The 56535-nt window shown below is 66.1% G+C and carries 51 protein-coding genes and 1 riboswitch (2 of these 52 running past the window's edge); of the genes, 22 read left to right on the plus strand and 29 right to left on the minus strand.

The window, feature by feature from the left end; translation table 11 throughout:
- The 3 genes from VHN57_RS21775 to VHN57_RS21785 all read left to right on the plus strand — a co-directional run.
- A protein-coding gene (locus tag VHN57_RS21775; RefSeq protein ID WP_010335491.1) for a class I SAM-dependent methyltransferase crosses the window boundary here: on the plus strand, positions 1 to 248 show its final stretch. Its footprint begins 400 nt before the window's first position; the window shows 248 of its 648 coding nt (coding positions 401-648); its start codon lies beyond the left edge, outside the window; the stop codon is at positions 246 to 248.
- A gap of 111 nt (positions 249 to 359) precedes the next feature.
- Complete coding sequence (locus VHN57_RS21780; protein ID WP_423285404.1) at positions 360 to 1460, plus strand: helix-turn-helix transcriptional regulator; 1101 nt, start codon at positions 360 to 362, stop codon at positions 1458 to 1460.
- Between the two features lie 236 nt (positions 1461 to 1696).
- On the plus strand, positions 1697 to 2962 hold the full coding sequence (locus tag VHN57_RS21785; protein WP_423285406.1) for a glutamate-5-semialdehyde dehydrogenase: 1266 nt from the start codon (positions 1697 to 1699) through the stop codon (positions 2960 to 2962).
- A 26-nt stretch (positions 2963 to 2988) separates the two neighbouring features.
- Here VHN57_RS21785 and kdsA read toward each other — a convergent pair whose 3' ends face one another.
- Both kdsA and VHN57_RS21795 read right to left on the minus strand, forming a co-directional pair.
- Positions 2989 to 3816: a 3-deoxy-8-phosphooctulonate synthase gene (gene kdsA, locus VHN57_RS21790; RefSeq protein WP_136186036.1), complete on the minus strand. Its 828-nt coding sequence runs from the start codon at positions 3814 to 3816 to the stop codon at positions 2989 to 2991.
- A gap of 5 nt (positions 3817 to 3821) precedes the next feature.
- A complete protein-coding gene (locus VHN57_RS21795; protein WP_004209421.1) occupies positions 3822 to 4115 on the minus strand; it encodes a hypothetical protein in 294 nt (97 codons plus the stop codon).
- Between the two features lie 21 nt (positions 4116 to 4136).
- Here VHN57_RS21795 and VHN57_RS21800 point away from each other — a divergent pair, with 21 nt between their 5' ends.
- Positions 4137 to 5264: a hypothetical protein gene (locus VHN57_RS21800; RefSeq protein ID WP_423285409.1), complete on the plus strand. Its 1128-nt coding sequence runs from the start codon at positions 4137 to 4139 to the stop codon at positions 5262 to 5264.
- A complete protein-coding gene (locus tag VHN57_RS21805) occupies positions 5261 to 6628 on the plus strand; it encodes a cytochrome P450 (RefSeq protein WP_423285411.1) in 1368 nt (455 codons plus the stop codon). The genes VHN57_RS21800 and VHN57_RS21805 overlap by 4 nt, the downstream gene beginning before the upstream one ends.
- Positions 6629 to 6749: 121 nt before the next feature.
- On the opposite strand, the gene VHN57_RS21810 is transcribed toward VHN57_RS21805, so the two are convergent.
- The 5 genes from VHN57_RS21810 to VHN57_RS21830 form a co-directional block, all read right to left on the minus strand.
- Complete coding sequence (locus tag VHN57_RS21810) at positions 6750 to 6935, minus strand: hypothetical protein (protein ID WP_037519459.1); 186 nt, start codon at positions 6933 to 6935, stop codon at positions 6750 to 6752.
- On the minus strand, positions 6932 to 7837 hold the full coding sequence (locus tag VHN57_RS21815) for a transglutaminase family protein (RefSeq protein WP_037519461.1): 906 nt from the start codon (positions 7835 to 7837) through the stop codon (positions 6932 to 6934). Before VHN57_RS21815 ends, VHN57_RS21810 begins: the two co-directional genes overlap by 4 nt.
- Positions 7834 to 10317, minus strand: coding sequence for a circularly permuted type 2 ATP-grasp protein (locus VHN57_RS21820; RefSeq protein ID WP_423285414.1), 2484 nt, complete (start codon positions 10315 to 10317; stop codon positions 7834 to 7836). Before VHN57_RS21820 ends, VHN57_RS21815 begins: the two co-directional genes overlap by 4 nt.
- Before the next feature lie 3 nt (positions 10318 to 10320).
- Complete coding sequence (locus VHN57_RS21825) at positions 10321 to 13665, minus strand: transglutaminase family protein (protein ID WP_423286092.1); 3345 nt, start codon at positions 13663 to 13665, stop codon at positions 10321 to 10323.
- A 584-nt stretch (positions 13666 to 14249) separates the two neighbouring features.
- A complete protein-coding gene (locus VHN57_RS21830; RefSeq protein WP_423285416.1) occupies positions 14250 to 14684 on the minus strand; it encodes a hypothetical protein in 435 nt (144 codons plus the stop codon).
- A gap of 111 nt (positions 14685 to 14795) precedes the next feature.
- On the opposite strand from VHN57_RS21830, the gene VHN57_RS21835 reads away from it, so the two are divergent.
- The gene (locus VHN57_RS21835) at positions 14796 to 14933 is read left to right on the plus strand and encodes a hypothetical protein (RefSeq protein ID WP_423285418.1); all 138 of its coding nucleotides are present in this window, start codon (positions 14796 to 14798) and stop codon (positions 14931 to 14933) included.
- Positions 14934 to 14936: 3 nt separating this feature from the next.
- Here VHN57_RS21835 and VHN57_RS21840 read toward each other — a convergent pair whose 3' ends face one another.
- Positions 14937 to 17033 (minus strand): prolyl oligopeptidase family serine peptidase, encoded by a 2097-nt coding sequence (locus VHN57_RS21840; protein ID WP_423285420.1) that lies wholly within the window; start codon positions 17031 to 17033, stop codon positions 14937 to 14939.
- A 23-nt stretch (positions 17034 to 17056) separates the two neighbouring features.
- Positions 17057 to 17275 carry a hypothetical protein gene (locus tag VHN57_RS21845; protein ID WP_423286094.1) on the minus strand — a complete coding sequence of 73 codons (219 nt, stop codon included), beginning with the start codon at positions 17273 to 17275 and terminating at the stop codon, positions 17057 to 17059.
- Between the two features lie 174 nt (positions 17276 to 17449).
- Positions 17450 to 17559: riboswitch (TPP riboswitch) on the plus strand.
- Positions 17560 to 17613: 54 nt separating this feature from the next.
- Here VHN57_RS21845 and thiC point away from each other — a divergent pair.
- Entirely contained in the window at positions 17614 to 19509 is a 1896-nt protein-coding gene (thiC, locus tag VHN57_RS21850; RefSeq protein WP_423285422.1) for a phosphomethylpyrimidine synthase ThiC, read from the plus strand.
- A gap of 35 nt (positions 19510 to 19544) precedes the next feature.
- Here thiC and VHN57_RS21855 read toward each other — a convergent pair whose 3' ends face one another.
- The gene (locus VHN57_RS21855) at positions 19545 to 20183 is read right to left on the minus strand and encodes a DUF2726 domain-containing protein (protein WP_423285424.1); all 639 of its coding nucleotides are present in this window, start codon (positions 20181 to 20183) and stop codon (positions 19545 to 19547) included.
- Positions 20184 to 20354: 171 nt separating this feature from the next.
- On the opposite strand from VHN57_RS21855, the gene VHN57_RS21860 reads away from it, so the two are divergent.
- Together VHN57_RS21860 and VHN57_RS21865 are read left to right on the plus strand one after the other, a co-directional pair.
- Positions 20355 to 20651, plus strand: a complete 297-nt coding sequence (locus VHN57_RS21860) for a LysR family transcriptional regulator (protein ID WP_423285426.1) — start codon at positions 20355 to 20357, stop codon at positions 20649 to 20651.
- Between the two features lie 268 nt (positions 20652 to 20919).
- On the plus strand, positions 20920 to 21321 hold the full coding sequence (locus tag VHN57_RS21865) for a hypothetical protein (protein WP_423285427.1): 402 nt from the start codon (positions 20920 to 20922) through the stop codon (positions 21319 to 21321).
- A gap of 28 nt (positions 21322 to 21349) precedes the next feature.
- Here VHN57_RS21865 and VHN57_RS21870 read toward each other — a convergent pair whose 3' ends face one another.
- Both VHN57_RS21870 and VHN57_RS21875 read right to left on the minus strand, forming a co-directional pair.
- Positions 21350 to 22009: a DUF6891 domain-containing protein gene (locus tag VHN57_RS21870; RefSeq protein ID WP_037508145.1), complete on the minus strand. Its 660-nt coding sequence runs from the start codon at positions 22007 to 22009 to the stop codon at positions 21350 to 21352.
- Between the two features lie 142 nt (positions 22010 to 22151).
- The gene (locus tag VHN57_RS21875) at positions 22152 to 22595 is read right to left on the minus strand and encodes a hypothetical protein (RefSeq protein WP_037519477.1); all 444 of its coding nucleotides are present in this window, start codon (positions 22593 to 22595) and stop codon (positions 22152 to 22154) included.
- Between the two features lie 146 nt (positions 22596 to 22741).
- Between VHN57_RS21875 and VHN57_RS21880 the strand changes: the two genes are divergently transcribed.
- Positions 22742 to 23284, plus strand: coding sequence for a hypothetical protein (locus tag VHN57_RS21880; RefSeq protein ID WP_423285428.1), 543 nt, complete (start codon positions 22742 to 22744; stop codon positions 23282 to 23284).
- A gap of 40 nt (positions 23285 to 23324) precedes the next feature.
- Here VHN57_RS21880 and VHN57_RS21885 read toward each other — a convergent pair whose 3' ends face one another.
- The 4 genes from VHN57_RS21885 to VHN57_RS21900 form a co-directional block, all read right to left on the minus strand.
- Complete coding sequence (locus VHN57_RS21885; RefSeq protein ID WP_423285430.1) at positions 23325 to 25460, minus strand: hypothetical protein; 2136 nt, start codon at positions 25458 to 25460, stop codon at positions 23325 to 23327.
- Positions 25461 to 25479: 19 nt separating this feature from the next.
- On the minus strand, positions 25480 to 26460 hold the full coding sequence (locus VHN57_RS21890; RefSeq protein WP_423285432.1) for an acyl-CoA dehydrogenase family protein: 981 nt from the start codon (positions 26458 to 26460) through the stop codon (positions 25480 to 25482).
- Positions 26457 to 27665 carry an acyl-CoA dehydrogenase family protein gene (locus VHN57_RS21895; RefSeq protein ID WP_423285434.1) on the minus strand — a complete coding sequence of 403 codons (1209 nt, stop codon included), beginning with the start codon at positions 27663 to 27665 and terminating at the stop codon, positions 26457 to 26459. The genes VHN57_RS21890 and VHN57_RS21895 overlap by 4 nt, the downstream gene beginning before the upstream one ends.
- 238 nt (positions 27666 to 27903) lie before the next feature.
- A complete protein-coding gene (locus tag VHN57_RS21900; protein ID WP_051886917.1) occupies positions 27904 to 28218 on the minus strand; it encodes a Rieske (2Fe-2S) protein in 315 nt (104 codons plus the stop codon).
- Positions 28219 to 28358: 140 nt separating this feature from the next.
- Between VHN57_RS21900 and VHN57_RS21905 the strand changes: the two genes are divergently transcribed.
- Positions 28359 to 29504 (plus strand): acyl-CoA dehydrogenase family protein, encoded by a 1146-nt coding sequence (locus VHN57_RS21905; RefSeq protein ID WP_423285436.1) that lies wholly within the window; start codon positions 28359 to 28361, stop codon positions 29502 to 29504.
- Complete coding sequence (locus VHN57_RS21910; RefSeq protein WP_423285438.1) at positions 29504 to 30418, plus strand: acyl-CoA dehydrogenase family protein; 915 nt, start codon at positions 29504 to 29506, stop codon at positions 30416 to 30418. The genes VHN57_RS21905 and VHN57_RS21910 overlap by 1 nt, the downstream gene beginning before the upstream one ends.
- A gap of 70 nt (positions 30419 to 30488) precedes the next feature.
- Here the strand turns inward: VHN57_RS21910 and VHN57_RS21915 are convergent, their stop codons facing one another.
- The 3 genes from VHN57_RS21915 to VHN57_RS21925 form a co-directional block, all read right to left on the minus strand.
- A complete protein-coding gene (locus tag VHN57_RS21915; RefSeq protein ID WP_423285440.1) occupies positions 30489 to 31409 on the minus strand; it encodes a TIGR03619 family F420-dependent LLM class oxidoreductase in 921 nt (306 codons plus the stop codon).
- Between the two features lie 19 nt (positions 31410 to 31428).
- Positions 31429 to 32811, minus strand: a complete 1383-nt coding sequence (locus VHN57_RS21920; protein ID WP_010335464.1) for an aromatic ring-hydroxylating oxygenase subunit alpha — start codon at positions 32809 to 32811, stop codon at positions 31429 to 31431.
- A 118-nt stretch (positions 32812 to 32929) separates the two neighbouring features.
- The gene (locus VHN57_RS21925; protein ID WP_423286096.1) at positions 32930 to 34096 is read right to left on the minus strand and encodes a CaiB/BaiF CoA transferase family protein; all 1167 of its coding nucleotides are present in this window, start codon (positions 34094 to 34096) and stop codon (positions 32930 to 32932) included.
- A gap of 164 nt (positions 34097 to 34260) precedes the next feature.
- Here VHN57_RS21925 and VHN57_RS21930 point away from each other — a divergent pair, with 164 nt between their 5' ends.
- From VHN57_RS21930 to VHN57_RS21950, 5 genes are all read left to right on the plus strand, one after another.
- The gene (locus tag VHN57_RS21930; RefSeq protein WP_423285442.1) at positions 34261 to 35427 is read left to right on the plus strand and encodes an acyl-CoA dehydrogenase family protein; all 1167 of its coding nucleotides are present in this window, start codon (positions 34261 to 34263) and stop codon (positions 35425 to 35427) included.
- Between the two features lie 11 nt (positions 35428 to 35438).
- Positions 35439 to 36320: an HpcH/HpaI aldolase/citrate lyase family protein gene (locus tag VHN57_RS21935; protein ID WP_423285444.1), complete on the plus strand. Its 882-nt coding sequence runs from the start codon at positions 35439 to 35441 to the stop codon at positions 36318 to 36320.
- Positions 36317 to 37564: an acetyl-CoA hydrolase/transferase family protein gene (locus VHN57_RS21940; protein ID WP_125985462.1), complete on the plus strand. Its 1248-nt coding sequence runs from the start codon at positions 36317 to 36319 to the stop codon at positions 37562 to 37564. The genes VHN57_RS21935 and VHN57_RS21940 overlap by 4 nt, the downstream gene beginning before the upstream one ends.
- Positions 37564 to 38343 carry an enoyl-CoA hydratase/isomerase family protein gene (locus tag VHN57_RS21945; protein WP_423285446.1) on the plus strand — a complete coding sequence of 260 codons (780 nt, stop codon included), beginning with the start codon at positions 37564 to 37566 and terminating at the stop codon, positions 38341 to 38343. The genes VHN57_RS21940 and VHN57_RS21945 overlap by 1 nt, the downstream gene beginning before the upstream one ends.
- Positions 38344 to 38417: 74 nt before the next feature.
- The gene (locus tag VHN57_RS21950) at positions 38418 to 39779 is read left to right on the plus strand and encodes an aromatic ring-hydroxylating oxygenase subunit alpha (RefSeq protein ID WP_423285448.1); all 1362 of its coding nucleotides are present in this window, start codon (positions 38418 to 38420) and stop codon (positions 39777 to 39779) included.
- A gap of 166 nt (positions 39780 to 39945) precedes the next feature.
- Here the strand turns inward: VHN57_RS21950 and VHN57_RS21955 are convergent, their stop codons facing one another.
- The 3 genes from VHN57_RS21955 to VHN57_RS21965 form a co-directional block, all read right to left on the minus strand.
- Positions 39946 to 41220: an amidohydrolase family protein gene (locus VHN57_RS21955; protein WP_423285451.1), complete on the minus strand. Its 1275-nt coding sequence runs from the start codon at positions 41218 to 41220 to the stop codon at positions 39946 to 39948.
- Entirely contained in the window at positions 41213 to 42079 is an 867-nt protein-coding gene (locus VHN57_RS21960; RefSeq protein ID WP_004209457.1) for a helix-turn-helix domain-containing protein, read from the minus strand. The genes VHN57_RS21955 and VHN57_RS21960 overlap by 8 nt, the downstream gene beginning before the upstream one ends.
- Before the next feature lie 77 nt (positions 42080 to 42156).
- Positions 42157 to 43728, minus strand: coding sequence for a class I adenylate-forming enzyme family protein (locus tag VHN57_RS21965; protein ID WP_423285454.1), 1572 nt, complete (start codon positions 43726 to 43728; stop codon positions 42157 to 42159).
- 73 nt (positions 43729 to 43801) lie between these two features.
- Here VHN57_RS21965 and VHN57_RS21970 point away from each other — a divergent pair, with 73 nt between their 5' ends.
- Positions 43802 to 44749 carry an enoyl-CoA hydratase/isomerase family protein gene (locus VHN57_RS21970; RefSeq protein ID WP_423285456.1) on the plus strand — a complete coding sequence of 316 codons (948 nt, stop codon included), beginning with the start codon at positions 43802 to 43804 and terminating at the stop codon, positions 44747 to 44749.
- On the opposite strand, the gene VHN57_RS21975 is transcribed toward VHN57_RS21970, so the two are convergent.
- Genes VHN57_RS21975 through VHN57_RS21995 form a run of 5 tightly spaced genes read right to left on the minus strand, consistent with a single transcriptional unit; the run spans position 44711 to position 50316 of the window.
- A complete protein-coding gene (locus VHN57_RS21975) occupies positions 44711 to 46105 on the minus strand; it encodes an amidohydrolase family protein (RefSeq protein ID WP_423285458.1) in 1395 nt (464 codons plus the stop codon). The genes VHN57_RS21970 and VHN57_RS21975 overlap by 39 nt on opposite strands.
- Positions 46099 to 47253, minus strand: coding sequence for a CoA transferase (locus VHN57_RS21980; RefSeq protein WP_423285460.1), 1155 nt, complete (start codon positions 47251 to 47253; stop codon positions 46099 to 46101). Before VHN57_RS21980 ends, VHN57_RS21975 begins: the two co-directional genes overlap by 7 nt.
- Before the next feature lies 1 nt (position 47254).
- Complete coding sequence (locus VHN57_RS21985) at positions 47255 to 48751, minus strand: class I adenylate-forming enzyme family protein (RefSeq protein ID WP_423285462.1); 1497 nt, start codon at positions 48749 to 48751, stop codon at positions 47255 to 47257.
- 10 nt (positions 48752 to 48761) lie between these two features.
- Entirely contained in the window at positions 48762 to 49052 is a 291-nt protein-coding gene (locus VHN57_RS21990) for a hypothetical protein (RefSeq protein ID WP_423285464.1), read from the minus strand.
- A gap of 37 nt (positions 49053 to 49089) precedes the next feature.
- Positions 49090 to 50316: a CaiB/BaiF CoA transferase family protein gene (locus VHN57_RS21995; RefSeq protein ID WP_423286098.1), complete on the minus strand. Its 1227-nt coding sequence runs from the start codon at positions 50314 to 50316 to the stop codon at positions 49090 to 49092.
- 219 nt (positions 50317 to 50535) lie between these two features.
- Here VHN57_RS21995 and VHN57_RS22000 point away from each other — a divergent pair, with 219 nt between their 5' ends.
- Positions 50536 to 51327 carry an SDR family oxidoreductase gene (locus VHN57_RS22000; protein ID WP_423285466.1) on the plus strand — a complete coding sequence of 264 codons (792 nt, stop codon included), beginning with the start codon at positions 50536 to 50538 and terminating at the stop codon, positions 51325 to 51327.
- Positions 51328 to 51526: 199 nt separating this feature from the next.
- Positions 51527 to 51829, plus strand: coding sequence for a hypothetical protein (locus VHN57_RS22005; RefSeq protein ID WP_004209466.1), 303 nt, complete (start codon positions 51527 to 51529; stop codon positions 51827 to 51829).
- A gap of 114 nt (positions 51830 to 51943) precedes the next feature.
- Here VHN57_RS22005 and VHN57_RS22010 read toward each other — a convergent pair whose 3' ends face one another.
- Both VHN57_RS22010 and VHN57_RS22015 read right to left on the minus strand, forming a co-directional pair.
- Positions 51944 to 52408 carry a MarR family winged helix-turn-helix transcriptional regulator gene (locus tag VHN57_RS22010; RefSeq protein WP_004209468.1) on the minus strand — a complete coding sequence of 155 codons (465 nt, stop codon included), beginning with the start codon at positions 52406 to 52408 and terminating at the stop codon, positions 51944 to 51946.
- An 82-nt stretch (positions 52409 to 52490) separates the two neighbouring features.
- Positions 52491 to 53747: an acetyl-CoA C-acetyltransferase gene (locus VHN57_RS22015; RefSeq protein WP_423285468.1), complete on the minus strand. Its 1257-nt coding sequence runs from the start codon at positions 53745 to 53747 to the stop codon at positions 52491 to 52493.
- A gap of 160 nt (positions 53748 to 53907) precedes the next feature.
- Between VHN57_RS22015 and VHN57_RS22020 the strand changes: the two genes are divergently transcribed.
- Both VHN57_RS22020 and VHN57_RS22025 read left to right on the plus strand, forming a co-directional pair.
- Positions 53908 to 55572, plus strand: a complete 1665-nt coding sequence (locus tag VHN57_RS22020) for an MFS transporter (RefSeq protein ID WP_423285470.1) — start codon at positions 53908 to 53910, stop codon at positions 55570 to 55572.
- Between the two features lie 132 nt (positions 55573 to 55704).
- Positions 55705 to 56535, plus strand: the 5' end (the start) of a protein-coding gene (locus VHN57_RS22025) for a TonB-dependent receptor (RefSeq protein WP_423285472.1). It continues 1359 nt past the right edge of the window; 831 of the gene's 2190 nt are visible here — the first part of the coding sequence; the start codon lies at positions 55705 to 55707; the stop codon falls past the right edge of the window.

Genomic DNA, 56535 nt, shown 5'->3' on the forward strand with positions numbered 1-56535 from the left:
CCGACTATGTCCTTTCGGGCCTGCCCTTCTCCACCCTGCCGGCGGGCGTGGGCGAAACCATCTGCGAAGAAACGCGCGCCGTTCTGCGGCCGGGCGGCAGCTTCATCATCTACCAATATTCGCGCTATGTCCGTCGCCTGATCGATCCGCTCTTCGGCCAGGTCAGCGACGAACTGGAATGGCGCAACATCCCGCCCTGTCGCCTGTTTCGCGCGGCCAAGGACGAGGCGCTGGCCCAGGCGGCCTGATCTTTCCTGATCTGCATCAATATCTGGCAGAAATTACGTAATCCGGACCTTCGTCCATTTGACTCCCTGTTCGACTTGGGCAACCAATTGCTTGGGGAAAATGGGGGTTATATGGCGTCATACGCCGATGGCAGCGATCCGTGGGCCGACCTCTTCTTGTCGGCTGCGCTGGAGCCGCATCTTTGGGATGCGGCGCTGCGCGCCATGGCCCAGGCAACCGGGTCGTGCCATGGCCAATTGATCGGTTTCGGTCCGGGGGCAGCGGCCTTCAACTGGATCAGCGACGTGGCGCCGGATATTATCGAAAAGTCATCGATGATCGACGGCGCTGCCCCGGACCTCAATTTCCGGGTCGCAGCCGACCGACTGCCGGCGCGCCCGGCGATCGTGCATGAAGCCCATTATGATGTCGCGCGCCAGGCACTGCGCGCGGATGACTATCTGGACCTGTGCAGCGATTTCGACATCTTCCACGGGTGCCAGACGCGCCTGGTCGCCGACGACAATATGATGATCGGCTTCGCCCTGCTGCGCAGCGAGGCCGATGGCCGCACCAGCGTTGAACAGCGCGACCTGTTCGCCCAGCTTGCCGGCCATGCCCGCCATGCCGTCCGGCTGCAGCGGGCGATCGAGCAACAGGGCTTCGGCCTGCTGGCCGGCACGTTCGAGACCATGGATCGGGCCTGCTGGCTGCTCGACGCCACCGGGCGGGTAGGGGGCATGACCCAGCGTGCCGAGATGCTGCTGTCCTCCAGCCGATTGCGGCTGGAGGATCACAGGCTGCAGAGCGACCGGCCGGACGAGACGCGCGCGATCCTGCGGTCGGTTCGGGCCGTCGTGGACGCGCCCGTGCGCGAGGCGGATCCGGTGGCGCTGGCCGATGCCGATGGCGGCGTTGGGATCATGCTGGAATTTTTCCCGCTCCCGTCCCGGCCCTGGGCACTGCCCTTTGCGCCGCATGCGATCATCGTCGCGCGGGTTGGCGCACCGACCGAACGCCATGTCCGCCTGCTCATGCGCACCTTCCGCCTGACCCCGGCCGAAGCGGACATCGCCATCCATCTGGCCGCCGGGATGAGTCGTGTGGACATTGCCCAACGACGCGGCGTTTCGGCCGAGACGCTCAAGGCCCAGTTGCGCTCCATCTATGACAAGACGGGCTGCAACCGGGAATCGCAGCTGGTGCGCATCGTCGGGATGATGAGCAGCTGACATCCGGATTTTTATTGCGTGAATTGCGCAATTTACCCCGATCGGGGTATGCGCCGGCTTCGTCGAACGGCTAGATGACTCGACGGGGCAGGAGCATCTTGCCTGCCGACGGCCGATCCATATGCGACCCATGGGTCGGCCGCCGGCATCTCTTCCTGCCTCCCCACACTTCGTCAGGGTTCCGTCCCGCGACATTTTCGTGCTAAGCCGCTGCCGGATTTGAAGCGAGATTACCGATGAACGACCTGACGCAGACCCCCGAAATGCTGATCGCGCAGATGGGCGCGCGCGCGCGCCGCGCCGCCGCCCTGCTCGCGCCAGCCGGGGACGCGCAGAAGGTCGACGCGCTGCGCCGCGCCGCCCAGGCCCTGCGCGACCAGGCGCCCGCCATCCTCGCCGCCAATGCGCGCGACATGGACAATGGCATCGACAATGGCCTGTCCGCCGCGATGCTCGACCGGCTGCGGCTGGACGAGGATCGGATTGCCGCCATGGCCGCCGGCGTCGATCAGGTCGCGACCCTCGACAATCCGCTCGGCAGCGTGATCGACAGCAGCGTGCGCCCCAATGGGCTGGAACTCAGCCGCGTGCGCGTGCCGCTGGGCGTCATCGGCATCATCTATGAAAGCCGCCCCAACGTCACCGCCGACGCCGCTGCCCTCTGCCTGCGCGCCGGCAATGCCGTGATCCTGCGCGGCGGCAGCGAGGCGAAGGAAAGCAACCGCGCGATCCACGCCGCCATGGCAGAGGGGATCGCCGCCGCCGGCCTGCCCGCCGAAGCGGTGCAGCTCATTCCCACCACCGATCGCGCCGTGGTCGGCGCGCTGCTGCGCGCATCGGATTTCGTCGACCTCATCGTGCCGCGCGGCGGCAAGAGCCTGGTCGCGCGGGTGCAGGAAGAGGCGCGGGTGCCCGTGCTCGCCCATCTGGACGGCATCAACCACAGCTATGTCGATGGTGCGGCCGATCCCGTCATGGCGGAAAGCCTGGTCCTCAATGCCAAGCTGCGCCGCACCGGCGTCTGCGGTTCGACCGAAACGGTGCTGATCGACCGCGCCTATGCCCATGCCCCCGCGCTGGTAAAGGCGCTGCTCGACGCCAAATGCGAAGTGCGCGGCGATGACGCGGTGCAGGCGATGGATGATCGCGTGATCGCCGCGTCGGACGAGGATTGGGATACCGAATATCTCGACGCCATCGTCTCGATCCGGCTGGTCGATGGCGTGGAAGAGGCGATCGCCCATATCGCCGCCCATGCCAGCCATCATACCGACGCGATCATCACCGAGGATGCGGCGGTCGCCGAACGCTTCCTCAACGCCGTCGACAGCGCGATCGTGATGTGGAACGCCTCGACCCAGTTCGCCGATGGCGGCGAGTTCGGCCTGGGCGCGGAAATCGGCATCTCGACCGGCCGCCTCCACGCCCGCGGCCCGGTCGCGCTCGAAGGGCTCACCACCTATAAATGGATCGTGCGCGGTCGCGGCCAGGCCCGACCGTAAGGCGTTTTCCGGGTGGAGGGGGAAACCTACCCCTTCACCACCGTATCGATTGCCTTCAACTGCTTCAGCATCGGCCCGACCCAGTCGAGCTTCAGCATTACCGGCCCGTCCGACGGCGCATTGTCGGGGTCTTCATGCGCCTCGGCGAAGATCGCCGCCACGCCCGCGGCCACCGCACTGCGCGCCAGCAGCGGCGCATAGTCGCGCTGGCCACCGGAGGCCGATCCCAGTCCACCGGGCTGCTGCACCGAATGGGTGGCATCGAACACCACCGGATAGCCCGTCTCTGCCATCACCGGCAGCGCGCGCATGTCGCTCACCAGCGTATTATAGCCGAAACTCGCGCCGCGCTCGGTCAGCAGGATGCGCTCGTTGCCGGTCGACGCGACCTTCTGCGCGACCGCCGCCATGTCCCAAGGGGCCAGGAACTGCCCCTTCTTCACGTTGATCACCGCGCCGGTCTTTCCCGCCGCGATCAGCAGGTCGGTCTGGCGACAGAGAAAGGCCGGGATCTGCAGGATATCCACCGCCTGCGCCGCCGCCTCCACCTGTTCGGGGCCATGAATGTCGGTCAGCACCGGACAGCCCAGCACCGCCTTCACCTCGGCCAGGATCGCCAGCCCCGCGTCGATGCCGACCCCGCGCTTGCCCGATACCGATGTGCGGTTCGCCTTGTCGAAACTGCTCTTGAAGATGAAGGGCACGCCCGCATCCGCCGCCGCCTTGGCCAGCGCATCGGCCATGAACAGCGCATGGTCGCGGCTTTCGATCTGGCAGGGTCCGGAAATCAGGACGAAGGGCAGGTCGTTGCCGAAGGTGACCGGGCCGACCTTCACATGCTTGGGATCGCTCATGCCGCTCACTTGGGCGCCTTTGCGAAGCGGCGCAACAATTGTCCGCGCCACAGCCCCTTGCCGGGATGATAATTCCAGCAGAACCAGCCAAAGGTCAGGCAGGCGAGCAGCGAGGGCAACGCCATCGGATCGCCATTGGCCTTCATATGGCGATAGAATGTCATGTCGGCGCGCCAGCGGTCGCGCTCGCTGCCGCCGCCATTGATGCCGTACATATTGTCATGCTTCCTGCAACCGACATTCCGGTTGTATTTGCGATGGTCTATGAAATAGCAGTAGTCGCGTTCGGGCGTGGTCATGTCCCGATTAGGACCGGGGCAGTGCAGAAATTCAAGCGTAAAGTCTTCTACCTGGGTGGTTTCGATCCGCGCGGCGTCCGTTTCTATCACCAGCTCTATCGCGATCAGGCGGCCCGCTACACCGCGCTGACCGGCGAAGCGGTGGCGGTCAGCGCGCGCCGCGCTGGCCCCGCCAACAGCGCGATCTGGACCGTCACCAACGCCAGCGCCGGGGTCGAGACCGACTATGAATATCTCCGCTGGGAAGACCTGATCGGCAAGGTCTGGATCCGCCATCCCTTCACCCTCGCCTGGCGCGCTGCCCGCGCCTATGCCGGCCATGCCCGACTGATGCAGTTCGGCCGGATGCGCAAATTGCGCCGCGGCCCGGTGATCACCATCCTCTATCCGCCGATCCTGGCCGTGCTGATCCCGCTGCTGCTGGCGCTGGTCCCGGCGCTGCTGCTGGCGCTGCTGCTGCCCTTCTGGGCGGCGGCGCTGGTCGGCATCGGCATCAGCGCCTTCTTCTCCGGCCGCATCCTTAACAAGCTGGTCGTGCCCTGGCTGCTGCGCTTCATGACCTATCATGGCGCGCTCGCCGCCGACGGGCCGGGCGACGAGCTCAATGCCCGGCTCGACCAGTTCGCCGCCCGCATCGCGGCGGAGCTGGACGGCGACTGGGACGAGGTCCAGCTCGTCACCCACAGCGCCGGCACGATCCTGGGCATGAGCCTGCTGCGCCGCATCCTCGCGCTGCGCGGGGGCGCGCCGCTGCCCGACCATTTCGTCATGGTCGGCATGGGGCAGGTCGTGCCGGTGATCGGCCTGCGCCGCGATGCCGGCTGGTATCATGCCGACCTCAAGGCGCTCGCCGACCAGCCTTTCCGCTATGTCGACATCAGCTCGCCGCCCGACGGCGCAGCCTATTACAACGTCAATCCGCTGCGCCTTGTCGCCGATCAATTTGCCGCGCGGGTGGACATGCTATCGCCGCGTTTCCATCTCTTCTACTTGGCCGAAAATTATCACGGGGGCTGGTCCAACAAATATGAGGCGCATTTCGATTATCTCAGGGTCGGCGACCGCCTGTCGCCGCTGGATTTCGTGAGCCTGACCGCCGGTCGCCGCACCGTGGACGAAGCCGTCGCCGCCTTCCGGACGATCCCGTGAGCGCGCCCTTCACGCCCCCTTATCCTGAGCCGCCCAAGTCGAAACGCGGCCTCGTCAAGCGCTTCCTGCGCGGCTGGCACAGCTGGATCCATGTGCTGTTCGACAAAAGCTATACGATGAAGATGGGCGAGATCCGCATGCCGGGTCAGACCATGTATATCGCCAACGAACTGCCGCTGGTGGACAAGATCCTCAAGGGCGGCACCGCCTTCCCCAAGCATAGCGAACTGGTCCGCAATCTCGATCCGCTGATCGGCAACTCGGTCTTCTCCGCCAATGGCGAGGATTGGGAAAGCCAGCGGGCGATGGTCAATCCCGCCTTCGCCCATACCGCGCTTAACCGTTCCATGCCGCTGATGGTCGCCGCCGCCGACGATCTGCTCGCCCGGCTCGATGCCGCCGATCGGTCGAAGCCGGTCGATATCGATCCGATGATGACGCATGTCGCGGCCGACATCATCTTCCGCACCCTCTTCTCGCAGACGCTGGACGAGAAACGCTCCAACATCATCCACACCGCCTTCGGCCGGTTCCAGCGGCTCGCCCATTCGGCCTCGATGCTGCGCCTCTACGGCATCCCCGCCGGCTGGTTCGAAAAGCGCTCGAAAGGGCCGGCCCGCGCCATCCATGACGTGTTCCGCCCGATTGTCGAGGCCCGTTACGAGGGCTATCATGGCCGGGGCGAGGCGCCCCATCGCGACATTCTCCAGTCGCTGATCGAGGTGCAGGATGCGCAGACCGGCGCTCACTTCACCTGCGAACAGGTGATGGAACAGGTCTCGACCATCTTCCTTGCCGGCCATGAAACCTCGGCCAGCACCATGACCTGGGCGCTCTACATGCTCGCCGAATGCGCCCATATCCAGGATCGGGTCCGCGCCGAAGTGGCCGGCATCGCCGGAGCCGAAGCGCTGACCGCACCGATGCTCAAGGATATGGGCCATGTCCGCAACATCTTCCGCGAAACGCTGCGCCTCTATCCGCCGGTCGCCTTCTTCCCGCGCGAAGTCACCTGCCCGATGGAGATGCGGGACAAGAGCCTTGAGGAAGGATCGATGCTGGTCGTCGCGCCCTGGCTGACCCAGCGCAACAAGGATAATTGGGCCTGTCCGCACGCCTTCGATCCCGACCGGTTCGATGATCCGGCCAATGCCGACATGGTGAAGCAGGCCTGGTTCCCCTTCGGCCGCGGCCCGCGCGTCTGCGTCGGCGCCGGCTTCGCCCAGCAGGAGGTGATGACCGTGATCGCTTCGGTCATCCGCCGCTACAAGCTGACGATGCCCGCTGGCTTCAAACCCGAACCCATCAGCCGCCTCACCATCCGTCCCAGGACCGGCATGAAATTGCTGTTCGCGCGGGTGTGAAGGCGCGCAACGAACCCATCATCTCCTACCGTCATCCCAGCGAAGGCTGGGATCTCTCTTTTCTTTAAAGGTATCGCTACAAGAAGTGAGATGTCAGCCGTCGCAGGCATGACGCGTGAATTTACTTCCCGCCCTGCGCCATTGGCAGGTCGATGCTAACGGATTGCGTCGGGATCGGCGCCGCCATGATCGCGATCCCCGCGACGATCCCCAGCACGCCCCAGACCCAGCGTTTCGCGCGCAAATCCACGACGCCGCGCGCCAGGCAGTAAAGGCCGGCCAGGACCAGGATGATGGCGGCGATCATGCGACTTCCTCTTTTGCGGTCTCGTCCTCGGGCACGACATCGACGGCGACGCTGATGCTCTGGCCCGATCCACCGACGAACAGCCCGTCCATCGGCGCGACGTCGGCATAGTCGCGGCCCATGGCGATGAACAGATGATCCTCGCCGGTGATGACACCATTGGTGGGGTCGAAGCCGATCCAGCCGCGCGTCGGCCCGCACCACAGCATCACCCAGGCATGCATGGCGTCGGCGCCGACCAGCCGGGGCATGCCCGGCGGCGGATAGGTGCGGAGGTATCCGCTGGCATAGGCGGCGGGCAGGCCGACCAGGCGCAGTGCTACCACCATCACATGGGCGAAATCCTGGCACACGCCATGGCGCGCGGCAAAGGCGTCGGCCACCGGCGTCCCGGCATCGGTGGCGCTGGGATCATAAGCAAATTCCGCCTTGATCCGCTGCGCCAGTTCCCATGCCGCCGCGACGATCGGCCGGTCGGGCGCCAGCATCGCGCCCGCCCAGTTGCCGATCGCGTCCAGCATCGGCGCGCGGGGCGAGGCATAGAGGAATTGCGCCGGTGCCGACGCGCTGATGTCGCGATCGGCCAGCGCCGCGCGCGCCACCATGGCAATGCTGGGGTCGTCATCCTGCGGCAGGATCGGCGCGCTGCCCGCCACCCCGGCGCGAAAGCGGCTCTCGATCGTCAATTGCCGCAATGGCTGATCGATCACCAGCCGCTCGACATGCACCGGCCAGGCACCCGGCCGCGCCTCGATCGACAGCGGCGCGGGATCGACGCTCAAGGCATAGTCGGCGGTCCATTGCCCGGCCCAGGCCATCGGCCGCAACCGCACATTGAAGCGGGCGACCCGCACCGGCGCGCCATAGCGCAATATGCTTCTGTGACGGACATGGTAGATCATGACAGCAGCTCTGCGCCCTCGACCTTTTCCGTCTTGCGGACCTGCAGGAAATAGCGCTGGCCGATCGCGTCGGACAAGGCGAGCAGCCGACTTTCGATATCGGTCAGCGCCGCCATGGTCAGCATGTCGCCGGTCAGCGGCGCCAGCGTCGCCGCCAGTGCCCCGGCCAGCCGTTGCGGCTCCTCCGGCATGCCGTCGCCGCGCAGCGTGGGCAAGGCGGCGACATGCTCGGCAATGCACCGTGCCTGATAGGCGATCGAGCGGGGATTCTGCGGCTCCAGCGCCACCAGATCGCGCACCGGCGGCAGCGACGGGCCGGTCAGATAGCGGTTGCGATAGCTGATCTGGCTGTCATGCAGGTCGAGCAGGACGGTGAGGTCGTCGGCCGACGCCCAGTCGCTGCCCAGCAGCAATGTCAGCCGGCATCCGGTGATCGCCCGTTCTATCCGCCGGCCCATGTCATGGAAGCGCCACCCCTCGGTGCGCGCCATATTCTCCGCCGCCAGGCCTGACAGCGCCGAAATCCGCTCGATCATGCGCGATGCCGCGTCCAGTAGCGTCTCGGTCACCGCCCCGTCGAAGGCGGGCAGGGGCAGGCGCACCAGTCGCCAGAAATCGGTCGCCAGCCGATCGCGCAGCCCCTCGCCGATATTGGCGACGACGCCCATCAGCGCGCGCACGCTGCCCGGCTGGCGCGCATCGCCCAGTGCCTGCGCGCACAGCGCGCCGACCGGCTGCGCCGGGTTTCCGGTCGCGCCCCACAGCGCCAGCTGCCCCGCCAGCCGCGCCATGGTCGGCGAATCCGACGATGGCCCCATATCGACCTCGATCGATTCGCCGATGACCGCGCGGATCACCCGCAGCGTCATTTCGGTCCGCTCGATATAGCGGCCCAGCCAATAGAGATTGTCCGCCGCCTTGGTCGGCAACAGCCCGCCGATCCGCCGGATTGCCGGCGCGCCGCCATCGCCCAGCAGCGTATCGGGCGGCACCGGCTGGCTGTCGATCACGCACATGTCGGCCGACATGTCGCCTTCGCCCATCAGCGCGGCACGGATATCGCCATGGGCGGCCAGCCGCGCGAAGGCACCCGGCATGATCCGCCATTGGCCGAGGCCATCTCGCGCCACGAACACGCGCAGGGTGAAGGGCAGGGGGGCCAGCCGCCCGCCGACGATCGCCGGGGTGGTCGACAATTTCACCACCTCCTGCCCGACATAGTCCATCGGCCGCCGCGCCATCGCTTCCAGCAAGGTCGCGCGCTGGTCCGCGTCCAGCGCCGATCCCTGTACCGATCGCGCCGGACCAAGCCCCGCCGCGTCCCGGTCGAACGCCGCCCCCACCAGCAATGCGTCCAGATGGCCGGTCACATGGCCGCGCTCGCGCTCCTGTCCGCACCACCAGGTGGCGATGTTCGGCAGCAGCAATTCGGTGCCCAGCAGGGCCTTGGCCAGTTGCGGCAGGAAAGCGGCAAAGGCCCGCGCCTCGATCACGCCCGCGCCCGGCCAGTTGCTGACCATCAGCCCGCCGCGCGTGCAGGCATCATACAGGTCGGGCACGCCGATCCGCGATTCCCCGTCGAACGCCAGCGGGTCGAGAAAGCGGCTGTCCATCCAGCGCCACAGCCCGTCGATCCGCTTCAGCCCCTCGATCGTGCGCACGAACAGGCGGCCGTCGCTGACGATCAGGTCATCGCCCTCGACCAGCATCAGGCCCAGATAACGGGCCAGATGCGCCTGTTCGGCATAGCTCTGGTTGAACCGGCCCGGCGTCAGCAGGCCGATGCGCGGATCGGCGCGCTGGCAATCGACCGCCAGGCCCCGGCGCAGATCGGCGAAGAAGGGCGCCAGCCGCCTTGTGTTCATCGCGCCCAGCAGGTCGCCGGTCGCGCGCGACAGCGCCAGCCTGTTCTCCAGCGCATAGCCGACGCCCACGGGCGTGCGCACCCGGTCGGCCAGCACGCGCCATTCGCCGTCCGGTCCGCGCCCCAGATCGGCGGCATAGAAATGGAGATAATGGCCGCGCGGCGGCGCCGCCCCGGTCATCACCCGCCAATAATGCGGGCTGCCGGTCACCACCGCGGCGGGCAGCTTGCCCTCGCGCACCAGGCTCTGGGTGCTGTAGATGTCGCTGATCACCCGCTCCAGCAGCTCGGCCCGCTGCATCAGCCCCTGCTCGATCCGGGTCCATTCGCCCGCGCCGATCAGCATCGGGATCGGGCTCAGCGGCCAGGGCCGCTCCTGCTCGTCGCCGGTCAGGCGGAACGCCAGGCCCAGATCCTGCGCCTGCCGCTCGACATTGCCGGCCAGCGTCGCGGGATCGCCCTGTCCCTGTTCCGACAATCGATCCAGCATCGCCCGCCAGCGTGGCGCCATCTCCGCCGGCGCCCCGGCGAACAGGTCGCCGCCCGACGCGCGCGCCAGATAGTCGCCGGCCCAGCCGGACGCTTCGAGACCCGGCAGGACAGGCGAGTCGGTCATCCTCTAATATTCGGGATGCCTGAACCGAAGGTCCAGCGTCATCGGAAATTCGCTCGGGGGTTCGGCCGGCGGCATGTCGACGGGCCCCGGCGTATGGCCATGATCCTGGAACCGCGCCTTGCGCCGCGCCTCCGCCTCATAGCTGTTGATCGGCACATCGTCATAATTGCGCCCGCCCGGATGGGCGACATGATAGACGCAGCCGCCCAGCGACCGCCCGCTCCAGCTATCGAAGATATCGAAGGTCAGCGGCGCATTGGCGGGCAGGTTGGGATGCAGGCAATTGGCCGGCGCCCACGCCTTGTAACGGACGCCGCCCACCGCCTCGCCCGGCACGCCGGTCGGCGTCATCGGCACGCGCCGCCCGTTGCAGCTGACGATATGTCGCCCGGCGACCAGGCCCGATACGCGCACCTGCAACCGCTCGGTCGAACTGTCGACATAGCGCACCGTGCCGCCGATCGCGCCGGTTTCGCCCAGCACGTTCCACGGCTCCAGCGCATGGCTGATCTCCAGCCCGACGCCGCCGGCCTCCACGCTGCCATGCACCGGGAAGCGGAACTGGCGCTGCGCCTCGAACCAGTTGGGATCGAAATCATAGCCCGCCTGGCGCAGGTCGTTCAGCACCTCCAGGAAATCGGCCCAGACGAAATGGCCCAGGAAGAAACGGTCGTGCAGCGCCGTGCCCCAGCGCACCAGATTGCCCTGCTGCGGCTCGCGCCAGAACCAGGCGGTCAGCGCGCGCAGCAGCAATTGCTGGGCCAGGCTCATCTGCGGGTCTGGCGGCATCTCGAACCCGCGAAACTCGACCAGGCCCAGGCGCCCGGTCGGCCCATCGGGCGAGAACAGCTTGTCGATGCAGATTTCGGTGCGGTGGGTGTTGCCGGTCACGTCGACCAGCAGGTTGCGGAACAGCCGGTCGACCAGCCAGGGCGGCGGCAGCTTGTCCTCCCCGTCGCGCACCGGATTGGGCACCTGCGCCAGCGCGATCTCCAGCTCATAGAGGCTGTCGTGCCGCGCCTCGTCGATGCGCGGTGCCTGGCTGGTCGGGCCGATGAACAGGCCGGAGAAGAGATAGGAGAGCGACGGGTGCCGCTGCCAGTAGAGGACGAAGCTCTTGAGCAAGTCCGGCCGGCGGATGAACGGGCTGTCGTTCACGCTCGCCCCGCCCAGCACCAGATGATTGCCGCCGCCGGTGCCGACCGACCGGCCATCGACCATGAACTTGTCGGCGGTCATCTTCACCTCGCGGGCATCCTCATAGACGCCCTGGGTAATCGCCACCGTCTCAGCCCAGCTCGTCGCCGGCTGGATATTCACCTCGACCACGCCGGGGTCGGGCGTCACTTTCAGCACATTGACGCGCGGGTCGGACGGCGGCGCATAGCCCTCGATCCGCACCGGGATGCGCGTCGCCTCGGCCACCTTCTCGACCTGCGCAATCAACTCCAGATAATCGTCCAGCGTCTTCACTGGCGGGATGAAGACCGACAGGAAATTGCCGCGCGGCTCGACCGTGACGGCGGTGCGCACGGCACCTTCGATGAACACCTGTTCCTGCCGGTCCTGATGCGCGGCGGCAGCGACTTCGGACCGCTCGAACCGTTCCGCCGGCGCGCTGGTGTCCGCTTCCGCCTCGGCACGATAATCGGCCAGCGGTTCGCGCGGTTCGCTCGTATCCTGCGGGTGGATATAGGGGAAATCGGACGGCGGCACATAGGGCAGGGTGCCCAGCGGCAGGCGGTATCCCAGTGCGGAATCCCCCGGCACCGCGAACAGCGCCTTGCGCCGGACCTTCCACACCTCGCTCTGCCAGCGCGGCGCACTCGCCTGCGTCTGCCAGCGCTGGATCGGCAGCACATAGCCGACCGTCTTGGAAAGGCCGCCCTCGAACGCGCGCACCATCCGGCTGCGCTCCTCGGGATTGTCGAACTTGGGGTCGCCCGGCTCGGTATTGGCGGGCAGCTCCGCCTCCTTCACCGACCAGGCCAGCGCATCCTCATACACCGGCTGGACGAAATCCGTCTCGACCCCCAGCCCGTCCGCCATGGCGGTCAGGAAACGGCCGGCATCCTCGGCGGTAATGGTCGTATCGCCCGCCTCCGGCTCGCCCGCGATCAGCCCGGCATCGCGCCAGATCGGCACGCCGTCGGCCCGCCAGTAGATCGAATAGCCCCAGCGCGGCAGGCTTTCGCCCGGATACCATTTGCCCTGGCCATGGTGCAGCAGCGCGCCCGGCGCGAAGCGGTCGCGCAGTCGCCGGATCAGCCGGTCGGCATAGCCCGCCTTGGTCGGGCCGACCGCGTCGCCATTCCATTCGCCGGCCTGCGGGTCGTCGACCGCGACGAAGGTCGGCTCGCCGCCGGTGGTCAGCCGCACGTCCTGCGCGATCAGGTCCGCGTCCACCTGCTCGCCCAGCGCCATCAGCGATGCCCAGCGCCCCTCGGTAAAGGGCTTGGTGATCCGCACCGCCTCGGCAATGCGGCTGACATTCATCGCGAAATTGAAATCGACCTCGGCTGGCTCGGCCATGCCGCTGATCGGGGCGGCGGACCGATAATGGGGCGTGGCGCAGAGCGGGATATGTCCTTCGCCCGCAAACATGCCGCTGGTCGCATCGAGCGCGATCCAGCCGGCGCCGGGCACATAGGCTTCGGCCCAGGCATGCAGGTCGACCACATCCTGGGTGACGCCCTTGGGCCCCTCGATCGGCTCGACGTCAGCAACCAGCTGGATCGAATAGCCCGACACGAAGCGCGCGGCAAAGCCCAGCCGGCGCAGCAGTTGCACCAGCAGCCAGGCGGAATCGCGGCACGATCCGGTGCCGATGTCCAGCGTCTCCTCTGGCGTCTGCACCCCGGTTTCCATGCGGATGACATAGCCGATGCGCTGTTGCAGCTTGCTGTTCACATCGACCAGGAAGTCGATCGTCCGTCCCTCGAACGCGGCATGCTGCGCGACCAGTTCCTCGAACAGCGGCCCCTGCGCCTCGACGTCATAATAGGCCGCCAGATCGGTCTCCAGCTGCTCGTCATAGCTGAAAGGGTAATTTTCCGCATAGGGTTCGACGAAGAAGTCGAACGGGTTGATGATATCCAGATCGGCCAGCAGATCGACCTCGATACTGAAATGATCGACCGGATCGGGAAAGACGATCCGCGCCAGCCAGTTGCCGTGCGGATCCTGCTGCCAGTTGAGGAAATGGTTCGCCGGCTCGATCTTCAGCGCATAATTGGGGATCTTGGTGCGACTATGCGGCGCGGGCCGCAGTCTTATCACTTGCGGACCCAGACGGATCGGGCGGCTATAGCGATAGGCGGTCAGGTGGTGCAGCGCGGCCTTGAGCATGACGCGATCAGAAACCACGCTTTGCTGCAATGCAATGCGAAACTGTCGCTTCGCCAAAGATTCTCGCAATTTCCGTTCGCGTAAGCCCCGGCCACCCCTCATTTAACCGACGTCATCCCGGCCCCTTCGACAGGCTCAGGGCATGCTTGATCCAGGATCCATTCGGCGCTTTCGCGCGGGTGTAACGCCGAATGGATCCTGACTTCCGTCAGGATGACGCAGGTCGTGATTGGCAGGGAGCGACCAGAAGCGGCTGTAAATTCCTCCCCTGCAAGGGGAGGGGGACCACGAAGTGGTGGAGGGGTATCATCCTATCGAGAGGGAGACACCCCTCCGTCTGGCCTGCGGCCAGTTCAAGGGAGACACGGGTCTCCCTTGAACTCCCCATGCAGGGGAAGATGATCTGGAAGCGACCAAAACCGGTCATCGAACTTGCTCTTTGCCGCACTCCAAAGCCGACGCCGCTGAAAATACCTGTTCTCCGACCGTCAATGAATTGCGTGGATTGTCCGCGACCTGACGAGCGGCTCCCCCTGTGACAAAGCGGATGATTTTTTAGCAATATGGTGAAAAGTGATCGGCGCTCAATATTTCTTTCCGGCCAAGCAAGCCCGATCGTCTTTGCAGATAGGGTCTATCTTCCGTGCGGCTGCCATAATCGCCCCGCTTTTGTCTGCGGCCTGAAAGGAAGGGTCAGCATTTTGGTTTGCGCGACAATCTAACAGCAGCTTTTGCATGACATCAGTATTATTTTCGTATTTCTTCAAAAGGTCAGCACCAATTTCTTTTGATGTCGTTAATCCTGACGACGGTAGGCGCTTCATTTCAAATAGCGCACGCCCGGTCATTCCGATGGCGACCTTGTAGTCAGGATTATCGCCAGTGAGCATCAATTCTCGCCCATAGTGAAACGCCGCTACGCAATGCGCCGGGTTTTTAGGGTCGGGATTTGCCGCGCTCGTCGAGCTACATGCAGAAAGTATCGCCAGCGCAGCGCTTGAATACAAAAATAACTTCATAATACCTCCGCATTCGAAGGAGGATATCGATCCGAAATATTGCCTTCAGATTAACGTGGAAGCGTGACGTGAAGGCATCGAGTGTCCGAGCACCACTGGCGGATCGAGAATATGTCCGACAACCTCGTTCCCGAGGTTTTCCAGGATATCAAGATGGCTGATTTCGGCCCAACTTTCCCGTTAGCTGACCATCCGCAACCCACCCATCCCAGCCATTCGGCGCGCGCTGAATTTGTCTACGCGGCCTAGCCTCTATTTCCCCTCCAGCCTTTGGCTGAAATAGACCATCTGCATCGCCTGCAACCGCGCGCCCTGTTCGATATCGGCGTCGCCCGAATGGCCGCCGGCGGTGTCCTCGTAGAAGAGATAGGGCAGGCCATAGTCTTTCAGCCGCGCGGCGAACTTGCGCGCATGCTGCGGCCCGACCCGATCGTCCTTGGTCGTGGTCCAGATATAGGGCGTGGGATAGGTCTCCCCCTTGCGGATATTGGCATAGGGCGAGATTTTTTCGAGGAACGCCTTTTCCTCCGGCACCGACACGCTGCCATATTCATCGACCCAGGACGCACCGGCCGCGATCTGTTCGTATCGGATCATGTCGAGCAGCGGCACCTGGATCACCACCCCGTTCCACAGCTCGGGATGCTGGTTGAACGCCACCCCCATCAGCAGCCCGCCATTGGACCCGCCATAGATGCCGAATTTCTGCGGGCTGGACAGTTTGCGCACGAAGATATCCTGCGCCACCGCCGCGAAATCATCATAGATGATCTGGCGTTTGGTCTTCAGGCCCGCCTCATGCCAGGCGGGGCCGAACTCGCCGCCGCCGCGGATATTGGCCAGCGCGAAACTATTGCCCCGCTCCAGCCACAGCTTGCCGGTGATCGCGGCATAGCTGGGCGTCATCGGCACCTCGAAGCCGCCATAGGCGGTCATGATCGTCGGCGTGCTGCCGTCGGGCGTCATCCCCTTCTTGTGGACGATGAAATAGGGGATCTTCGTCCCGTCGGTGGACGTCGCCTCGAACTGCTCGACCACCAGTCCCGCCGCATCGAAGCGCGCCGGCATCGCCTTCACCTGCACCGGCTTCGGGGCCGCCGCATCCATCGCCCATAGCGTCGTCGGCGCCAGGAAACCAGCCACCGCCAGATAGACCTGGTCGCTCTTGTCGGATGCGGCGACGGTGCTGATCGTCGCATTGTCGGGCAGGTCGACCGGCTGCGCGGTCCATCCCGTGGCGCCGTGCGCATAGACCCGCACCCGCCCGCGCACATTGTCGTTGAGGCTCAGCACGACCCGGTTCTTCGTGGCCACCACCCCGTCGATCGACTGGCGCGGCGTCGGCGCGAACAAGATCTCGGGCGTCAGCACGCCGCCATCCTGCAAGGCTTTCAGCGCCACGCTCGCCAGCGCCCCGGCCGGCACGGTCACGCCGCCGCTGGTCCATTCCTCGCTGGTCTGGATCAGCACCTGCCCGTCGACCATGCCCTGCAGCTGGCTCTTGGCCGGCAGCGCCAGCCGCTTCGTCCCCTGCGCCGTCAGCAGCCAGGTCTCGTTGCCGAAGAAGGTGATGCCGCGAAACAGGAAGGCCGCCCTATTGCCCTGTCCGTCGCTCAGCAGGATCGGCATCGACATCAGCTGGTCGCTCGCCGCGCCGCGAAACACCTCCTGCGCGTCGTCCAGTTTCTGCCCGCGCTTCAGCGTCTTGATGATGAAGGGATAGCCCGACTTGGTCAGGCTATCCGCGCCCCAGTCGCGCGACAGCAGCAGGCTGTCCTTGTCCAGCCAGGCCGCATCCTGCTTGGCATTGGGAATGTCGAACCCGCCCGGCACGAACCGGCCGTCGACCAGGTCGAACTCGCGCAGCCGCACCGCATCCTCGCCGCCGTCGGACAGCGCCAGCAGCGCAATCCGTTCCTCGGGATCCAGGATGATCGCGCCCTTCCACACCCATTTCTTCCCCTCGGCCCTGGACAGCGCATCCAGGTCCAGCACCGTCGTCCAATTGGGCGACGCGGACGCATAATCAGCCTCGCTGGTATAGCGCCACACGCCCTGCGGATGGTCGGCATCGCGCCAGAAATTATAGATGCGGCCATGGATCAGCATCGGCATGGCGATCCGGTCCTTGGCCGACGCGATCGCCAGCGCATCCCTGTAATAGCCGGCATAGCGCGGATCGCCCTGCAGCGTCGCGACGGTCGCCTTGTTCTCCGCCTCCACCCACTGCATCGCGCGCGGCCCGGTCCAGTCCTCCAGCCAGACGAACGGATCGTCGGCCGGAGCGGGGGAGGGCGCGCCAGCGCCGGTCAACAGGGCAGCAGAAACCATCGTCATCAACCTCTTCATCTCTGTCTCCCCCCTTATCGCCTTCAGCCCTGCGCCATCCGCCCCTTCAGGTAACGTCGGCGCAGCACCGCGCCCGCCACCAGCAGCGGCAGTGCCGCAGCACAGGCGATCAACCCCAGCAGCATCGGCGACCAGCCCATCAGGCTATGGACGCCAAAGGCCGACGGCAGGATCAGCAACAGCGCGCCCAGCGCCAGCAGCCACAGCCCCCATCGCCGCGGCCTTACCGCCACCATCCGCATCTCATGCCGCAACGCCTTGCGCCGGGCCTTCTCGGCTTCGCTATGGGATGGGGGGCTGTTCTGCACGATCGGCCTCTTGCTGTGGCCCTTTTCAATTATGGTCTCCATCGCCCCGGCGCAAGGCGAGCGGATCGCGAAGGGCTTCCCCTGCCGCCGCGCTTGCGCTATGCAAGGCGCATATCCCCGGGGGACCGTCCGCAGACGGTTGAGAGGCGGCTTTGTGGCCGCGACCCGCTGAACCTGATCCAGTTGACACTGGCGTAGGGAGGGAAGCGCGTCGTGCCACTCGTCCCGTGACACCGCCCGCACTCTCTTTCCGCCTGAAGGAGAGAGAAGTTATGGCAGACGTCCCCGCCCGCACCGAAATGCGCGTAACGACTGGGCCCATTCGCGGCTCGAAGAAGATCCATGTCGGCCCGCGCCGGGTCGCGATGCGCGAAATTCATCTGGAGCCGGGCAGCGGCGAGCCGCCGGTCCGCGTCTATGACACCTCTGGCCCCTATACCGACCCGGAGGCGCATATCGACATCATGGCCGGCCTGCAGCAGCTGCGCCGCGACTGGATCCGCGAGCGCGGCGATGTCGAGGAATATGAAGCGCGCGCAATCAAGCCGGAGGATAATGGCCTCAAGGGGCCCGACCGTTCGGGCGGCGTTCAGCCCTTCCCCAACGTGGTGAAGCGCCCGCTGCGCGCCAAGGCCGGCACCAACGTCTCCCAGATGCATTATGCCCGTCGCGGCATCATCACGCCCGAAATGGAATATGTCGCGGAGCGCGAGAATCTCGGCCGTGCCCGCCTCGCCGAATATGTCCGCGACGGCGAAAGCTGGGGCGCGTCGATCCCCGATTATGTGACGCCGGAGTTCGTCCGCGATGAAGTCGCCCGTGGCCGCGCCATCATCCCGTCCAACATCAACCACCCGGAATCCGAGCCGATGGCGATCGGCCGCAATTTCCTGGTGAAGATCAACGCCAATATCGGCAACTCCGCCGTCGCGTCCGACGTCGCATCCGAAGTCGACAAGCTGGTCTGGTCGATCCGCTGGGGCGCGGACACGGTGATGGACCTGTCGACCGGCCGCAACATCCATGACACGCGCGAATGGATCCTCCGCAACTCGCCCGTGCCGATCGGCACCGTCCCCATCTATCAGGCGCTCGAAAAGGTCGGCGGCATCGCCGAAGACCTCACTTGGGACATTTTCCGCGATACTCTCATCGAACAGGCCGAACAGGGCGTCGACTATTTCACCATCCATGCGGGCGTGCGCCTCGCCTATATCCCGATGGCGGCCAGGCGCGTCACCGGCATCGTCTCGCGCGGCGGATCGATCATGGCGAAATGGTGCCTCGCCCACCATAAGGAGAGCTTCCTCTACGATCATTTCGACGAGATCACGGAGATCATGAAGGCCTATGACATCGCCTATTCTCTGGGCGATGGCCTGCGCCCCGGCTCGATCGCCGACGCCAATGACGAAGCCCAGTTCAGCGAACTCTACACGCTGGGCGAACTGACCCATCGCGCCTGGAAACAGGATGTGCAGGTGATGATCGAAGGGCCGGGCCATGTGCCCATGCACAAGATCAAGGAGAATATGGAAAAGCAGCTCCAGGTCTGCGGCGAAGCGCCCTTCTATACACTGGGGCCGCTCACCACCGACATCGCGCCGGGCTATGACCATATCACCAGCGGCATCGGCGCGGCGCAGATCGGCTGGTATGGCACGGCGATGCTCTGCTACGTCACGCCCAAGGAGCATCTGGGCCTGCCCGACCGTGACGATGTGAAGGTCGGCGTCGTCACCTACAAGCTCGCCGCCCACGCCGCCGACCTAGCCAAGGGCCACCCGGCCGCCAAGGTCCGCGACGACGCGCTAAGCCGCGCCCGCTTCGAGTTCCGCTGGCGCGACCAGTTCAACCTGTCGCTCGATCCCGACACGGCCGAACAATATCACGACCAGACCCTGCCGGCCGAAGGTGCCAAGAGCGCCCATTTCTGCTCCATGTGCGGCCCTAAATTCTGCTCGATGAAGATCACCCAGGAAGTGCGCGACTTCGCCGCCAGGAAGAACCAGCCCGCCGACGGTTTCCTAGAAGCCGGTCTCACCGGCGCGGAAGTCGCCGAAGCCAGCAAGGCCGCCGCGTTGAAAGGCATGGAAGAGATGAGCAAACTCTTCAAGGAAACCGGCAGCGAACTCTATATGGGCGCTGGCGGGCGGGAGCATGATTGATCCGGTCGCCGGGCGAAGCACAAGGCTTCGCCCGGCTAGGCTTGGCCGGCGCGGGCCCGTTCCACCAATTTGCGGATCATCGCCCGGACTTCGGCCGGCGTATCGCCACTGACCACTTCGACATAGCCGATCCCGGCGCGACGCAGCGCTTCCCGTTTCACTGCGTCGCGGGCGGCGGTGTTATCGCTCAAATGATGGCCTTTCCCCTGCATCTCTATCGCATGCAGAGGACGGCAGTCGGCATCGACGATCAACAGGTCGACGCGTTTGGAATTGACCGCCAGAAAGGCCGTCTCGTTGGAACTGCCCAATATCTCGCCCAGAGAAACCTGACCCATGGCACGCCACCCTGGACTGTCGTCCTCCAACGCCTTGTCCAATACCGAGAGAAGCCGTCGCTCACCCTGATTGAGCAGCGGACGCGCCGCAAAATCGGCGGTCATGACGATACGCAACTGTTCGGCGGCAGTCGCTATCGGATCGATGGACTTTGGGGTTGGTGCCAGCGGGATGATCTTGCCGCGCCCCGCTCTCCAATCTTGTCGGCCGTTACGGGCACGCCAGCGGGCACGGCGCTCTGTCCGTTTCCATCCTTCGACCGTTCGTTCGACGGCGATCCCGATCCCCGCCCCTACACCCAGCACCAAGGCCAGTAACAGCGGCTTGTCGATCAAGGCGGTCAGTTCCGGTGGCATGGTGAGAAACTAACCGACAGATAGTTACGATCGCGTAAGTGTCCGAGGCGGCGATGGTTCACGAAACCTTTTTGTTGAATGGTCATGCCCTGACACCCCAGCGCCAATATCCCCTGTCCTACACGGCGATCCTCTGATCTACCCTGGGGAATGACACAGTCCATCCCCGCTCGCCCGCCCGCGCAGCCCGCGCCGGCGCTCTTCACCCCCGCCCGCTGGACTCCGGCCCGGCAGCGGACCTTCCTGACCGCCCTCTACCAGAGCGGCAGCGTGGCGCAGGCCGCGCGCATGGTCGGGATGTCGCCCTCCAGCGCGCATCGCCTGCGCCGCCGGCTGGCCGGCACCGCCTTCGACGGGGACTGGAGCAACGCGCTGGCGCTGCATGCCCAGGCGATGGCCGACCCGATCGCCACCCAGCTTCGCCCACAGGCCTCGACGCGGCGCTGAGGCGTATCAGTGAAAAACAGGTGCAAAGCTGTCGCGTCACCGGGGCATCATGGGCGCAAAATGCGTCGCCCCGGTGGCGCATAGTGATGCACGGCAGGCGCGTGGATGCCGCGCGGCCAGTGCAAAAGCGGCGCAAATCCCCCGGAAAGGCCGATAACGCTGTGAACTTCGGGCGTGACCCGGCGCCCTTCGTCTGCGCCGCCTTGCAGGATCGCCGAAAATATGAGAACAAATAACGAACATGATTCGTCCTCAGGGGAGGAAGTCCATGGTTCATCGTCTTACGTCGCTCTTGCCGCTGCTGCTCGCCGCGATCCTGGTCGGTGCACCAGGCCCGGCAGCGGCCAAGCCCGATTTCTCCCATGTCACCTCGCGCGAACAGGCGGAGGCGCTGGTGGCGACCGGGGCGCTGGTGCGCATCTATCTCTTCCCGATCCGTCTGGGCGGGCCGAGGCGCAAGGCGAATATCAGCTATGTCCCACCCGAAGCGGGCGCCGCGCTCGACCAGATTAGCGGCACGCTACAGCGCTTCACCCGTGAGGGGCTGGTCGATCAGTTGAGGATCATACCCGAATATCGCGGCACCAGTTTCGTGCCGACGCGCATCAACATGCATGCCACCCATAGCGGGCAGGAGGGCGGCTTCCACCCGAGCATCGCGATATGGTGACGGTCGGCGCGCAGCAGGCGCCGCCGGTTCAGGCCTCCAGCATGCGCAGGGTGCGGCGCTTCTTCCAGTCGAGCACCACCTGGATGCGCATGCTCCAGCTGCCGTCCCAATCGACCGCCAGATCATGCGCGTCGAGCTGGGCGGCGATCCGCCGGCCGATGTCGAGCGCGGCCGCCTCGCCGGCTGCGCAGGCGCCGTAATTGAGGTAGAGCGCTTCGCCCTCCACCGCCGCCTCGGTGTCCTGCATGTGGAAAAAGGCATAGCCCTCGGCCGGGCGCCCTTCGCCGATCGCTTCCTCGATCTCGTCCCAGATCTCGATCGCGCCGCAACTGCCGCAGCAGGTGAAATTCTGCCGCGCGATCACGCCCTCGGCTTCCAGCGCGGCAAAGGCCGCATCCAGCCGGTCGCAATCGGTCATGTCGGGCCAGGCCTTTTCGGCGGCATTATGCTCGGCCAGCGCCTGACGCAGCGCGGCCGATGCCTCGCGGCGCAGGGTCGGGCCGGGCAGTTCCTCGACGAACGTGTCGTGGGCGGCGGTCAGGATCGCGTCATCGTCATGAAACCCCCCGGCGACGTCGCGCCACACCTGGTCGCGCAGCGCCGCGAGCGGATCATAGGGGGGAAGGGCTGCTTCTTGCTCGGGGGCGTTGGTCTTGCCGAAGATTCGTTTCCACAATGCGCCGAACATGCGTTTGCCTGCCTCCCGCGATGCACTTTACTCGGATCCAACATGGCGTGGCTTCGGGCAAAGGAAAAGGGGGCATTTGACCGATGAATCGCGCCAGCTTCACGGTCCGCCGCAGCGATGCCCCCAAATGGCCTGCCGATCCTTATGGCGCAGGTTCCAGCACCACGTCCCAATGATCTTCCGTCACCGCCATGCGCTTCGCCTCCTCGGCATCGAATGCCGCCTTGTCGGGGAACATCCGTGCCTTGGCCGCCGCCATCGCCGCCTTATATGCTTCGCCCGCGCCTACGCCGTCGGCGCCATGCTTGTAGACGATGGTGGTGCGCACGTCCCACCGCGTGCTGCCGCCCATATGGGTGAAGGGCATCTCGACCGTGACTTCGCTGATATAGCCCTGCCGCATCATCTCGCGCAGCAACGCCTCATGCTGCTTGTGATAGGTGGTCAGGAACTGGCCCATCCCGCCCCATTTGACGCGGTAGTAATTTTCCACCTTCAACGGGCCGTCGGCGGGGGCCGCGGTCTGGGCGGTGGCGGGCGCGGCGGCCAGGCCGGCGAGCAGGATCAGGGCAGGGGGGAAACGCATCGGGCAAGGGGCCTTTCGCAATCGAAGATCATCTGCCCCTACAGACGGATCAGCCGCCAATTTCCGCGCCCGTGGCGCAATCGCGCTTGCTCGCTGCCGCGTCCCGCCCCACCATGGGGGCATTCTCCTCCCGCAAAGGACCGCCGATGACCCGCCACCGCCTCTGGACCGTCCTGACCCTGCCCGTCCTCCTGTCTGTCGCGCTGGCCGCCTGCAGCGGTCAGAAGAGCAGCCCGGCCGACAATGCCGCCGACAATGCGGTCAACGCGGTTGAAAATGCCATGGCCAACGCCGCCAACGCGACCAATGCCGCCGCTTCCAAAGGGGACGCCTTCAGCCCCTATGTCGGCAAATATCCCTTCGACAAGGTCGGCGCCCATAGCTGGAACGACGATCCCGCCGTGGTCGCGGCGGTGAAGGCGGCGGTCGCGGACAAGGCGGTGCGCAAATGGGTGCTGGAGGATGGCGGCCCGTCCTCGCCTATCGCGACCGTGGATGGCAAGGTCGCGGCCTGGTCGTGTGAGACCCATAATTGCGGCCCGCACCAATGGCTGACCCTGGTCGATCCGGCCAGCGGCACGGCCGAGGTCTGCTATTATGACGAGGCCGTCGATGCCCAGTCGACCCGCTGGTTCAAGGCCGGCCAGGAAGAAAAGCGTCCTGGCCAATGCCCTGACGTGTCGAACTGACGGGTCAGGGGCGCCACATGATGCGGCGCCGCCTCTGCCGCTATTGGACGACGACCCGCACCCGCCCCAGATTCTGGATGCGGGCATAGGGGGTGGCGGCGTCGCCCTTGCGCTCCGACGCGATGCGCAGCGCGGGGAAATAGGTGCCTGGCGCGGCGAAGCTGTGGCGCGTGGCCAGGGTCAGGCTGCTGCCCGAACCGCCGGGCAGCTTCGCCTTCTCGGCAAAGGCGCCGCTGCCGTCGAAATCCCATTCCGCCGACACGATCCGGCCAGTGCCCGGCGGCACGCTGATGGTTGCGCGGAAGGTCACGGCCGCGCCGGGCTTCACGACGGCTTTCGCACCGCCATTGGCGGTGACGCTGGCGATCGGCTGGATGCCGCCGCGCGCCGCCGCATCGGCCGGCACGATCACCTGGCCATTATCGATGCGATAGGCGGTGTTGGCGGGCGGGGTGACGCCCTTTTCGACCCAGGCGGACAGGTCGCGCAGCGCCTGTTCCAGCATGCCCAGATAGCTGACCGTGCGGGTCGGGTCTTCCTGATGGCTACTGTCGCCATGCAGCGCATGGTCGGTGAACCAGATGCGGAAATTCTGGTCTGCGCCCGCGCCCTGCGCAGCGATCACCCGCTGGCGATACCAGTCGCCCTGCCAGGGCATGGCTTCGCGATCCCACAGATTTTCGACCAGGATCATCTTGCCCTGGAACTGCCCGGTCATCGGCGGCTGGCCCATCGGCTTGCCGGTGGTTGCGGCGGTGAAGAGCGGTCCCAGTAGGAAGGGACGCTGGGGATAGAGCGGCTTGCCATCGGCCCCGCGAAACTGGTCCCAGACCGGATAGCCGGCATCGACCGGCGGCACCTGATGCCAGTGATAGGTTTCGGCGGCGAGGAAATTGCTGTTGTCGACCCGCACCTTGTCGCCGGCCTTCAACTGGTCGACGGTGGCGTCATCGACCACGCCCAGGATCACGACATCGCCGGCGATGCGGTTGATCGTCAGCCGCTTGCCCTGCGCCGCGCCCGACCCGACGATCAGGTCGCCGCCGACGAAATAGGTGGCGGGTGGCGGGCTCGATAGGCGGAAGGCGACGATGCGCTGTGCCGCCCGGCCCTGCAGCGCGGCAAAGGCATTGTCGACATTGGCCGCGCCATCGGTGATGCGGGTATCGAGCTTCAGTTCGGCTGCCTGCGCCGCGCTGATCGGCGCGGCGATGGTCGCGTCATGCTGCAGCCGATAGCCCTCGAAGCTCTTGGGATCATCATGGCCGAGATAGCCCGGCTTGGTCCAGAAATCGGTGAAATAGCCGGCATCGGCCATCACCATCCCGCCATAGAGGGCGGCAAAGCCATGGATGCCCATCGTCTTCCAGCCGAACCAGCTGGGCGTCGGGAACCCCATCGCCGTCACTTCGCGCAACACCGATGCCTGTTGCGGCGTCAGCCCGGCATAGGGATCACCCGATCCGCCCGGCTCGACCGCGTCCAATATCTGCGGGAACTTGTCATTGAGCACCCGCATCGCCCGCATCCGCACGGAGAACATGTTGGGCGGCGCCATCGGCGATCCCAGCACATAGGGGACGACGCCGTCCCACACGCCGGTCGTATTCTCGATCGACCCGACCGTGCGGAAGCCGCCGCCGCTGCCGCCAAAGGCATAGCCATAGGGGCGCTTGCCGCCGTACATCTGCTGCGCGACGACGCGCGAATAGCGGGCCGATGCGGCATTGGCGCGATAGGCCGCGATGGTGAAGTCATTGGGCTTGCCCGGCATGCCCACCTGGTCGCGGCCGCCGCCATTGGTCTCGACATAATAGCCGCCCGACGCGATGGAGAAGCCGATATAATTTTCCTCGCCGTTGGTCAGCTTCTGCGCCAGATTCTCGTCATCCGGGACCGGCGTGATATGCTGGAAGAAGCGGCCCTGATAGTGCGCCTTGTCGGGGAAATAGAAGGAGAAGCGGGTTTCTGTCCCCTTGAACCCGCCATGGACATAGCGGTGCCGCACCGGCGCATCGCGCCATTCGTCGATGTCGATATAGGGCTGAGTGAAGAGCGGGTCTTCGGCGGCGGCGGCCGGGGTGCTGCCCGGCTGGGCGTCGGCGCCGGTCCCTGCCGTTGCGACCAGGGCCAGTGACAGGGCTGTCATGCAGAGGGCAATCGATCGGCGCATCATCTTCTCTCCCGTCATGGTGTCAGACCGCCGCTGCCAGCGCCGCCCTGCCCGTTTGTTCGTCCCAATGATCCGCATCGCCGCCGAGCGCGCAATTGAGCATCGCGCGCTTCAGGAACAGGTGACAGGGATGCTCCATGGTCAGGCCGATGCCGCCATGGAGCTGGATCGCCTCTTCCGCGACCAGCCGATAGACGGTGCAGGCCAGCGCCTTGAGCGCGCCCAGGGCGATGATATCGGTCTCGGCCTGCTGCGCCCGGCTCCAGAACAGGGCATCGGCGGCGGTCAGTTGGGTCCGCATGTCGGCAACGCGATGCTTGAGCGCCTGGAACAGCGCCAGCGGCCGGTCGAACTGCTGCCGCGTTTCGAGATAGGCGACGGTCATCGCCAGCGCCGCCTCTGCGCCACCCAGGCTGTCGCCCGCCAGGCAGAAGAGACGCAGCGCCTCGACCCGATCGGCCAGCGCGCGGGCGGCATCGCCCTGCGCCAATATGAGGCCGGGGCCTTCAAGGACGACGTCGAACAAGCGACGGCTCTTGTCCCATCCGGCACGATAGGTGACGGAAACCTGCTCGGCCGGCACCAGCGCCACCCGGTCGGCCGTGACGTGCAAGACATGGCTGGCGCTATCGGCATCGGGCACGCAGGTCAGCCGGTCGGCGCCGTCCAGCCCCCCCGCCAGCGACGCGGTCATCACCTCGCCGGCCATGGCGTCGGCGATCAGCGCGTCGCGCTCCGGCAGATCATCGGCCGCAGTCAGCGCCTCGATCGTCAGCATCTGCGCCAGCACGGGGCCGGGCACCAGTGCCTTGCCCACGCCCTGATGGATGACGCCCGCCGCCTCGCGGCCAAGGCCCAGGCCGCCCAGTTCCTCCGGCACGCCCATCATCAGCCAGCCCATCTCGGCGATCAGCGCCCAGCTCTGCGCCGCATCCGGGGCCAGTTCGCTCTGGCCGAAGGCCTTGTCGGCCGCATCCTGCACTTCCGCGCGGGTCATGGTCATGCCGCGCCCTCCTTCAAGGTCCAGCTTTTCGGTTCGCGCGGCATGCCGACCAGTCGTTCCGCGATGATGTTGCGTTGCACCTCGTCGCTGCCGCCGGCGATGGTCCAGGCATAGCTGTTCATGAAATCGGCCATCCAGTTGCCGGTCTCCATGCCGCCGCCAAAGGTGATCGGGCTGTGATATTGCGCGTCGATGCCACCCAGCCGAATCCCGAGCGATGTGAACTCCCGCAGCGTGCGGGAGTAGGACAGCTTGACGATCGACGCGTCGCCGACCCGCTCGATTCCGGCGATGCGGTTGGCGAGGAACTGGTCGGCGACGGCACAGGTCGCATCCACCTTGGCGCTCAACCGGCCGAAGTCGCGGACTATGCCGCTATCGTCCTGCCGGCCCTGCGCCCGGATCAGGTCGCCTAGCCGCCACAAGGCGCCACGCAGCCGGGCGCTCAGTTCCAGCAGGGTCAGGCCGCGTTCGGACGAGAGGGTGGATTGCGCCACCGCCCAGCCCTGCCCCTCTTCGCCCAATCGGTCGCTGACGGGAATTTCGACATTGTCGAGGAACAGCTCGGCAAATTCCTCGTCGCCATGAATCTGATGAATCGGCCGCGCGGTAACGCCCGGCGCCTTGAGGTCGAGCAGCAGATAGGTGAGGCCCGCCTGTTTCGGCCCGTCATTGCTGGTGCGCACCAGCAGCAGGCATTTGTCGGCAAACTGGCCCATGGTCGACCAGAGCTTCTGCCCGTTGACGACATAATGGTCGCCGACCCGCTCGGCGCGGGTGCGGACATTGGCGAGGTCCGACCCGGCATTGGGCTCGGAAAAGCCCTGGCACCAGATTTCGCCGGCCAGGATGCGCGGGATCAGCAAAGCCTGCTGCGCCTCGCTCGCCCATTCGAACAGGGTGCAGGCGGCATGATAGGTCGACATGAAGGACAGCAGCAGCCGCGGCGTGTCGGCGCGGGCCAGTTCCTCGTAGAGGATCTTCTGTTCGGCAAGCGAGCGGCCGCCGCCGGGCCATTGGGCCGGCCAGTGCGGCACGGCATAGCCGCCCTCGACCAGCTTCGCGAACCAGTCGCGCTGGATTTGCAGGAAGGCGGCCTCGCTGCTGCTGCGCTCGCGCCAGCCGTGCGGCGCATTGTCGGCCAGCCACTGGCGCACCTCCAGCCGCAGCCCGTCGAGCGCGTCGGTCAAAGCCTGCCCCTCCATCCCGTTCCGGTTCCTCTCATCCCCGACGCTAGGCCCAATTGCGCCGCTCCCCGCAAGATGGCGGCAGGCGATATCCCCAAGGCGATGGCTGGTAAGCCCTTCCTTCGATCGGACACGCAACGACGCAACCACCCCCTCCGTCATCCCGGACTTGATCCGGGATCCATTCAGCGCTCGCGCTCCACCGTAGCGCCAAATGGATCCTGACCTCCGTCAGGATGACGAAAAGGGAACAGGGCTAGATCGCCACCTCGATCATGCCGTCGACGATGCGGACCGGATAGGTGGCGATCGGTTCGCTCGCCGGGCCGGTCAGCGGCGCACCGGTCTCCAGGTCGAAACGGGCGCCATGGGCCGGACAGGCGATCCAGCCCAGGCGAATGCGACCGCAGGCGAGCGGTTCGTCGGCATGGGAACAGAGCGCGGCGATGGCATGAATCTGCCCGTCGCTGTTGCACAACAGGATGGTCTGGCCGTCGATGGTCACGCTTTTGGTCTTGCCCAGCGGCACCTCATCCAGGGAGGCTGCCATTTTGAAATCGCGCTCGCTCATGCCCGAAAGCTGCCCAAGCCGGTGGAGCGCGGCAAGGCCCGGCCCACGCCCATCACCGGGGCGTTCTCTTGCCCGCCGCCCTGTCGCGGCGCGCTGCTCTTCAGTATCGCATCCCTGTTCGGCAGGGGATGCGTGGACCAATGAATTTTGAATGGACGCAGGATGAAGAGGCTTTTCGCCAGCGGTTGCGCGACTTTCTCGCCGCGACGCTGCCACAGGATTGGGAGCGTTTCTCGCAACATGGCCCGGCTTCCCCAGCGCTGACCGACTATGCCCGCACTTTCTGCGGGCGCCTCGCCGACGAAGGCCTGCTGACCCCGCACTGGACCAGGGAGATTGGCGGCCAGGGCCTCGACCCCTGGCACCAGACCATATTGGCCGAAGAAATGTGGATCGCGGGCGAACCACGCGGCGGCCAATATATGAACGTCAACTGGGTCGGGCCGACGCTGATCCGCTACGGATCGGAGGCGCAGAAAGCCCAGTATCTGCCCGCCATCACCGGCGGCCGGGCGCTGTGGTGCCAGGGCTTTTCCGAACCCGGTTCCGGCTCCGACCTCGCCTCGCTGCGCACCCGCGCGACCCGCGACGGCGACGTCTATCGCGTGTCGGGGCAGAAAATCTGGACCAGCTATGCGGGGCTTGCCGACACCTGTTTCCTGGTCTGCCGCACCAGCGACGATCGCAAGAAGGGCATTTCCATCCTGCTGGTGCCGATGGACACGCCCGGCATCACCGTGCGGCAAATCCCCTCGCTGATCGGCGAAGGCGATATTCACGAAGTCTTCTTCGACGAAGTCGTCGTGCCGGTGGAAGCCCGGCTGGGCGAAGAAGGCCAGGCCTGGGAAATCATCGGCTTTTCGCTCACCAATGAACGGCTCGGCATTCCGCGCTATGCGCTCGCCCGCGCGGCGCTCGACCGTGCGGTAATGCTATTGCAGGCCCAGGGTGAATTTGCCGGCGAGGCGGTGCGGATCGAGGCGGCCCATGCCGCCGCCCTGTGCGAAGCGGCGCGGATGGCCAGCTATGCGATCGTCGACCGCCGCTGCCGGGGCGAGGCGATCGGCGCCGAATCCAGCTCCGCCCGCTTCGCCACGGTGATGGCCGAACGGCGGGTATGCGAATTCATCGTCGAATATCTGCCGCAGGCACTGGCCGACGCCCACCCCTATCTCAAAATGCATCATCAGCGCGGGATCGTCGCGGGCATCGCCGCCGGCGCGGCGGAGATCCAGCTCAACATCATCGCCAGCGATGTGCTCAAACTGCCGCGGGAGCCGCGCTGATGGACCTGTCCCTGACCGACGACCAGATCGCCATCCTCGACGCGATCGACACGCTGACCCGGCCTTATGCCGGCGCGACGCTGCATGAGGCGGGCTGTGCCCTGGCCAGCGACGCGCTCGACCGCGACCTCGCCGAAGGCGGCTTCCTCGACATCGGCTTCGATCCCGATCTGGGTGCTATCAGTGCGGCTCTGGTGGTCGAACGGCTGGCGCGTCTGCCCCAGGCGGTGGAGGCAGCGGCCAGCGCGCTTATCCGCCCATTGCTGGGCGATGCGACACCGCGCCCGCTCTGCCTGGTGGAGGAAGGGAAGGCGCACCGCCCAATCCGCTTCCTTGCCCCCGGCGCGACGGTGCTGCTGCTTGGACCGGATCGGGTGCGTAGCTTCGTCGCGGCGCCGGAGCATATCCGGGCCGAACCCGAAGCGCTTTATGCCTATCCGATGGGCAGCCTGATCGCCCAGCCGGAAGACCTCACCGATCACGCCGTGTCGGCCGACGATGTCCGCACCCGCTGGCGCGTGGCGCTGGCAGCGGAGGCGGCGGGTCTGCTCGCTGCCGCGCTCGACAGCACGGCGACCTATGTCACCGACCGCCAGCAGTTTGGCCGCCCGCTCGCCACCTTCCAGGCGCTGCGCCATCGCCTGGCCGAAGCACAGGTGCGCGCCAACGGCCTCTATTGGCTGGCGATGAAGGCTGCCGGCACGCTCGATGCCGGCGACGCAGCGCTGGCGGCGCTGCATGCGCAGGAATCGGCGCGCAACTGCGTCTATGATTTCCACCAGTTTCTGGGCGCCATGGGCATGACGCTGGAGCATCCGCTGCACCTGTGGACCTATCGGCTCAAGGCGCTGATCGGCGACCTGGGCGGGCGTGGCGGTCAAGCGCTTGCCGCTGCCGACGCGCTCTGGGGGTAAAATCCTTGAGAGAGCCTGATTCACGCCATCGGTGAAAGCGCGGCGCGCTTCCACCTCAGACGATCAGGCTCTAGCCCAGCTTAGGCTTGATCTCCTCGATCACCCAGCGGGCATAATCCTCATATTCGCTGATGCTGCGCACCGCCGGGATCGGCACCGAACTCATGGTGACACCCAGCGTCCCGAACCAGCCGAGCCGGTCGATGATCTCCGGCGCGGTCATGCCCGGCCGGGCGCGCGGATCGTCGACCACGGCATGGCCCTCGCCCACCCGGCTGGTGGCAAAGCCGTACATCACGTCGAACGGACGGCCGTCATAGCCCGGCTGCGACTTGATGAAGTCGATCTTGGCCGGGATATCCTCGGGTTTCGTTAGATAAGGCCACCAGCCGCTGGCATGGCGCGCGGCGCGCCTGAGCACGGCGTCGGCCTCGCCACCCATCCAGATCGGCAGATGCGGCTGCTGCACCGGGCGGGGCGCAAAGGCGACATCGCGGAAGGACACGAACTCGCCCTCGAACTGCGGATCGTCGCTGGTCCACAGCTCGACGATCGCGGCCAGATATTCGTCGCACATCCGCCCGCGCTGGTGGAAGGAGACGCCGAGCAGGTCGAACTCCTGCTCCAGCCAGCCCGCGCCGAAGGTCACCATCGCCCGGCCGCCCGACAGCCAGTCGATCGTCGACAGCGCCTTGGCGGTGATCGCGGGATGCTGCAGCGGCAGGATCGCGATCGAACTGTTGATGCGGATGCGGCTGGTCGCCCCGGCATAATAGCCCATCGCCGCATAGGCATGGAAATGATGCGGCCCCGACAGGTCGACATGGGCGCGCGGGATCAGGAAATGTTCCGGCACGCTGATCATGTCGTAACCCAGATCATCGGCCAGCCTGGCCAGCCGCGTCTGGTCCGCTCCCGTGACCGACAATTCCCAGGGCTGCATCGTCGCCTTCAGCTCGATCAGCCGGGGCATGCCGAAGGCGAATTTCATGACCCCGCCTCTCGCCGGCTCAGAAGCCCAGGTCGAGCACCGGCCCGTCGAAATTGCCCGCCAGCTTCTGCGTCGCCGCGCTCAGCTTGTCCATGGGTTCATGCCGGATATAGCCGTCGATGATCCGCTGATAATTGCTGATCAGCCCTTCGATCACCTTGGACAGGCGCATGAAGTCGAAGCCCTCGGCATGCAGCCCCTTCTGCTGCAGCGGGATGTTGGAATAATCCTGGCGCGGGATCATCGGGAACTGATCGCTGTCATAGGGCAGCATCACCGGTTCCATCACCACCGGCGGCTCCTGACCTTCGGGGAAATGGGTGAGCGACCATAGCTCGAACATGCAGCTTTCCGGGCCGAGCGGGCGGATGCGATAGGCTGCCATGCTGGAGAGGAAGGGCAGCAGGAAATAGTTGGGGAAGATGAATTCCACCGACTTGACCGGGGTTTCCACCGCCAGCTTGTTGAGATCGGGCGTGGGTTCGCCGCGCGCCTGCCCGGCCTGGGTGACGCAATGATTGACCATGCCAAACCAGTGCATGATTGCCTGTTGCGGGTCTTCGGGCAGTTCGACGTCGATCAGGGTGCGGGCAACCGCGACATCCTTGGCATGGCACATGCCGGCCATGCCCTCGCTCAGCAGCTGCATATGGTCGACCTGGTCGACGATATTTTCCTTCATCGACCGGTTGGGATTGATCGGCACGCCGATCCCGCCCGTGTCCATGCCATACATCATGTTGTAGAGGATCGGCACCTTCTGCTGCAGTTGCGGGTGGGTGCGCATGACATGATAGCCTTCCATGAAGGCTTCCATCGCGACCTTCCAATTGGCCGGCAGCACCGTGCCGAAACACCATTCGGCGCGCATCTTGTCGGCATTATAGGCGTCGAGCCCCACCGCGAGCGGGCCGAGCTGTTCACGCAGCGAGGGCGCGTCATCGTCGAAATTGATGAAGACGCAGCCCATCTCGATCTCGGTGCGGCACGGGCGCAGCGCCAGATCCTGCTCGTCCAGCTGATGCTCGGAGAACATGTGCCGGCCATAGACGAAGGTATTCTTGCCCTCGATATTCCAGCGCCAGCCATGGAAGGGACAGATGAAGCCCTTGCCCTTGCAATTGCCATGGCTGCCCTCGGTCAGCGGCACGCCGCGATGGCGGCAGGCATTATGATAGGCGCTGATCCCGTCCTTGGTCCGCACGATGATGACGGACTTGCCCAGATTGCTATATTCGATCCAGTCGCCGACCTCCGGCACCTGCTCCACGCGGCAGGCCATCTGCCAGACATGGGGCCACAATTCCTCGCATTCGCGGCGATAGAAATCCGCGTCATAATAGCGCGCCGTGGGAATGCGCTCGGGATCGCTGATTTCCAGCGGGAAGCCCGCGCGCGTCATTTCAGCAGCCTCAACCATGCCATGCCTCACCCAGATTTCTTGCTTGGATGAAGTGGTATAGGGCGGGCCGGGGAGCGCCAAGGCAGCGCCCCAACCCATCGCCCTACCGATGGGACGATCAGGCGTCGGAAGCGGGCACGCCCAGTTCGTCCAGCACTTCGCGGCTATGCGCCCCCAGTTCCGGCGCGCCGCCCGCGACCCGGCCCGGCGTCTGCGAGAACCAGGTCGGCACGCCGGGGAAGCGCACCGGCCCCTGCGGCGTCTCCACCGTCTCGAAAAAGCCGATCGCGTTGAGATGCGCATTGTCGAACAGTTCGTCCGTGGTGCGCAGCGGCGCGGCCGGGATATGCAGCGCCTCCAGCAGCTCCAGCCACTCCTGCGTCGTCCGCTCGGCGAAGGTTTCGCCCAGCAGGCCGTAGACCCGGTCGATCTGCTTCGCGCGCTTGGCCAGCGTGTCGAACTCCTCGGTCGCCCAGGGCGGGTTCACCGCCGCGACGAAGGCGTTCCAATGCTTGTCATTATAGACCAGCGCGGCGACATGGCCGTCCTTGGTCGCATAGGGCTTGCGGTTGCGGGCGACGACGCGGTGATAATGGGCCGGCCCCAGCGGCGGCTCGAACAGCATGCCGCTGGCATGTTCGGTCAGCATGAAGGACGCCATCGTCTCGAACATGGAGACTTCCACCTCCTGCCCCTCGCCGGTGCGCTCGCGGTGGAACAGCGCCATCATCGTCGCATAGAGGCCAGTGAGGCCCGCCACCTTGTCGGCGATGATCGTCGCCATGAAATCGGGCTTGCCGGTCATCAGCTGTTGCAGATGCGGGATGCCGCATTCGGCCTGGATCGTGTCGTCATAGGCGGGCTTGTCGCCGTCCGGCCCGCGTCGGCTATAGCCATAGCAATTGGTGTAGACGATGTCGGACTTGATCGCCTTCACCGCCTGATAGTCGAAGCCCAGCTTGGCGATCGCCTTGCCCCGCATCGAATGGATGAAGACATCGGCGGTGGCGATCAGCGCACGCAGCGTCGCCTTGTCCGCCTCCTGCCGCAGGTCCAGCACCAGGCTGCGCTTGCCGCGATTGACGTTGGTGAAGACGCCACCCAGCTCGGGCGTCGGCCCGGCATTGATATAGCGCGTCGCATCGCCGGCCGGCGGCTCGATCTTGATCACGTCGGCGCCCATGTCGGCCATGATCTGGGTCGCATAGGGACCGAATACCATCGCCGTCAGGTCCACCACGCGGATCCCGGCCAGCGGCCCTTTCGGCATGTGCGTCGCGTCCATCATCCTCTCCCCTTCACTGCCTTGGGGCTAGGCCAAGGGCGCGGCGAAATCCACGCGCAACCCCTTCGCCCCACCGATATGTGGGGCCGCCCGATTGTGCGCGCGGGAGGCCGGATGATACCCGCAGGCGATCATCCAGACGCCAGCAGAAGGCCCCCAGAGACGTGGATTTTGCCCTGACCGAAGACCAGAGGAACATCCGCGACGCGGTGTTCCAGCTCTGTGCCCAGTTCCCCGACGATTATTGGCTGGAACGGGACAAGGACGCCGTCTTCCCGTTCGATTTCCACCGGGCAATGGCCGATGCCGGCTGGCTGGGCATCGCCATGCCCGAAGCCGCCGGCGGCGCGGGCCTGGGCATTACCGAAGCGGCGATCATGGTGCAGGCGGTGGCGGAAGCGGGCGGCGGCATGACGGCGGCGTCCAGCATCCACGGCCCGGTCTTCAGCCTGGAGCCGATCGCCCTGTTCGGCACGGCGGAGCAGCAGCAGCGCATGATCCCGCCGATCATCTCGGGCGCAGAGAAGATGTGCTTTGCCGTGACCGAGCCCAATACCGGGCTCGACACCACCAAGCTCAAGACCAGAGCCGAACGGGTCGAGGGCGGCTATCGCGTCAATGGCGAGAAGATCTGGATCACCAACGCCCATGTCGCCGACCGGATGATGCTGCTCGCTCGCACCACCCCGCTCGATGAAGTGAAGAACAAGACGCAGGGCCTGTCGCTCTTCTTCACCAAACTGGATCGCAGCAAGATCGAGCATCAGTTGATCCCCAAGATGGGCCGCCACGCGGTCGGCTCCAACATGCTGTTCATCAACGACCTCTTCATCCCCGAGGAGGATCGGATCGGCGAGGAAGGGCAGGGCTTCAGGATCATCCTCAAGGGGCTGAACCCGGAACGCATATTGCTCGGCGCCGAAGCGATCGGCATCGGCCGCAACGCGATCCAGCGCGCCGCCCGCTATGCCCGCGAACGCATCGTCTTCGACCGGCCGATCGGCATGAATCAGGGCATTCAGCATCCGCTCGCCAAATGCTGGATGCAGCTGGAAGCGGCCAACCTGATGGTGATGAAGGCCGCCACTTTGTTCGACAAGGGCGAAGAATGCGGCGTGGAGGCGAACAGCGGCAAATATCTCGCCGCCGAATCCGCGTTCGAGGCCTGCCATACCGCGATGCTGACGCTCGGCGGCATGGGCTATGCCCAGGAATATCATGTCGAACGGCTGCTGCGCGAAGTGCTGATCCCGCGCACCGCCCCGGTCAGCCCCCACATGATCCTCAATTTCATCGCCGAAAAGGTGCTGGAATTGCCCAAATCCTATTGAGGCGAGAGACGATGACGCTGCCGATCAAGATGCGCTCCTGGCTGTTCGCGCCGGGCGACAGCGAGAAGAAGATGGCCAAGGCGGCGGACAGCGCCGCCGATATCGCGCTGTTCGACCTGGAGGATGCGGTCGCCACCGAGAACAAGCCGCTCGCCCGCCAGATGGTGCATGATTTCCTCGCCGCCAAGCCGGAAGGGCGCGAGCGGCTCTGGGTCCGGGTCAATCCGCTCGACGGCCCCTATACGCTCGACGATCTCGCCGCGATCATGCCGGCGCGGCCGGGCGGCATCATGCTGCCCAAAGTCTATGGCCGGCAGGATGTCGAACGGCTCGACCATTATCTGACCGCGTTCGAGGCCGCGCATGGCATCGAACGGGGATCGACCCCGCTGATCGTGCTGGTCACCGAAACGGCAGAAGCCATGTTCCATACCGGCGATTACAAGGGCGCGCCGCGCGTGGTGGCGCTGACCTGGGGGGCGGAGGATCTCGCCGACTCGATCGGCGCCAGTTCCAATCGCAATGCCGATGGCAGCTATGGCTTCACCTATGAACTGGCGCGCTCCATGTGCCTGCTGGGTGCCGCCACCGCCGGTGTCACCGCGATCGAGACGATCCAGGGCGATTTCCGCGACCTCGACGGGCTGAAGGCGCGCGCCGAAAAGGTGCGGCGCGACGGTTATCGCGGCATGCTGGCGATCCATCCGGCGCAGGTCGATGTCATCAACGCCGCCTTCACCCCCACGCCGGAGGAAATTGCCGAGGCGCAGGCGATCGTCGACATTTTCGCCGCCAATCCCGGCGTCGGCGCGATCGGCTACAAGGGCGGGATGCTCGACCGGCCTTATCTCAGCCGCGCCGAGCAGTTGCTGCGCCAGGCCGGGGCCTCGTGATCGACCTCACCCCCTATCTGCGGCGCGGCGACCGCATCGTCTTTGGCCAAGCCTGCGGCGAGCCGGTCAGCCTGGTCAGCGCGCTGATCGAACAGGGCGCGCGGATCGGCGATCTGTCCGCCTTCATCGCCACCAGCTTCTCGGGCCTGTTCACGCCGGACAGCGCCGACAGCTTCCGCCTCTCCTCCATGGGCGCGATCGGCGCGCTGCGGTCGATGACCAAGACCGGCAAGCTGCAGGTCATCCCCGTCCATGTCAGCCAGGTCGCGCCGATGATCACGGCCGGCCTCATCGGCTGCGACGTGGCGATGATTCAGCTGAGCCCCGCCGACGCCAACGGCAACCATAGCTGCGGCCTGATCGGCGACTATGTCCGCGCCGCCGTGGACAAGGCGCGGGTGGTGATTGCGGAGATCAACGAAGCGGTGCCCTATGTACCGGGCGAACTGATCCCCGCATCCGCGATCGACGTCGCCATTCCCGTGTCGCGCCCGCCGGTCGAGGTGGCGCCCGCGAAGATCGGCGAGACCGACGAAGCGATCGCCCGCCACTGCGCCGCCTATATCGGCGACGGATCGGTGATCCAGACCGGGGTCGGCGCGGTGCCCGACGCGATATTGCGGCTGCTGGGCGACCGGCGAGACCTGGGCGTCCATTCGGGCATGCTGGGCGACGGGCTGGTGGACCTGGCAGACGCCGGCGTGCTGACCAACGCCCGCAAGGAAATCGACACCGGCATCTCGATCAATGGCGCGCTGATCGGCACCCGCCGGCTCTATGACTGGGCGCACAACAACCCGGCCATCCGCATGTGCGCCACCAGCTACACCCATGATGCCGCAGTCCTCGGGAGGCTTTCGCGCCTCGTCACCATCAACAGCGCGCTGGAGGTGGACCTGACCGGCCAGGTCAATGCCGAACAGTCGGGCGCGGCCTATCTCGGCGGCACCGGTGGCCAGGTTGATTTCGTCCGCGCCGGCGCCCGCTCGCCCGGCGGCTGCTCGATCATCGCGCTTTCCGCCTCGGCCAAGGGCGGCAGTTTGAGCAAGATCGTGCCAGCCTTGTCCGGCCCCGTCACCACCGCGCGCAGCGATGTCGACATCATCGTCACCGAATATGGCGCGGCGGAACTGAAAGGGCAGACGCTGGCCGAGCGCACCCGTCGCCTGATCGCCATTGCCGATCCTGCCTTCCGCGAGGAACTGGAGCGGGCGGCCCATATCATCCAGCAGAGGGGGTATTGATGCCCGAAGCGCAGACCGACGCAGTCCTGTTCGAGGCGCGGCCCGACGGCATCGCCATCCTCACCATCAACCGCCCCGACCAGCGCAATGCCCTGGGCCGCGACGTGCGCGAGGGGCTGCGTGCCGCCTGGGACCGGTTCGAGCATGATTCGGCGCTGCGCGTCGCGATCCTGACCGGCGCGGGCGACAAGGCCTTCTGCGCGGGCGGCGATCTCAAGGAAATGGTCGACACCGGCATGACCGTCCCGCCGCGCGCCATGTTCCCGCTGCCCTATGACAGCATCGAACTCAGCAAGCCGACGATCGCGGCGGTGAATGGCGTCGCCTTTGCCGGCGGCTGGATGATCGCCCAGGCCTGCGACCTGTGCGTTGCCAGCACAGCCGCGCGCTTCGCCATTACCGAGGTGAAGGTCGGGCGCAGTTCGCCCTGGGCCGCGCCCCTCATTCACATGATCCCGCAGCGGATCATGATGGAGATCATCCTGACCGGAAAGCCGATCACCGCGAGCCGAGCCTACGAGATAGGCCTGGTCAATCGCCTGGCCGAGCCCGAAGCGCTGATGCAGGCGGCGCTCGATCTGGCGGCGGAAATTTTGGAGGGCGCGCCCCTGTCGGTGAAGGCCGGGCGCGACACGGTGATGCTGGCGACCGAGATGGGCCGCGCCGCTGCGCTGCAGGCCGCCCGCGCCGCCTCCGAATATACTTATCATAGCAAGGACGCGCAGGAAGGACCGCGCGCCTTTGCCGAAAAACGCACGCCGCAATGGACCGGGCGCTGAGCCCGACTGTCTGAAATCGTCAAGTCCGGGTGACGCGGGCGTGGCAAAAGGGTGGAATGGAGAAGGAATAGGCCATGAACGAGATCAGCAGCATCGGCACGCCCGGCGAGGATCTGATCGAGCCGGTCGTCGTCCCGGTCGAAGCCTATGTGTCCAAGGATTATGCCCGCGCCGAGCAGGACCGGCTGTGGCGCAAGGTCTGGCTGCAGGCGGCCCGGCTGGAGGATATTCCCGAGGTTGGCGATTTCGTGACCTATGACATTCTCGAAGACTCGGTCATCATCATGCGCACCGGGCCGGATGAACTGAGCGCCTATCATAATGTCTGCCCGCATCGCGGCCGCCGCCTGATCGATACGCCCGCAGGCCAGCGCAACGCGCGGGGCAACCGCAAGTCGATCATCTGTGGCTTCCATGGCTGGACCTTCGACCGCCAGGGCCAATGCACCTTCGCCAACCATGCCGATGACTGGCAGGGCAAGCTGACGGCACAGCGTACCGCGCTCGGCAAGGTCAGCGTCGATACATGGGGCGGCTGGGCCTGGATCAATCTCGATCCCGATTGCGGTCCGCTCGCTGAATATCTGGGCGTGGTGCCCGACATGCTCGATCCCTTCGGTCTTCAGAATATGCGCTATCGCTGGCGCAAATGGATCATCTTCGACTGCAACTGGAAGGTCGCGATGGAGGCGTTCAGCGAGACCTATCATGTCCAGACAACCCATCCCGAATTCAACGCCTTCGGCGAATTTCGCGGCTGGGCGCGCAAACATGGGCTGCACACCAATATCGGCTATGAAGCGCCCAAGAATATGGACGAGAACCAGGCCAAGCTGCGCATCGGATCGGGCGAAGACCCGCGCCTGTCGACCGCGGAGATGCAGCTTTTCACCTGGGAAAATGCCAATACCAACACCACCATGACACTGGTCGCCGCCGCCCAGCGTCTGAAGGACGAACTGCCCGAGGGCACCCCCGCACCGCAAGTGCTGCAGCACTGGCTCGCCACCGCCCGCGCCGACGATGAACGGCGCGGCGTCTTCTGGCCGGTGGTCGAACCCGCCCATACGGCGAAAAGCGGCACCGCCTGGCAGATCTTCCCCAATTTCCAGATCGGCCACGCCGTCAACAACATGCTCTGCTATTCCGCCCGCCCCTATGGCGCGGACCCGGACAAGTGCATTTTCGAGGCGGCGGTCTATGAGCTTTTCCCGGACGCGGAAACGCCCGCCACCGAATGGGAATATACCAGCGCGGAGGAGTGGCCGCCGGTGCTGCAGCAGGATTTCACCAATATGCAGGCGGTGCAGCAGGGCATGAAGAATGTCGGCTTCCGCGGCACCCAGCCCAACCCCTATATGGAGCGGGCGGTGGCCAGCCTCCATTACAACCTGTCCCGCTACATGGGGACTGGCGCACCAAAGCCGCTGGACTGACCGACATTGCCGCGATCATGGCCCTTCGCCGCCGATCATCTGTCTGGCGGCGGAGCGCTTTCGCGCCTCCATTTTCACCAATGACTGTCTTCGACGACTGCCCTCCAATGGAAAGGGGCGCTCCCGGCAGGAGCGCCCCTTTCCGTTTCCATCCTGATTGGGCCCCTCAGAAGGGCAGCTTGTAGAGGTTCACCGCATTGTCCTGCAGCACCTTCTTCTTCACCGCGAAGTCGTAGCCGCCCAGCACATCCTTGAGATGTTCCTGCACGCCCGGATAGAGCGAGGTCGGATGCGGGAAATCGGTTTCGAACATGACCTTGTCGACGCCGATCGTTTCCAGCAGCAGCTTGGGCGCGACCTTCTCGAACCAGAAGGTGACCCAGAAATGGTCGCGGAAATATTCCCACGGTCGCTTGTTGAGCAGGCCCACCTTGCTCGGCAGCATTTCGTCGAACTGATGCTCCAGCGCCTCGATCGCGAAGGGCACCCAGCCCGCGCCGCTCTCGATCAGGCCGATCTTCAGCTTGGGATGACGGTCGAGCCGGCCCGACACCATCCAGTTGCCCAGCGTCGCGGCATTGCCGATCGAGAACATGGTGGCGACCACCGACAGCGTCTGTTCAAAGCCGAAGCCGTCCCAGGTCAGCGTATTGGGGTCGATCGCCGCATTGAGGTGGAAATTGAGCGGCAGGCCTTCGGCCTCGCACATTTCCAGGAAGGGCGTCCAATAATCATGCAGGAAGCTGGGCACGCCGACGCGCTCGGGCGTATCGGGCAACACGAAGCCGCGCAGGCCCATGTCGACGCAGCGCCGCGCTTCGGTCTCCATCGCCTTCTGGTCCCAGAAGGGCAGATGGGCCATGTTGAAGATGCGTTCGCCCGACACCTGCTGATATTCGGCCGATGCGTCATTATACATCTGGATGATCGCGACCGCGAGATCGGGGTCGCCCAGCGACATCAGCGACCCGGCCTGTGTCACGCCCGAATTCTGGAAGCCGATCTGGGCATAGATGCCCATATCGTCCATCGCCTGCAGCCGTTCCTTGATCAGGTGACCGCCCGGATGCGCCTGCGCCAGCTTGGGGAAGGCCAGGCGGCCGAGCAGCTTGTTATTGTCGGCGCGGATGACGTTGCCGCCCATCGATCCGAAATTGCGGTCGCCCACATACCAGCGTTCGACGCCGTCGGCGTCCTGCTTCACATAGGGCACCTTGGCCTTGTACTTGGCCGGCGCGCGCGAGGTGAAGAGGTCCGGCGCCTCGGTGATATGGGTGTCGGTGTCGACAATCTTGATGCCGGCCAGCGACGGGTCGAGCCCGCCCGACTGGGTGCTGTAGTCAACCTCGCGGATGACGCCGCCTTCGGTATAGCCTTCGGCCGACCAATATTTGCGGGCGGCCTGGGCGTCGGCGACGTCCTTGTCCTTCACATCAGCCATGCTTCACCTCCAGCGCGCCCTGCCAGCTGGCGGATTCGAAGATCGGCTGGACGGAGGCGGCCGGCGACTGTTCCTCGACCGAGCGGCGGACCGCTTCGCTGAGCGTGCGCTGCAGGCCGGCGGCGTCGATCTGGTCGGACGGTTCATAGACGAAGCCGATCGCCAGCGGCTGGCCGTCGGGCATGTGGGGCAGCAGCATGGCGGTGACGTCGGCGATCGAGCCAAAGCCGGCAAAGCCGCTGATATGCCCCTCGTCCCGGCAGCGCTGCACCTGGCCGGCGACATCGGCGAAGACGAACTTGCGCTCCTGCGGCGCTTCGGCATTGAGGCGGCGGATCAGGCCGTCGCGGCGCGGCTGCTGCACGGTCGACAGCATCAGCAGACCAGCGGCGGAGTCGGTCAGCCGTTCCTGGCGGCCACCGGCCAGGCCGTTATTGGCCGAGGTGCGCAGCGCCTTCTTGCCAGCGCGCCAGTGAACGATCTGGATGTTGAGGCCGACCATGCCGAACACGGCAATGCCAAGGCCCGTCTGGGCCGACAGGCGATCGATCAGGCCGTTGAGGACGCCATCGCGCACCATGCGCGGCTGGATCGCGGCACCCAGCATCGCGGCGCGCGGGGTCGGCGAATAGGCGCGCGAACCCGGATCCTTGTGGAGCAGGCCCAGGTCGACCAGGCTCGACAGCAATTCGGACGTGCTCGACTGCGGGCGGTCGAAGCGGCGGACAATGTCCATCACCGTCGCCTGCGGATGATCCTCGTCGAAAAATTCCAGCACCTCGACCACGCGCTTGGCGATCTTCGCCTTGTTGGACTCGGTCTTGGCTACCCTCGGCTTATGGGACTCGATCAGAGCCATGGTTCCTCTCCTTCGTTATTGAACATGGTTGTTCACTAACGCCGGGAGGCTGTCAACAGAAAATGAGATACCCTCGTTTATGTGATATTCTCTGTCTCATTCTCCGTTTCCGGCGACATATTCGCAAACAGCGCCTGAAGCGCGCGGCGATCGGTCTTGAGCGAGGGCGTGCGCGGCAAGTCCATGACAAACAGCCATTTTGCAGGAACATGGGTGGCAGGAAGAAGCTGGCGCACATGCGTTTCCAATGCTGCGACGACGGGTGCAGCAAAATCGGCGTGAAGCCGGATCGCGGCCGCCGGCACTTGCCCCAGCCGGTGGTCCGCCATGCCTGTCACCGCCGCTTCGGCGACGGCCGGGTGCAGCATCAGCGCGCGTTCGATCGACTCGGGCAGCAATTTGAAGCCGCCGCGGATGATCGCCCCGTCCGCCCGGCCGCGCAGGAACAGGAAATCATCAGCATCGATCAGGGCGATGTCGGACGTGCGAATCCAGTCCGGGCCGATTCGCGGCGAGATGACTTCCAGCAGACCTTCACTGTTGGGCGGCAACGGGATGCCGCTGTCTGGATCGACGATGCGCAACTGTGCGCCCGGCATGGCGCGGCCGACCGACCCGATCTTGCGAGATCCCCATTCGGCATGAAGCGCGGCGGTCATCGACGCTACCGGGCCGGCGAACTCGGTGGCGCCATAGGAGAGCAGGATGGGAATGCCGTAGCGCGCCTCGAACGCCTGTTGCACGCCGGGATCGAGCGGCGCCGCGCCGCAGCCGATTGCGCGCAGGGAAGCGAGGTCATCGACCGGTAAGTCGGCATCCAGCACCGCCTGCACGCTGGCCGGCGGCAGGCCGCCATGGCTGGGCCGCCAGCGCCGCACATGGGCATGCCAGGCGGCGAGCGAGAAGCGCTCCAGCAGCTCGACCCGCTGCCCGCGCAACAGCATCGGCAGCGTCGAATAGAGGCCGGTGATGTTGCCGAGCGGAAAATAGAGGAGGAAGGGCGGCGCGGCCTGGGGATCATCCGCCTGTTGCCGGGTCAGCGGGGTCGAGAGGAAATGCCGTTCCAGCAGCGCATAAGGCACGGCGAAGCTTTTCGGCGGACCGGTGGTGCCGCTGGTCAATATCTCGATCTGCGGCGCGGCGGGGCCGTGGCGTTGCTGAACTTCTGGCGAGGCATATTCATGACCCGGCAGGGCGGCGGCGGCCATGCCGTCGATCGCGACCGCGACCATGCCTTCGGCGGTCAGCACCGCGCGAATCTCCGGCCCGATATCCTCGGCAAAGGCGACCAGCGCGGCGGGCGCCATGCGCGTCAGGTCGCGGGCGATCGCGGCGTCCGACTGAAAGGCATAGATCATGCGGATCGTCCGCTCCTGCGCGATCAGGCCCAGCAGCGCGGCGAGCGCCGCCGGCCGATTGCGCGCGACGAAGGCGACCGCGGCATCCGCCGCAATGCCGCTCGCATCCAGAGCCGCATCAATTTCTTCGACTACCGCGCGCAGCGCTCCCCAAGCGATCCATTCGCCCTCATAAAGGATCGCTGCCTGATCGGCGGGCCGTTGCAGGGCGTCGGCGGCGAGCGCGCGCAGACTGGGGTGATCCGTCTCCATGGCGCGATATTGCGGCAGGGCGCGGCGCTGGTCAGCCATTGTCCGCAACGCCCTGGCGATCAGTGCTGCGTCCGCCTTTGCCGCGCTTCGGCACGGTCCTACCCTGCCACCCATGCCCGGCCCTGCCGCCCTGATCGACCCCGATGGCCTGACCCTTCCCTGGGCCGGGGATGCGCAGCCCTATGGGCTGGTCGATCTCGACCGGGCGCCGCACAGCGATGCGCCGTTGCACCTGCCACCCTTTCCCTTGCTGGGGATCGGCGACCCGAACCACCCGCTTGCGTCGCGGCTTGATGCGCTGGTCGAACTGCCGGTCTCGCTCAATGCGATCACGCAGCAGATTGAGGCCCAGCCGGAAGCGGCGCGGGTGCTGGTGCAATTGCTGCGGCTGATCGACGGGCTGGACCCGGCCCAGGCGCTGGTCGCGGAATCGCTCGCTTATGGTCTGCTTCAGGGCAGCGTCGGCCATGCCCGCTGGCTGGCCGCACAAATCCCCGCGTCGGTGCAGTCGCCCGGCGCCATCCGGGTCGACCGGGACGGTAACCGGCTGGCGATCCTGATCGATCGGCCCGATGCCCATAATGCCATCGACCGCGATCTGCGCGACGGGCTGCGGGCGGCGTTCGACATTGCCGCGCTCGATCCCGACATCACCCATGTCAGCCTGCGCGGCGCGGGCCGCAGTTTCTGCACCGGGGCGGACCTCAGCGAATTTGGCACCACGCGCGATCCGGCGACCGCGCATGACATAAGGATGCAGACGCTGCCGGCCCACGCGCTGCTGCGCTGCGCCGATCGGCTGACGGTCCATGTCCAGGGCGGCTGCGTCGGCTCTGGCCTCGAAATGGCGGCCTTTGCCGGGCAGATCACAGCCAGCGCCGACGCCTGGTTCCATCTGCCCGAACTGGCGATGGGGATCATTCCGGGCGCTGGCGGCTGCGTCTCGCTCAGCCGCCGGATCGGGCGTCAGCGCGCGGCGCTGATGATCCTCTCGGGCAAGCGGATCAACACCCGCACGGCGCTAGGCTGGGGTCTGGTCGACACGATCATGGACGACTGATCCGCCGATCCACGTCATCGCAACATCCTCCGCCCGCAGGCGCTCCCGCGCCTGCGCCCAGGGACGATCCAGCAGGCACAGATCGGCCCGCGACCCGACCGTGAGCGAACGCTGGTGGCGCAGGTCCAGCGGATCGGCGAGATAGAGGGCGAGCGCCGCTTCGGGCGTCAGCGCCTCGTCCTGCCCGATGACCGCGCCACTCCGCGTTTCGCGCGACACCGCTGCGCGTATCGCCGCCCAGGGATCGGCAACGCCATAGGGGGCGTCGCTTCCCGCTGCCAGCACCAGCCCGGCGCGGGCGAAGGCGCCCAGCCGATAGAGCAAGGGCCGTTCGCGCGGTTCGACATCGCGCAGATACTGGTCGCCGCGCTCGGCAATGAAATGCGGCTGGCTCACCACCTGCACGCCCAATTCGATCATCTGCTCCAGCAGCACATCGGGCGTGATGCCTGCATGCTCGATCCGGTCGCCCGGTCGCGCGCAGGCTTGTGCCAGCGCGGCGAGGGTGAAGACCAGTTCGGTCTCGGTCGTACAATGGCTGGCGATCACCCGGCCCTGATCATGGGCAGCGCGCAGGAAAGCGACGCACTGGTCGAAGTCGGGCAGGGCATTTTCATGCAGGTGCAGCTTGGCCGGGCCGACCGCGATGCCGGGAGGGGGCGGTGAGTCACCCAATGCGAGCGTGCCGGCGGCGACCAGATGCTGGGGCAGGTGCCCGGTCGCGCGCTCGGCGGCGAACCAGGCAAGGCTCGCGCCGTCATTGCCGGGCGACATGTCGGTAACGCCGGTGACGCCATGGCGCGCCAGTTCGGTCCCCACCGCGTCGAGGGCCGGCGGCGTGCCGCCCAGCACCCGGCGCAGCCAGCCATCCTCGTCGAACAGCCGTCCGGTCCAGCGCCCGCCGATCCGCTCCAGCCCCGGCGGCGGCGCGTCCTGCGCCAGCAGCAGATCCAATGCCCGGCTGTTGAGCAGCCACATCCGCCCCGACCGATGCTGGATGCGCACCGGCCGTTCGGCCTGCCATCGGTCGATCGTCCGCGCATCGGGCAGGCCGGCGACGCTCTCATGATAGCCGATGCCGCGCAGCCAGCCCTCGTTCGGCTGTGCCAGAGCGGCGGCCAGATCGGCTTCGCTAGCCACGGCCGGCGGTCCGCAGGGCAGCGAGGCGCGGGCGACGGCATGGGCGGCGAGATGGATATGATGGTCGTGCAGGCCGGGCAGCAGGGCGCCGCCACGGGCGTCTACCACGGCCTCGCCGGGTAAAGCGGCAAGCGCGCCGATCGCCGCGATCCGCCCATCGGCGATACGCAGGTCGGCCCGGCCCACGCCCCATAGTTCGGCATCGCGGATCAGCATAGCCAGGCCCCATTATCCTGCCCCAGCGCCGCGACCGGTCCCGTGGTTCGCGACGCAACGGCGGGGAAGGGGGCGCCCTCGGCCTCGGCCCAGCTTTGCAGTGTCGCGGTAAAGCCTGCTGCGTCGCGCGCCCGTTCCCAGCCGATCGCCTCGGCCACCACGGCGCTCATCGACAGCAGCAGATGCGCGCCCATCCCTTCATGCCACTGTGCCAGCGCGCGGTGCGCGGCATGGATCCCGGTCAGCGGGTCGGCGCAGGCATCGCCGCCAAAGCCAATCCGCCCGCTTGCCCGCCGCAATGCGGCGCTGAGGCCCCCGGCGACGCTGCAATCATCGCCAAAGCCGATCCAGTGGGCGGCGTCGCCCTCCGCGCCATGGCCGGTGATCGTCACCCAGACCAGCCCCGGCACGTCGCGCACCAGCGCATCGGCATCGATCCCCAGTTGCGCCAGCGCGCGCGGCCGGGCGGCGGCGATCACCATGTCGGCACGGCGGATCAGCGCGATCAGCGCCGCCCGATCCTCCGCGTTGCGCAGGTCGATCGCGACATTGGCCTTATGCTGGTTCAGCCGCGCGAACAGCAGCGGATCGCCCGCGCGCATCCGGTCGGGCCGGTTGCGGCTCTCCACCTTGACGACCTGCGCGCCGGCCAGCCCCAGCAGATGCCCGGCCAGCGGCCCGGCCCAGAGCGCCGACAGGTCGATCACCAGCGGCTGACGTTCGCGCTTCGGCCGCGCACCTCCTGTCACCATCAGGCGGCAGGCCGGGCTGGCGGGCACCTCGTCGATCGCCGCGATCGCGAGCCCCAGTTGCCGCCCCTGTGTCACGATTGCGGACGCCTTTGCAGAAGCACAGGCCGTGACAATATCGCTGTCACTTTCGATGCCGACATCGCCGAACAGAGCCGGCATCAAGTCCCGGTCGTCGGCCCGCGCCAGGGTCAGCGCGACCTGCCCGTCGATCGTGTCGTAGAGTCGACATCCCCCACCGGCCGAGCGCCGACCCGGTATGGCAAAGCCGTTCAGCGCCGCCCGCTCGCCCAGCAGTTGCGCGCCGCTCAAACCCGCCAGCGCCGGCGTTCCCGCCAGCACCCGGATCGCCTCCAGTTGCGCCTCGGCCCAGCCGGCAAGCGGCAGGGCGAGAGCCATGTCAGGCTGCGAACAGCTTCTTGATTTCCCGGCGGAGGAGCTTGCCCATTTCATTATAGGGCAGGCTCTTAGCAAAGAGCACGCGCTCGGGCACTCGCGAAGAACGCAGGCGGGCGCGGATGACCTGCTTCAGCTCCTCGTCGGCCGGCGCCGCATGCCCATCGCGCACGACGACGATCAGTCCGACCGCCTCGCCCCATTCGGCGGACGGGATGGCGACCGCCGCCGCTTCGGCGATGGCGGGCAGGGCCAGCATCACATCCTCGATCTCGCCGGGCGAGATATTCTCGCCACCGCGCACGATCACATCGTCGGCGCGGCCCGACAGGAACAGATAGCCTTCGGTATCGATATAGCCGGCGTCGCGGGTCGGGAACCAGCCATCGGCATCGAGCGCGCTGCGCTCGCGATATTCGCCCGACACCTGGTCGCCGCGGACATAGATTTCGCCCGGCTCGCCGGCGGGCAGGCAGCGGCCTTCCTCGTCCCTAATCTCGATCTCGACCGTCGGCAGCGGCCGGCCGACCGACGCCAGCCGGGCGCGGGCGGCGGGATCGGTCGCGACATGGGCGGCGCGATGCTCGTCCGGCCCGAGCAGGGCGACGGTCGAGCTGGTCTCGGTCAGGCCATAGGCGTTGGTGAAGCCGGTATCGGGGAACAGGTCGAGCGCGCGCTGGATCAGCTCCAGCGGCATCTTGCCGCCGCCATAGGCGACCGCGCGCAGATTGCTGAGGTCGGGGCGGACACCCTTGTCGACAGTCTCGATGATGCGCGACAACATGGTCGGCACGACGAAGGCATTGCTCGCCCGCTCGCCTGCCGCCAGGTCCAGCCAGGCGGCCGGATCGAAGGCGGGGAGCAGCAATATGCGGCGCAGCGCATAGATGGAGCTGAGCAGGGCGGCGATGCCGGCGATATGATAGGGCGGCACGCTGACCAGCGCGGCATCCTCTTCCGGCGCCGCGCCGAATTCCACCGTGCCCAATATATAGGAGACCAGATTGGCGTGGCGCAGGATCGCCGCCTTGGGCGCGGCGGTCGTGCCGCTGGTGAAGAGCTGGATGGCGACGCCATCGCCCTCGTCCGCCTCGGCCGGCGCATCGGCCGCAGCGTCCAGCGCGGCCGCAACGAAGTCAGCCCGCGCCAGCACCTTGTTGTCGGCCGAGGGGCAGAGCCGTTCGACCCGTGCGACATCGCCGACGATCAGCGCCGGGGTGATCCGCGCCAGCAGCGCGGCGAGGTCCGCGTCGGCCAGCCGATAGTTGAGCGGCACATAGGGCACGCCGGCGATCGCCGCGCCGAACAGCGCCATCGCCGCCGCCTCGCTGCTCTCGTCCAGCAGCGCGACATGGCTGCAGCCACTGTCCCGGATCAGCGCGGCGGCGCCGCGCGCGCCAGCCAGCAGCCGGGCATAGCTCCAGCGCTGGCCGTCACAGACCAGGCCGATGCGGTCGGGCGCGGCATCGGCCGCCATTTCGAGGAACAGGGCGATGTTCATGGGATAGGCGTCAGTCCGAAGCGGGCAGGGGCTTGGCGTCCTTGGGGCTCAGGGCCACGCCGTCGACTGACAGCGAACCCTTGCCCGGCTTGACGCACAGCAATTCGAAATTGCCGGCCGGATCGACATAGCGCTTGCCCATCAGCGTGCCGGCGCTGAAATCCTCGGCGGGTGTGCCGACCGTCTCCGGCTTGGCTTCGCCCATGGCGCTGCCGCCGCATTCGATCGTGCCGGCACCGCTGCGGATCACCATCACTTCGGTGTCGCACACCGCGCTTTTCAGTTTCGTACCCGGTTTCATATCGTTCCTGCCTTCCAGTCCCCCGACGTCCGCCCCTTCAGGCAATAGCGCCGCTGGCCTTCCATTGTTCAATCTGGTCCCACTCGACGCCCAGTTCCATCAGCACCAGTTCGGTATGTTCGGATGCCTGGGGCGACCGGGTGGTCTGCACCGGCTGGCCGTCAAACTGCACCGGGCCGCGCACCAGCCGCAGCGGTGCGCCGCCATCGGCGCCCTCCACTTCGATGATCATGTCGTTGGCGATGGCTTGCTCGTCGGTCAGCAGATCCTTGAAGCTCTGGATCGGTGCCCATTGGCCCTTCATCGTCTTCAAATGCTCGCGCCAATAGGCGAAGGGCTTCGCCCCGAAAGCCTTGACCAATATGTCGCTCGCCGCGCCGGCATTCTCGATCAGCGCCAGCACATCCTTGAAACGCGGATCGTCCGCCGCCTCGGGCACGCCGACATGGGTGAAGGTGTCGGCGATCAGGCCGGTTGGGCTGACCATGCACAGGTTGATCGTGCCGCCGTCCGAGGTGCGGAAATTGCCCATGAAGGGGTTGCGCAGCGACCCGCCGGAACTCGGCATGCCGTTGCGGGTGAGGATGTCGGTCTCCATCACCTGCGCGATCAGCGCGCCCGATGCCCACCAGGCGCTCGACAGCAGCGAAACGTCCAGCTCGACCGCCTCGCCGGTCTTTTCGCGGTGGAACAGCGCGCCGGAAATGCCGCCGGCAATGAACATGCCGCCGATGGAATCGCCAAAGGCGGGAATGCCCTGGGTCAGCGGGCCGGGCAGTTCCTCGGGCGTCATCGCATGGGCGACGCCGCTGCGCGACCAGAAGCAGGTGCCGTCGAAGCCGCCGACCTCGCGCTCGGGCCCCTTGTTGCCCAGTGCGCTGCCACGGGCATAGATGATATTCGGATTGACTGCGCGGATATGCTCGACTTCGAACTTGTTCTTCTGCCGCACCTGGGGAAGATAGTTGGTCAGGAACACGTCCGCGCTCTTGGCCAGCTCATAGAGCACGGCCTGGCCTTCCTCGGTCGACAGGTCGATGCCGACGCTGCGCTTGCCGCGATTGGGATGCTCGAACAATGTGTGGCGCAGTGGATCGAGCTGCACCCCGCCCATGTTCAGGAACCCGCGCTGCGTGTCACCGCGCACCGGATGCTCGATCTTGATGACGTCCGCGCCCCAGTCGGCCAGGATCGCGCCGGCAGCCGGCACATAGGTGAACTGCGCCACTTCCAGAACGCGCACCCCCTTCATCACCTGGGTCATAAAATCAGCCATCCCCTCATTCGCCGCATGATGCGACCTGTTGGGGAAAGGGTAGAAGCTGCGCCGGTCGCCGCAAGTCCGGCGGGCCTGCTATCGCTATCGCGATGCGCCCCGGCTGCCTAGCGCCGCGGCGATATTGCCGGCGTCGGCCGGGCCATGGCTTGAGCCGCCTTGCCGCTGTGCCATAGCCGATCCGAAAACAGATATGGGAGACATGCCATGAAACTCGACTCTTCCCTGTCCGCCGTGGTGACCGGCGGGGCGTCGGGCCTGGGGTTGGCGACGGTGCGGGCGCTGCGCGACGCCGGCGTGAAGGTCGCGATCTTCGATATCAACGAGGATAGCGGCCAGGCGATCGCGGCGGAGGTCGGCGCCACCTTCTGCAAGGTCGACATCATGTCGGAAGACAGCGTGCTCGCTGGTTTCGACGCGGCACGGGCGGCGCAGGGGCAGGAACGCATCCTGGTCCATTGCGCGGTCGTGTCGAAGGGGGGCAAGACCGTGTCGAAGGACAAGGAGGCCGGTGGCTTCAAGCGCATGTCGACGCAGGATTATGCGATTTCGGCCGAAGGCGTGCTGGTCGCCAGCTATCGCATGGCTTCGATCGCGGCGCTCGGCATGGCGGCGCTCGACCCGCTGGAGGATGGCGAGCGGGGCAGCATCCTGTTGACCTCCAGTGCTGCGGCGCAGGATGGGCAGGTCGGCCAGGTCGCCTATGGCTCGCTGAAAGCTGGGGTCAATGGCATGGTGCTGCCGATGGCGCGTGACCTGATGGAGCTGGGGATTCGCGTCAATGCGATCATGCCGGGCATCTTTGCAACGCCACCGATGCTGCGCTTCAAGGACATGAACCCGGCCATGTACGAAAGCCTGAACAACAGCGTCCCCTTCCCCAAGCGCCTTGGAAAGCCCGAGGAATTTGCCGGGCTGGCGCTGGAGATCACGCGCAACAGCTACATCAATGCTCAGCTGTTCCGCATCGACGGCGCGATTCGCTTTCCGCCGCGCTGAAGCTCCGGGGCTGCGTCCATGGGACGAAGAGGCCGCGTTCCATATGGACGCGGCCTTTTGTCTGCCCGCTCAAGCCGCTGTTCGCACATGCAAAAATAAATACTAAGCTAGGTTGACATTATCGCCAACAATAGCTAACCTAGCTTAGTGTTAAGGGGATATATCTCCCCGACCCGCTTTTAGTTGAAGAGGTTGTGCCATGACTCGTTTCGCCAAGATCGCCCTGTCGCTCTCTCTCGCCGCTGCCGCCCTGCCGCAGGTCGCTGCTGCTGGCGAAGCCGTCCAGATCAGCGCGGCCACCGCTGCCGCCGATTACAAGGGCAAGATGCTCTACACCGCCAGCGGCGATCGTCTGGCCGCCATCTATCGCGTCGCGGCCGATGGCAACGCCCAGATCATCCTCAACGGCAAGATGGTGAACGTGCCGGCGTCCAGCCTGACCGCCGCCGACGGCAAGCTGACCACCAGCCTGTCGAAGAAGGATCTGCTGACCGCGCACTAAGAGATCGCCGGGCGCGGCCTCCCCTGCGCCGGCCGATAGCGAATGGGCCGCCCCATAACAGGGCGGCCCTTTTTTATGTCCGGGAAGGGAGGGGCGCCGGGATGGCGCCAGCCTTCAGGGCTTGACGATATTTTCCGAAATCGTGTCGAGCAGGCTGTTGAGGCGCTTCAAATCCTCGGCCGAGAAGCCGGCAAAGGCGACCTCCTCATTCTCCTGCGCGATGCCCGACAGCTGCATGGTGATCGCCTGGCCGCGCTCGGTCAGGAATACGGCATGGGCGCGCCGATCATCATCCTTCTGCCGCCGTTCCAGCAGTCCGTCGGCACAGAGCCGGTCGATCAGCCGCCCGGCCGATGCCTCGGCCATTTCCAGCAGATTGGCGATATGGCGCTGGGTGGTGCCGGGATAGCGCGCGACCGCCGCGATCACGGTCCATTGCGAGCGGGTGACGCCCAGCCGCACCACGCTCTGGTCGAAATGCGCGCGCAGCTGACGGGCGATGATCGTCAGCTTCATCGTCGCGTTGCGCATCAGCGCCGGCGGGTTGTCGGCGAGTGTCTTGTCCTGCAGGCTTTCCATTGTGCGCGCAGCATAGCGCCATCGCGGCGAAACGAAAGCAGCCTCCTCCTGTTCGGCGCAGCGCGGCGGCCGGACGATCCGATCAGACACGTTCGATGATGATCGCGGGCGCCATGCCCCCGGCCGCGCACATGGTGATCAGGGCATAACGGCCGCCACTGCGCTCCAGCTCGTCGAGCGCGGTGCCGATCAACACCGCCCCGGTCGCGCCGATCGGGTGGCCCAGCGCAATCGCGCCGCCATTGGGATTGAGCTTGGCCCGGTCGACGCCCAGGTCGCGGATGAACTTCTCCGTCACTACGGCAAAGGCTTCATTGACCTCGAATATGTCGATGTCGGCCACGGTCAGCCCGGCCTTGGCCAACACCTTGCGCGCGGCCGGAACCGGGGCGTTCAGCATCAGCGTCGGATCGTCGCCGACATTGGCGGTGGCGACGATGCGGGCGCGGGGCTTGAGCCCATGGGCGTCGGCATAGGCTTTCGATGCGAGCAGGATCGCCGCCGCGCCGTCGACCACGCCCGACGAGGTGCCGGCATGATGCAGCGGTTCGATCGCGAGATCGGGATATTTCTGGTTGATGAGCTGGCGAAAGGTCGGCCCGTCCTGGCACGAGGGCATGTCCATGAACGCGGCGAAGGCGGGTTTCAGCCCGGCCAGCTGCTCGGCGGTGGTGTCGGGGCGGGGATATTCCTCATGGTCCAGCACGACGCTGCCATCCTCGTCATGCACCGGCACGGTCGACCTGGCGAAGCGGCCTTCCTTGAGCGCGATGCCGGCGCGGCGCTGGCTTTCGGCGCCGAACGCATCCAGATCTTCGCGCGTGATCCCTTCCATCGCGGCGATCGCATCGGCGGCCACGCCCTGGTTCGACTGGGGATGCTTGTCCTGCAACCGCATATTGCCGGTGCCAAGGCCGCCAGCGGCCTTCACGCCCGCTTCGCGCAGCGACCGGCCATACCAGGTGACATAGGACATCATCTCGGTCCCGCCGGCGATCACCAGATCCTCCATGCCGGACATGATCTGCGCCGCGGCCAGGTTGGTGGCGGTGAGGCCGCTGCCGCAGAAGCGATCCAGCGTCACGCCCGAAGCCTTGACGTCATAGCCCGCATCGAGCGCCGCCATCCGGCCAAGGTCGCCGCCCTGCAGTCCCATCTGTGCGCTGGTGCCCCAGATGATGTCGTCGACATCGGCGGTGTCGAGGTTGTTGCGATCCTTGAGCGCCTTCAGCACCGCCACTGCAATATGCTGCGGGTGCATGTGCGACAGCGCGCCCTTGCCCATCTTGCCGATGCTGCGCGGGGTGCGGACGGCATCAATGATATAGGCGTCGGTCAAGCATCTTCTCCCGGTATCTTTTTCCGCAGGCGCGGCTCTCGCATCCTATCGCATGGAAGCGGGACGGCCCCCAATCGCACAGGCGATTGATCGCACGTGGATTGGCCTGCGTCGCCCGGCTGGTGCAGGCTGGGCATGCAGATGATGAGGAGGGAGACGGATGGCGCAAGGCGAAGTCGCGCAGGCGACGGGCGGCAGCTTCGCGCCGCTGCGCGAACCGGTGTTCCGCCGGATCTGGACCGCCAGCCTTCTCTCCAATTTCGGCCAGCTGATCCTGGGCGTCGGCGCGGCATGGGAAATGACGCGGATGAGCGCGTCGCCCAGCATGGTCGCGCTGGTCCAGACCGCGATGATGCTGCCGCTGATGCTGGTGACATTGCCCGCCGGGGCCTTTGCCGACATGTTCGACCGCCGCCGGATCGCGATGAGTGGCCTGGCCTTCTCCATGGCCTGCGCCGCGCTGCTGACCTTCCTGGCCTGGACGGGGCATAGTTCGCCCTGGATGCTGCTCGCCTTCTGTTCGCTGATCGGTGCGGGCGTGGCGCTTTATTCGCCGGCCTGGCAGGCGTCGATCAGCGAACAGGTCGGGCCGCGCCTGCTGCCTGCGGCGGTGGCGCTGGGCACGATCAGCTATAATGTCGCGCGCAGCTTCGGCCCGGCGCTGGGCGGCATCATCGTGCTGGCGGCCGGCGCCCATGCCGCCTTTGCGATCAACGCCATCTGCTATCTGCCGCTATTCCTCGCCTTCTTCGCCTGGCAGCGACGTCATGTCCCTGCGCGCCTGCCGCCCGAACAATTCCACCGGGCGATGGTGTCGGGCATGCGCTATGCCCTGCATGCCGGGGCGATCCGCACGGTGCTGTTGCGCGCCTTCCTGTTCGGGCTGGCCGGGGCGTCGGCGTCGGCGCTGGCGCCATTGGTGGCGAAGGATCTGCTGGGCGGCGATGCCAGCGTCTATGGCCTGTTGCTGGGCGCCAGCGGGGTGGGGGCCGTGCTCGGGGCACTGCTGGTCGGGCCATGCCGCGACCGGTTCGGAACGCAGCGGACGACCGCCGTGCTGGCGCTGGTCAGCGGGATCGCGCTGGCGCTGGTCGGGGTCAGCCGCCATGTGCCGCTCACCTGCCTTGCACTGCTGGTCGCGGGCGGCGCAAATATCCTGACGATCGCCCTGTTCAATGTTGCGGTTCAGCTATCGGCGCCGCGCTGGGTGACAGCGCGGGCCTTGTCGCTTTTCTCCTCGGCGCTGACCGGCGGCATCGCGATCGGCGCGCTGCTCTGGGGGCTGGTGGCGCAAAGCTGGTCGGTCGACATCGCCCTCTATGGATCGGGGCTGGCACTGGCCATTCTGCCACTGGTGGGCTGGCTGCTGCCACTGCCCGAAACCAGCGAGGCGGATGTCGAGCCCTTCATCATTGCGGGCGAACCGGAAGTCGGCATGGCGCTCACCCGTCGCTCCGGCCCGGTCATCATCGAGATCGATTATGATGTCGATCCCGACCAGGCGCGCGATTTCTATGCGGCGATGGTGGAGGTGCAGCGCACCCGCATGCGCAATGGCGGCTTCAACTGGTCGATCGCGCGCGATATCGCCAATCCCGCACTGTGGACCGAGCGCTATCAATGCCCGACCTGGGGCGATTATCTCCATATGCGCGATCGTTTCACCCAGGCCGACAAGCTGGCGCAGCAGGTGGCGCGCGCCTTCGATCGCAAGGCGGGCGAGGTGCGGGTGCGGCGGCGGCTGGAGCGGCCGTTCGGATCGGTCCGCTGGCGCGCGGACTCGCCCGATCCGCGACAGGATACAATCGGATATCTTGGCCCCTGAACGGCGCGCGGCAACGCCGAGGCGATGAGTCAGCCGCGGGCCGCTTATCTGCGCGCGAGACCGCGGTTCTCGGCCTTATCATGCCACCCATAGGGAAGGCCGGACCACCGGCACCGATCATGGGAGGCAAGGATGATCCATCGGAAGACGCTTATTCGTTCGTCGGGCATTGGCGCGGCCATGCTGCTGGCCACCGTGTCGCAACTGGCCGTCGCGCAGGAGGCGGCGCCGCCGCCGGCCCAGAATGACCAGGATCTGATCATCGTCACCGCCCAGCGCCGTGCCGAATTGTCGCGCGACGTGCCGATCAGCATTACCACCGTCACCCAGGATCAGCTGACCAGCGCCGGCGCCAGCCAACTGACCGACATCGCCACCGTCACCCCGGCGTTGCGCTTCGACAGCGCGGCCGCCTTCGTCCAACCGACCATTCGCGGTGTCGGCACGGCGGTCGCCAGCTCGGGCGGCGGCGCCAATGTCGGCATCTATGTCGACGGCTTCTATTCGCCCAACCCGCTGGCCGCCGATTTCCAGCTGATGAGCCTGAAAAGCGTGCAGGTGCTGAAAGGGCCGCAGGGCACGCTGTTCGGCCGCAACACCACCGGCGGCGCGATCCTGCTGACCACGGCCGATCCCAGCAGCGACGGCGCGGGCGAGTTCAAGGTCAGCTATGGCCGCTTCAACAGTCTGGCGGTGCAGGGCTATGCCACCTTCGGCGTGGTCCAGGATGTGGCGATGGATGTCGAAGGGCTGTTCCGGCGCGGCAACGGCTTCGTCCACAATATCACCACCGGCAGCGACCGGGACGGGCGCTACAGCAACTGGTCGGTGCGCACCGGGATCAAGGCGGACCTGAGCGATTCCGTGTCGCTGCTGCTGCGCTATACCCATAGCGACACCGATGATCCGACCCTGCTCAACACCAATATCTATGTCGGCGACGATATTGGCGGCGCGGGCACC

Source organism: Sphingobium salicis subsp. salicis (assembly GCF_049472635.1).
In the GTDB taxonomy this organism is placed as follows: Bacteria; Pseudomonadota; Alphaproteobacteria; order Sphingomonadales; family Sphingomonadaceae; genus Sphingobium; species Sphingobium yanoikuyae_A.

What these genes read in the sequence shown, in the direction of transcription:
- VHN57_RS21780 (WP_423285404.1), top strand. Translation starts at nt 360, where the DNA reads ATGGCGTCATACGCCGATGGCAGCGATCCGTGGGCCGACCTCTTCTTG.
- VHN57_RS21785 (WP_423285406.1), top strand. Translation starts at nt 1,697, where the DNA reads ATGAACGACCTGACGCAGACCCCCGAAATGCTGATCGCGCAGATGGGC.
- kdsA (WP_136186036.1), bottom strand. Translation starts at nt 3,816, where the DNA reads ATGAGCGATCCCAAGCATGTGAAGGTCGGCCCGGTCACCTTCGGCAAC.
- VHN57_RS21795 (WP_004209421.1), bottom strand. Translation starts at nt 4,115, where the DNA reads ATGACCACGCCCGAACGCGACTACTGCTATTTCATAGACCATCGCAAA.
- VHN57_RS21810 (WP_037519459.1), bottom strand. Translation starts at nt 6,935, where the DNA reads ATGATCGCCGCCATCATCCTGGTCCTGGCCGGCCTTTACTGCCTGGCG.
- VHN57_RS21815 (WP_037519461.1), bottom strand. Translation starts at nt 7,837, where the DNA reads ATGATCTACCATGTCCGTCACAGAAGCATATTGCGCTATGGCGCGCCG.
- VHN57_RS21820 (WP_423285414.1), bottom strand. Translation starts at nt 10,317, where the DNA reads ATGACCGACTCGCCTGTCCTGCCGGGTCTCGAAGCGTCCGGCTGGGCC.
- VHN57_RS21825 (WP_423286092.1), bottom strand. Translation starts at nt 13,665, where the DNA reads ATGCTCAAGGCCGCGCTGCACCACCTGACCGCCTATCGCTATAGCCGC.
- VHN57_RS21830 (WP_423285416.1), bottom strand. Translation starts at nt 14,684, where the DNA reads ATGAAGTTATTTTTGTATTCAAGCGCTGCGCTGGCGATACTTTCTGCA.
- VHN57_RS21835 (WP_423285418.1), top strand. Translation starts at nt 14,796, where the DNA reads ATGTCCGACAACCTCGTTCCCGAGGTTTTCCAGGATATCAAGATGGCT.
- VHN57_RS21840 (WP_423285420.1), bottom strand. Translation starts at nt 17,033, where the DNA reads ATGAAGAGGTTGATGACGATGGTTTCTGCTGCCCTGTTGACCGGCGCT.
- VHN57_RS21845 (WP_423286094.1), bottom strand. Translation starts at nt 17,275, where the DNA reads ATGCGGATGGTGGCGGTAAGGCCGCGGCGATGGGGGCTGTGGCTGCTG.
- thiC (WP_423285422.1), top strand. Translation starts at nt 17,614, where the DNA reads ATGGCAGACGTCCCCGCCCGCACCGAAATGCGCGTAACGACTGGGCCC.
- VHN57_RS21860 (WP_423285426.1), top strand. Translation starts at nt 20,355, where the DNA reads ATGACACAGTCCATCCCCGCTCGCCCGCCCGCGCAGCCCGCGCCGGCG.
- VHN57_RS21865 (WP_423285427.1), top strand. Translation starts at nt 20,920, where the DNA reads ATGGTTCATCGTCTTACGTCGCTCTTGCCGCTGCTGCTCGCCGCGATC.
- VHN57_RS21870 (WP_037508145.1), bottom strand. Translation starts at nt 22,009, where the DNA reads ATGTTCGGCGCATTGTGGAAACGAATCTTCGGCAAGACCAACGCCCCC.
- VHN57_RS21875 (WP_037519477.1), bottom strand. Translation starts at nt 22,595, where the DNA reads ATGCGTTTCCCCCCTGCCCTGATCCTGCTCGCCGGCCTGGCCGCCGCG.
- VHN57_RS21880 (WP_423285428.1), top strand. Translation starts at nt 22,742, where the DNA reads ATGACCCGCCACCGCCTCTGGACCGTCCTGACCCTGCCCGTCCTCCTG.
- VHN57_RS21885 (WP_423285430.1), bottom strand. Translation starts at nt 25,460, where the DNA reads ATGATGCGCCGATCGATTGCCCTCTGCATGACAGCCCTGTCACTGGCC.
- VHN57_RS21890 (WP_423285432.1), bottom strand. Translation starts at nt 26,460, where the DNA reads ATGACCATGACCCGCGCGGAAGTGCAGGATGCGGCCGACAAGGCCTTC.
- VHN57_RS21895 (WP_423285434.1), bottom strand. Translation starts at nt 27,665, where the DNA reads ATGGAGGGGCAGGCTTTGACCGACGCGCTCGACGGGCTGCGGCTGGAG.
- VHN57_RS21900 (WP_051886917.1), bottom strand. Translation starts at nt 28,218, where the DNA reads ATGAGCGAGCGCGATTTCAAAATGGCAGCCTCCCTGGATGAGGTGCCG.
- VHN57_RS21905 (WP_423285436.1), top strand. Translation starts at nt 28,359, where the DNA reads ATGAATTTTGAATGGACGCAGGATGAAGAGGCTTTTCGCCAGCGGTTG.
- VHN57_RS21910 (WP_423285438.1), top strand. Translation starts at nt 29,504, where the DNA reads ATGGACCTGTCCCTGACCGACGACCAGATCGCCATCCTCGACGCGATC.
- VHN57_RS21915 (WP_423285440.1), bottom strand. Translation starts at nt 31,409, where the DNA reads ATGAAATTCGCCTTCGGCATGCCCCGGCTGATCGAGCTGAAGGCGACG.
- VHN57_RS21920 (WP_010335464.1), bottom strand. Translation starts at nt 32,811, where the DNA reads ATGACGCGCGCGGGCTTCCCGCTGGAAATCAGCGATCCCGAGCGCATT.
- VHN57_RS21925 (WP_423286096.1), bottom strand. Translation starts at nt 34,096, where the DNA reads ATGGACGCGACGCACATGCCGAAAGGGCCGCTGGCCGGGATCCGCGTG.
- VHN57_RS21935 (WP_423285444.1), top strand. Translation starts at nt 35,439, where the DNA reads ATGACGCTGCCGATCAAGATGCGCTCCTGGCTGTTCGCGCCGGGCGAC.
- VHN57_RS21945 (WP_423285446.1), top strand. Translation starts at nt 37,564, where the DNA reads ATGCCCGAAGCGCAGACCGACGCAGTCCTGTTCGAGGCGCGGCCCGAC.
- VHN57_RS21950 (WP_423285448.1), top strand. Translation starts at nt 38,418, where the DNA reads ATGAACGAGATCAGCAGCATCGGCACGCCCGGCGAGGATCTGATCGAG.
- VHN57_RS21955 (WP_423285451.1), bottom strand. Translation starts at nt 41,220, where the DNA reads ATGGCTGATGTGAAGGACAAGGACGTCGCCGACGCCCAGGCCGCCCGC.
- VHN57_RS21960 (WP_004209457.1), bottom strand. Translation starts at nt 42,079, where the DNA reads ATGGCTCTGATCGAGTCCCATAAGCCGAGGGTAGCCAAGACCGAGTCC.
- VHN57_RS21965 (WP_423285454.1), bottom strand. Translation starts at nt 43,728, where the DNA reads ATGGCTGACCAGCGCCGCGCCCTGCCGCAATATCGCGCCATGGAGACG.
- VHN57_RS21970 (WP_423285456.1), top strand. Translation starts at nt 43,802, where the DNA reads ATGCCCGGCCCTGCCGCCCTGATCGACCCCGATGGCCTGACCCTTCCC.
- VHN57_RS21975 (WP_423285458.1), bottom strand. Translation starts at nt 46,105, where the DNA reads ATGCTGATCCGCGATGCCGAACTATGGGGCGTGGGCCGGGCCGACCTG.
- VHN57_RS21980 (WP_423285460.1), bottom strand. Translation starts at nt 47,253, where the DNA reads ATGGCTCTCGCCCTGCCGCTTGCCGGCTGGGCCGAGGCGCAACTGGAG.
- VHN57_RS21985 (WP_423285462.1), bottom strand. Translation starts at nt 48,751, where the DNA reads ATGAACATCGCCCTGTTCCTCGAAATGGCGGCCGATGCCGCGCCCGAC.
- VHN57_RS21990 (WP_423285464.1), bottom strand. Translation starts at nt 49,052, where the DNA reads ATGAAACCGGGTACGAAACTGAAAAGCGCGGTGTGCGACACCGAAGTG.
- VHN57_RS21995 (WP_423286098.1), bottom strand. Translation starts at nt 50,316, where the DNA reads ATGACCCAGGTGATGAAGGGGGTGCGCGTTCTGGAAGTGGCGCAGTTC.
- VHN57_RS22000 (WP_423285466.1), top strand. Translation starts at nt 50,536, where the DNA reads ATGAAACTCGACTCTTCCCTGTCCGCCGTGGTGACCGGCGGGGCGTCG.
- VHN57_RS22005 (WP_004209466.1), top strand. Translation starts at nt 51,527, where the DNA reads ATGACTCGTTTCGCCAAGATCGCCCTGTCGCTCTCTCTCGCCGCTGCC.
- VHN57_RS22010 (WP_004209468.1), bottom strand. Translation starts at nt 52,408, where the DNA reads ATGGAAAGCCTGCAGGACAAGACACTCGCCGACAACCCGCCGGCGCTG.
- VHN57_RS22020 (WP_423285470.1), top strand. Translation starts at nt 53,908, where the DNA reads ATGGCGCAAGGCGAAGTCGCGCAGGCGACGGGCGGCAGCTTCGCGCCG.